The sequence below is a fragment of the Rhodocytophaga aerolata genome (genome assembly GCF_030503435.1).
Lineage (GTDB): Bacteria > Bacteroidota > Bacteroidia > Cytophagales > 172606-1 > Rhodocytophaga > Rhodocytophaga aerolata.
The window spans coordinates 403,700-461,350 of sequence record NZ_JAUKPO010000003.1 but is presented as its reverse complement, the minus strand read 5'-3'; the positions used below and the strand labels follow the sequence as shown (position 1 = coordinate 461,350).

At 38.6% G+C, this 57,651-nt stretch carries 57 protein-coding genes and 2 tRNA genes; 39 read left to right on the top strand and 20 right to left on the bottom strand.

Annotated features, from left to right (window positions below; genetic code table 11):
- The first annotated feature begins 77 nt into the window (after positions 1 to 77).
- The 7 genes from Q0590_RS08780 to Q0590_RS08750 all read left to right on the top strand — a co-directional run bounded on the left by Q0590_RS08780 (position 78) and on the right by Q0590_RS08750 (position 4,528).
- Positions 78 to 500: a hypothetical protein gene (locus tag Q0590_RS08780; RefSeq protein ID WP_302037137.1), complete on the top strand. Its 423-nt coding sequence runs from the start codon at positions 78 to 80 to the stop codon at positions 498 to 500.
- 125 nt (positions 501 to 625) lie between these two features.
- Positions 626 to 1,045: a hypothetical protein gene (locus Q0590_RS08775; protein ID WP_302037136.1), complete on the top strand. Its 420-nt coding sequence runs from the start codon at positions 626 to 628 to the stop codon at positions 1,043 to 1,045.
- 201 nt (positions 1,046 to 1,246) lie between these two features.
- Complete coding sequence (locus Q0590_RS08770) at positions 1,247 to 2,182, top strand: tetratricopeptide repeat protein (RefSeq protein ID WP_302037135.1); 936 nt, start codon at positions 1,247 to 1,249, stop codon at positions 2,180 to 2,182.
- A gap of 133 nt (positions 2,183 to 2,315) precedes the next feature.
- Entirely contained in the window at positions 2,316 to 2,705 is a 390-nt protein-coding gene (locus Q0590_RS08765; RefSeq protein WP_302037134.1) for a hypothetical protein, read from the top strand.
- Between the two features lie 108 nt (positions 2,706 to 2,813).
- Complete coding sequence (locus tag Q0590_RS08760; protein ID WP_302037133.1) at positions 2,814 to 3,317, top strand: STM3941 family protein; 504 nt, start codon at positions 2,814 to 2,816, stop codon at positions 3,315 to 3,317.
- Positions 3,318 to 3,388: 71 nt separating this feature from the next.
- On the top strand, positions 3,389 to 3,859 hold the full coding sequence (locus Q0590_RS08755; protein WP_302037132.1) for a hypothetical protein: 471 nt from the start codon (positions 3,389 to 3,391) through the stop codon (positions 3,857 to 3,859).
- A 99-nt stretch (positions 3,860 to 3,958) separates the two neighbouring features.
- On the top strand, positions 3,959 to 4,528 hold the full coding sequence (locus Q0590_RS08750; protein ID WP_302037131.1) for a hypothetical protein: 570 nt from the start codon (positions 3,959 to 3,961) through the stop codon (positions 4,526 to 4,528).
- Positions 4,529 to 4,686: 158 nt separating this feature from the next.
- Here Q0590_RS08750 and Q0590_RS08745 read toward each other — a convergent pair whose 3' ends face one another.
- Positions 4,687 to 5,529 carry a CPBP family intramembrane glutamic endopeptidase gene (locus tag Q0590_RS08745; protein WP_302037130.1) on the bottom strand — a complete coding sequence of 281 codons (843 nt, stop codon included), beginning with the start codon at positions 5,527 to 5,529 and terminating at the stop codon, positions 4,687 to 4,689.
- 237 nt (positions 5,530 to 5,766) lie between these two features.
- Here Q0590_RS08745 and Q0590_RS08740 point away from each other — a divergent pair, with 237 nt between their 5' ends.
- The 3 genes from Q0590_RS08740 (at position 5,767) to Q0590_RS08730 (ending at position 7,173) form a co-directional block, all read left to right on the top strand.
- On the top strand, positions 5,767 to 6,591 hold the full coding sequence (locus Q0590_RS08740; RefSeq protein ID WP_302037129.1) for a hypothetical protein: 825 nt from the start codon (positions 5,767 to 5,769) through the stop codon (positions 6,589 to 6,591).
- Between the two features lie 4 nt (positions 6,592 to 6,595).
- Positions 6,596 to 6,925: a hypothetical protein gene (locus Q0590_RS08735; protein WP_302037128.1), complete on the top strand. Its 330-nt coding sequence runs from the start codon at positions 6,596 to 6,598 to the stop codon at positions 6,923 to 6,925.
- Positions 6,926 to 7,026: 101 nt separating this feature from the next.
- Positions 7,027 to 7,173 (top strand): hypothetical protein, encoded by a 147-nt coding sequence (locus Q0590_RS08730; RefSeq protein WP_302037127.1) that lies wholly within the window; start codon positions 7,027 to 7,029, stop codon positions 7,171 to 7,173.
- A 94-nt stretch (positions 7,174 to 7,267) separates the two neighbouring features.
- On the opposite strand, the gene Q0590_RS08725 is transcribed toward Q0590_RS08730, so the two are convergent.
- On the bottom strand, positions 7,268 to 8,017 hold the full coding sequence (locus tag Q0590_RS08725; RefSeq protein ID WP_302037126.1) for a DUF8817 family protein: 750 nt from the start codon (positions 8,015 to 8,017) through the stop codon (positions 7,268 to 7,270).
- Positions 8,018 to 8,275: 258 nt separating this feature from the next.
- Here Q0590_RS08725 and Q0590_RS08720 point away from each other — a divergent pair, with 258 nt between their 5' ends.
- The 10 genes from Q0590_RS08720 to Q0590_RS08675 all read left to right on the top strand — a co-directional run bounded on the left by Q0590_RS08720 (position 8,276) and on the right by Q0590_RS08675 (position 13,880).
- On the top strand, positions 8,276 to 8,878 hold the full coding sequence (locus Q0590_RS08720) for a tetratricopeptide repeat protein (RefSeq protein WP_302037125.1): 603 nt from the start codon (positions 8,276 to 8,278) through the stop codon (positions 8,876 to 8,878).
- Positions 8,879 to 8,980, top strand: a complete 102-nt coding sequence (locus Q0590_RS08715; RefSeq protein ID WP_302037124.1) for a VF530 family DNA-binding protein — start codon at positions 8,879 to 8,881, stop codon at positions 8,978 to 8,980.
- A gap of 67 nt (positions 8,981 to 9,047) precedes the next feature.
- Positions 9,048 to 9,221, top strand: a complete 174-nt coding sequence (locus tag Q0590_RS08710; protein ID WP_302037123.1) for a hypothetical protein — start codon at positions 9,048 to 9,050, stop codon at positions 9,219 to 9,221.
- A gap of 29 nt (positions 9,222 to 9,250) precedes the next feature.
- A complete protein-coding gene (locus Q0590_RS08705) occupies positions 9,251 to 9,757 on the top strand; it encodes a hypothetical protein (RefSeq protein WP_302037122.1) in 507 nt (168 codons plus the stop codon).
- 34 nt (positions 9,758 to 9,791) lie between these two features.
- Positions 9,792 to 10,124, top strand: a complete 333-nt coding sequence (locus Q0590_RS08700) for a hypothetical protein (RefSeq protein ID WP_302037121.1) — start codon at positions 9,792 to 9,794, stop codon at positions 10,122 to 10,124.
- Between the two features lie 57 nt (positions 10,125 to 10,181).
- Positions 10,182 to 10,643 (top strand): hypothetical protein, encoded by a 462-nt coding sequence (locus Q0590_RS08695; RefSeq protein WP_302037120.1) that lies wholly within the window; start codon positions 10,182 to 10,184, stop codon positions 10,641 to 10,643.
- Positions 10,644 to 10,715: 72 nt separating this feature from the next.
- Positions 10,716 to 11,450 carry a metallophosphoesterase family protein gene (locus Q0590_RS08690; protein ID WP_302037119.1) on the top strand — a complete coding sequence of 245 codons (735 nt, stop codon included), beginning with the start codon at positions 10,716 to 10,718 and terminating at the stop codon, positions 11,448 to 11,450.
- A gap of 29 nt (positions 11,451 to 11,479) precedes the next feature.
- The gene (locus Q0590_RS08685) at positions 11,480 to 12,250 is read left to right on the top strand and encodes a class I SAM-dependent methyltransferase (RefSeq protein WP_302037118.1); all 771 of its coding nucleotides are present in this window, start codon (positions 11,480 to 11,482) and stop codon (positions 12,248 to 12,250) included.
- A 408-nt stretch (positions 12,251 to 12,658) separates the two neighbouring features.
- Complete coding sequence (locus Q0590_RS08680) at positions 12,659 to 13,498, top strand: M74 family metallopeptidase (protein WP_302037117.1); 840 nt, start codon at positions 12,659 to 12,661, stop codon at positions 13,496 to 13,498.
- A gap of 124 nt (positions 13,499 to 13,622) precedes the next feature.
- Positions 13,623 to 13,880: a hypothetical protein gene (locus tag Q0590_RS08675; protein ID WP_302037116.1), complete on the top strand. Its 258-nt coding sequence runs from the start codon at positions 13,623 to 13,625 to the stop codon at positions 13,878 to 13,880.
- A 194-nt stretch (positions 13,881 to 14,074) separates the two neighbouring features.
- Here the strand turns inward: Q0590_RS08675 and Q0590_RS08670 are convergent, their stop codons facing one another.
- From Q0590_RS08670 to mutS, 7 genes are all read right to left on the bottom strand, one after another.
- Positions 14,075 to 15,151, bottom strand: coding sequence for a DUF8740 domain-containing protein (locus tag Q0590_RS08670; RefSeq protein WP_302037115.1), 1,077 nt, complete (start codon positions 15,149 to 15,151; stop codon positions 14,075 to 14,077).
- A gap of 97 nt (positions 15,152 to 15,248) precedes the next feature.
- Positions 15,249 to 15,719 (bottom strand): T9SS type A sorting domain-containing protein, encoded by a 471-nt coding sequence (locus Q0590_RS08665; protein WP_302037114.1) that lies wholly within the window; start codon positions 15,717 to 15,719, stop codon positions 15,249 to 15,251.
- A 284-nt stretch (positions 15,720 to 16,003) separates the two neighbouring features.
- Positions 16,004 to 20,863 carry an SBBP repeat-containing protein gene (locus tag Q0590_RS08660; protein ID WP_302037113.1) on the bottom strand — a complete coding sequence of 1,620 codons (4,860 nt, stop codon included), beginning with the start codon at positions 20,861 to 20,863 and terminating at the stop codon, positions 16,004 to 16,006.
- A gap of 640 nt (positions 20,864 to 21,503) precedes the next feature.
- Positions 21,504 to 21,588 (bottom strand) — tRNA-Leu (locus tag Q0590_RS08655).
- Positions 21,589 to 21,655: 67 nt separating this feature from the next.
- A tRNA-Gly gene (locus tag Q0590_RS08650) sits at positions 21,656 to 21,728 on the bottom strand.
- Between the two features lie 117 nt (positions 21,729 to 21,845).
- A complete protein-coding gene (locus Q0590_RS08645; protein ID WP_302037112.1) occupies positions 21,846 to 22,019 on the bottom strand; it encodes a hypothetical protein in 174 nt (57 codons plus the stop codon).
- 193 nt (positions 22,020 to 22,212) lie between these two features.
- The gene (mutS, locus tag Q0590_RS08640; protein WP_302037111.1) at positions 22,213 to 24,867 is read right to left on the bottom strand and encodes a DNA mismatch repair protein MutS; all 2,655 of its coding nucleotides are present in this window, start codon (positions 24,865 to 24,867) and stop codon (positions 22,213 to 22,215) included.
- A gap of 87 nt (positions 24,868 to 24,954) precedes the next feature.
- Between mutS and Q0590_RS08635 the strand changes: the two genes are divergently transcribed.
- Complete coding sequence (locus Q0590_RS08635; protein WP_302037110.1) at positions 24,955 to 25,491, top strand: RNA methyltransferase; 537 nt, start codon at positions 24,955 to 24,957, stop codon at positions 25,489 to 25,491.
- A gap of 78 nt (positions 25,492 to 25,569) precedes the next feature.
- Complete coding sequence (locus tag Q0590_RS08630) at positions 25,570 to 26,022, top strand: hypothetical protein (RefSeq protein ID WP_302037109.1); 453 nt, start codon at positions 25,570 to 25,572, stop codon at positions 26,020 to 26,022.
- Positions 26,023 to 26,124: 102 nt separating this feature from the next.
- On the opposite strand, the gene Q0590_RS08625 is transcribed toward Q0590_RS08630, so the two are convergent.
- Positions 26,125 to 26,652: a Dps family protein gene (locus Q0590_RS08625; RefSeq protein WP_302037108.1), complete on the bottom strand. Its 528-nt coding sequence runs from the start codon at positions 26,650 to 26,652 to the stop codon at positions 26,125 to 26,127.
- 372 nt (positions 26,653 to 27,024) lie between these two features.
- Between Q0590_RS08625 and Q0590_RS08620 the strand changes: the two genes are divergently transcribed.
- Both Q0590_RS08620 and Q0590_RS08615 read left to right on the top strand, forming a co-directional pair.
- Entirely contained in the window at positions 27,025 to 27,540 is a 516-nt protein-coding gene (locus tag Q0590_RS08620) for a 3-hydroxyanthranilate 3,4-dioxygenase (RefSeq protein WP_302037107.1), read from the top strand.
- Positions 27,541 to 27,717: 177 nt separating this feature from the next.
- Positions 27,718 to 28,767: a trypsin-like peptidase domain-containing protein gene (locus Q0590_RS08615; protein WP_302037106.1), complete on the top strand. Its 1,050-nt coding sequence runs from the start codon at positions 27,718 to 27,720 to the stop codon at positions 28,765 to 28,767.
- A 6-nt stretch (positions 28,768 to 28,773) separates the two neighbouring features.
- On the opposite strand, the gene Q0590_RS08610 is transcribed toward Q0590_RS08615, so the two are convergent.
- Together Q0590_RS08610 and Q0590_RS08605 are read right to left on the bottom strand one after the other, a co-directional pair.
- Positions 28,774 to 29,547: a class I SAM-dependent methyltransferase gene (locus Q0590_RS08610; protein WP_302037105.1), complete on the bottom strand. Its 774-nt coding sequence runs from the start codon at positions 29,545 to 29,547 to the stop codon at positions 28,774 to 28,776.
- A 102-nt stretch (positions 29,548 to 29,649) separates the two neighbouring features.
- The gene (locus Q0590_RS08605) at positions 29,650 to 30,444 is read right to left on the bottom strand and encodes a 2OG-Fe(II) oxygenase (protein WP_302037104.1); all 795 of its coding nucleotides are present in this window, start codon (positions 30,442 to 30,444) and stop codon (positions 29,650 to 29,652) included.
- A 492-nt stretch (positions 30,445 to 30,936) separates the two neighbouring features.
- Here Q0590_RS08605 and Q0590_RS08600 point away from each other — a divergent pair, with 492 nt between their 5' ends.
- Positions 30,937 to 32,178: a GWxTD domain-containing protein gene (locus Q0590_RS08600; protein WP_302037103.1), complete on the top strand. Its 1,242-nt coding sequence runs from the start codon at positions 30,937 to 30,939 to the stop codon at positions 32,176 to 32,178.
- Entirely contained in the window at positions 32,151 to 32,960 is an 810-nt protein-coding gene (gene rlmB / locus Q0590_RS08595; RefSeq protein WP_302037102.1) for a 23S rRNA (guanosine(2251)-2'-O)-methyltransferase RlmB, read from the top strand. Before Q0590_RS08600 ends, rlmB begins: the two co-directional genes overlap by 28 nt.
- Before the next feature lie 154 nt (positions 32,961 to 33,114).
- Here rlmB and Q0590_RS08590 read toward each other — a convergent pair whose 3' ends face one another.
- The 3 genes from Q0590_RS08590 to Q0590_RS08580 all read right to left on the bottom strand — a co-directional run bounded on the left by Q0590_RS08590 (position 33,115) and on the right by Q0590_RS08580 (position 37,061).
- Positions 33,115 to 34,146 carry a M28 family peptidase gene (locus Q0590_RS08590; RefSeq protein ID WP_302037101.1) on the bottom strand — a complete coding sequence of 344 codons (1,032 nt, stop codon included), beginning with the start codon at positions 34,144 to 34,146 and terminating at the stop codon, positions 33,115 to 33,117.
- Between the two features lie 85 nt (positions 34,147 to 34,231).
- Positions 34,232 to 35,722: a cysteine--tRNA ligase gene (gene cysS, locus Q0590_RS08585; protein ID WP_302037100.1), complete on the bottom strand. Its 1,491-nt coding sequence runs from the start codon at positions 35,720 to 35,722 to the stop codon at positions 34,232 to 34,234.
- A gap of 199 nt (positions 35,723 to 35,921) precedes the next feature.
- A complete protein-coding gene (locus Q0590_RS08580; RefSeq protein ID WP_302037099.1) occupies positions 35,922 to 37,061 on the bottom strand; it encodes an endonuclease/exonuclease/phosphatase family protein in 1,140 nt (379 codons plus the stop codon).
- Positions 37,062 to 37,298: 237 nt separating this feature from the next.
- Here Q0590_RS08580 and rimP point away from each other — a divergent pair, with 237 nt between their 5' ends.
- The 3 genes from rimP (at position 37,299) to infB (ending at position 42,370) form a co-directional block, all read left to right on the top strand.
- Positions 37,299 to 37,769 carry a ribosome maturation factor RimP gene (gene rimP, locus Q0590_RS08575; RefSeq protein WP_302037098.1) on the top strand — a complete coding sequence of 157 codons (471 nt, stop codon included), beginning with the start codon at positions 37,299 to 37,301 and terminating at the stop codon, positions 37,767 to 37,769.
- 2 nt (positions 37,770 to 37,771) lie between these two features.
- Positions 37,772 to 39,016, top strand: a complete 1,245-nt coding sequence (nusA, locus tag Q0590_RS08570; RefSeq protein ID WP_302037097.1) for a transcription termination factor NusA — start codon at positions 37,772 to 37,774, stop codon at positions 39,014 to 39,016.
- A gap of 126 nt (positions 39,017 to 39,142) precedes the next feature.
- Positions 39,143 to 42,370 carry a translation initiation factor IF-2 gene (infB, locus tag Q0590_RS08565; protein WP_302037096.1) on the top strand — a complete coding sequence of 1,076 codons (3,228 nt, stop codon included), beginning with the start codon at positions 39,143 to 39,145 and terminating at the stop codon, positions 42,368 to 42,370.
- Positions 42,371 to 42,460: 90 nt separating this feature from the next.
- On the opposite strand, the gene Q0590_RS08560 is transcribed toward infB, so the two are convergent.
- The 4 genes from Q0590_RS08560 to recJ form a co-directional block, all read right to left on the bottom strand.
- Positions 42,461 to 43,933 (bottom strand): APC family permease, encoded by a 1,473-nt coding sequence (locus Q0590_RS08560; RefSeq protein WP_302037095.1) that lies wholly within the window; start codon positions 43,931 to 43,933, stop codon positions 42,461 to 42,463.
- A gap of 90 nt (positions 43,934 to 44,023) precedes the next feature.
- Positions 44,024 to 45,553, bottom strand: coding sequence for a GH3 auxin-responsive promoter family protein (locus Q0590_RS08555; RefSeq protein WP_378410184.1), 1,530 nt, complete (start codon positions 45,551 to 45,553; stop codon positions 44,024 to 44,026).
- Between the two features lie 80 nt (positions 45,554 to 45,633).
- Positions 45,634 to 46,365: an LPS export ABC transporter ATP-binding protein gene (gene lptB, locus Q0590_RS08550; protein WP_302037093.1), complete on the bottom strand. Its 732-nt coding sequence runs from the start codon at positions 46,363 to 46,365 to the stop codon at positions 45,634 to 45,636.
- Between the two features lie 146 nt (positions 46,366 to 46,511).
- Positions 46,512 to 48,215 (bottom strand): single-stranded-DNA-specific exonuclease RecJ, encoded by a 1,704-nt coding sequence (gene recJ, locus Q0590_RS08545; protein ID WP_302037092.1) that lies wholly within the window; start codon positions 48,213 to 48,215, stop codon positions 46,512 to 46,514.
- A 228-nt stretch (positions 48,216 to 48,443) separates the two neighbouring features.
- Between recJ and Q0590_RS08540 the strand changes: the two genes are divergently transcribed.
- The 10 genes from Q0590_RS08540 (at position 48,444) to Q0590_RS08495 (ending at position 57,351) form a co-directional block, all read left to right on the top strand.
- Entirely contained in the window at positions 48,444 to 48,995 is a 552-nt protein-coding gene (locus Q0590_RS08540; protein WP_302037091.1) for a nucleotide exchange factor GrpE, read from the top strand.
- A 52-nt stretch (positions 48,996 to 49,047) separates the two neighbouring features.
- Positions 49,048 to 50,187, top strand: a complete 1,140-nt coding sequence (gene dnaJ / locus Q0590_RS08535) for a molecular chaperone DnaJ (RefSeq protein WP_378410187.1) — start codon at positions 49,048 to 49,050, stop codon at positions 50,185 to 50,187.
- Positions 50,188 to 50,369: 182 nt separating this feature from the next.
- Positions 50,370 to 51,308 carry an ABC transporter ATP-binding protein gene (locus tag Q0590_RS08530; RefSeq protein ID WP_302037090.1) on the top strand — a complete coding sequence of 313 codons (939 nt, stop codon included), beginning with the start codon at positions 50,370 to 50,372 and terminating at the stop codon, positions 51,306 to 51,308.
- A 115-nt stretch (positions 51,309 to 51,423) separates the two neighbouring features.
- Positions 51,424 to 52,530 carry a site-specific integrase gene (locus Q0590_RS08525; RefSeq protein WP_302037089.1) on the top strand — a complete coding sequence of 369 codons (1,107 nt, stop codon included), beginning with the start codon at positions 51,424 to 51,426 and terminating at the stop codon, positions 52,528 to 52,530.
- The gene (locus tag Q0590_RS08520; protein WP_302037088.1) at positions 52,520 to 53,356 is read left to right on the top strand and encodes a hypothetical protein; all 837 of its coding nucleotides are present in this window, start codon (positions 52,520 to 52,522) and stop codon (positions 53,354 to 53,356) included. Before Q0590_RS08525 ends, Q0590_RS08520 begins: the two co-directional genes overlap by 11 nt.
- Before the next feature lie 67 nt (positions 53,357 to 53,423).
- The gene (locus Q0590_RS08515; RefSeq protein ID WP_302037087.1) at positions 53,424 to 53,735 is read left to right on the top strand and encodes a helix-turn-helix transcriptional regulator; all 312 of its coding nucleotides are present in this window, start codon (positions 53,424 to 53,426) and stop codon (positions 53,733 to 53,735) included.
- 5 nt (positions 53,736 to 53,740) lie between these two features.
- Positions 53,741 to 53,971: a hypothetical protein gene (locus Q0590_RS08510; RefSeq protein ID WP_302037086.1), complete on the top strand. Its 231-nt coding sequence runs from the start codon at positions 53,741 to 53,743 to the stop codon at positions 53,969 to 53,971.
- Positions 53,968 to 54,252, top strand: a complete 285-nt coding sequence (locus Q0590_RS08505) for a hypothetical protein (protein WP_302037085.1) — start codon at positions 53,968 to 53,970, stop codon at positions 54,250 to 54,252. The genes Q0590_RS08510 and Q0590_RS08505 overlap by 4 nt, the downstream gene beginning before the upstream one ends.
- Positions 54,252 to 56,684, top strand: coding sequence for a hypothetical protein (locus Q0590_RS08500; RefSeq protein ID WP_302037084.1), 2,433 nt, complete (start codon positions 54,252 to 54,254; stop codon positions 56,682 to 56,684). The genes Q0590_RS08505 and Q0590_RS08500 overlap by 1 nt, the downstream gene beginning before the upstream one ends.
- 400 nt (positions 56,685 to 57,084) lie before the next feature.
- Positions 57,085 to 57,351, top strand: a complete 267-nt coding sequence (locus Q0590_RS08495) for a hypothetical protein (RefSeq protein ID WP_302037083.1) — start codon at positions 57,085 to 57,087, stop codon at positions 57,349 to 57,351.
- Positions 57,352 to 57,356: 5 nt separating this feature from the next.
- On the opposite strand, the gene Q0590_RS08490 is transcribed toward Q0590_RS08495, so the two are convergent.
- Positions 57,357 to 57,566 carry a type 2 periplasmic-binding domain-containing protein gene (locus Q0590_RS08490; RefSeq protein WP_302037082.1) on the bottom strand — a complete coding sequence of 70 codons (210 nt, stop codon included), beginning with the start codon at positions 57,564 to 57,566 and terminating at the stop codon, positions 57,357 to 57,359.
- Positions 57,567 to 57,651 lie beyond the last annotated feature (85 nt).

The window sequence follows — 57,651 nt, the reverse complement described above, 5'->3', positions numbered from 1 at the left end:
CAAGTCCGGTTTTGGAGGACCAGCTCAAGAGGTGACTCTTGAGCTGAGTCTAACTGGCGTCTATAAAAAATAAGAAAATGATTGATAAGGAGGTTATAATCAAAGATTTTGTATCAAACTTTGTACTTAAAGAAAGAAGGGAAAGAAGCTATCTTGCACTGAGTACTCCTAAAAGACGTGCCTCGTTTATTGATAGATTTAATCATAAATGGGATACGGTAGTCAATATGCATTATCTGCAAAAAATAAACAAAGATTTTGATTCCCCTACTAAGATTCAACAAATGCTAGGGTTCATAGACAATGATTTATGTTATGTAATTTCTTGTTATGATGAATTTGACGATCATATACTTCCATTCAAAGATGTATTCAGCAACATTTATAGCAGGGGTTTTGCCACAATAATCATCAATACAACGGCAACTATATTCTATCTTGAAACGGAACAAGTACAAGGACCTGCAAATAGATTCATTGGAAAAAGAACAAATAAATAAAAACCTACAGCCACTAACTCCCTGCAAATGATAACCTTGGCATATCGACGCCTTACCTCAGCACAAGCCAACGGTATTCAGTTGCAGTTGATCCGTGTAGCTAGCTAAAAAGATAAAAGCATGAAATGAAAGCAGTCAAAGGAGAATTTGAGAACTTATATTTCCACGACTCCCCCGTGAAAGATACTCTCATCAGTGCTGATAAGATCACCTTTGAATTAGGTTTTGCCCATATTAATAGTGACCATAATCAGAATGCATGCGGAAAAGTAATATGTGCTAAAGAATGTCAGTTACGCTTCTTAGGGGTAGAAGCATTAATTGTACAGGTGTATCAAGATGAAAAGAAGGAATGGGCAGTGCTAAAGACACCTCAACAAAATGATTTCCTTCAGGATATTGTAGAGACAGCTATAACGGAAGAAGGATGTTATCAGCTTTCGGGAATGAATAAGAACTCCCAGTGGAGTGAATGGCAGATTAAAGCTGAAAACGTCACATTAACATGGGAAGTGGAAGGAGAATCTTGGCTAACAAAACAATAAAAAGGAAAGCCAGCCAGACACACCCTTGAAACGATAACTACGCTACCAAATCACAAAGCCCTCCTAGGAAGTCATAAAATAAATCTACTTTTAAAACCAATGGTTACTTCCTGTATCGATAGCGTATATTTCTTTATATGGGCGGATAAACGCAATAGCTTGTAGAAGTTGCGTTTATCCACTTGTTAGGCACAAGTAAGAATGAAAAATCTATTATTAATTGTTTTATTGTTGATTACTTCCTGTCAAAAGAATTCTCTTACAAGAAGAGAAGAAAGAAGTTTAGGCATTATACAAGATGCCTTACAAACCTATACGTTTCTTTTGCCCAAGCTTGAAGTGAAAGACTCTCTTCTCATCAAATCTTATAATGAAGAGGGACTTAAATTAGCACAGTTAGTTCATCAGACAGATACTATCAAAAGATATAATTATGTGCTAACACAAATAAAACAGCAGCCTGATTATGCAAACATTATTTGTAGTGATTTAGCAGAAATTATTTTAAGTGGCCGCAACAATGCCAAAAACTTTACAGGAGAATTAACTAAATTATCACAGCAGCACCCCAACTCAGGCTTTGTCTATTATTTACAAGCACTCATTTTGCGAAAGGAAAAACAATACGCACAAGCGGTAAACCAAGTGGACAAAGCCATTAGCCATGATAAATATGTCGGTGAGTACTATGAGACAAAAGGAAGAATGTTGGAAAAGCTGGGACAGCCTATGCAAGCTATTCAAAGCTATGATTCGGCAGGGCAATATATGAGTGCGCAACACAACTTATTGTATCGTAAAGCTATTGCCTATGATCAGTTGGATATGCATCAACAAGCTATCCAGAATATGACTCAGCTAATTGATTTGATGGAAGAGCCCCACAGGGAGGATACGGAGAACAAAGAAGAAAGTCAAAGTGATCGGCAGTTTGGAATTAATCAAAGACAGATCGCAAAGTTCAACAGAGAGTTTGACATAAATTTTGCAAAAATCCTTTATTATAACACAAGAGGTGATTTTTATTTCAAAAACCATGATACAGATAAAGCCTGTAAAGATTGGTTGAAGGCACGTCAACTATCAGGAAATGTCACATCAGAATATATTGAAAAATATTGTACAGGAAAGGAATAAAACCTGTGCCTAACACCAAACCTACGACAACCCGCTTTGCCCCACCACATAGCTCCACCGCAGCAGGACGGGTTTGCGAAGGTTTTTGTACCATTAGACACAAGTAAAAGAAGTGACAATAAATTAAATAGCTATGGGATTAGATTTAAGCCATGTCGTTCCCACTCTTAAAACTTCGGAGACAGAGATACTAGACTATTTTACTTTGGAAGAATTGAGTATATATCCAGAATATTTACAGCAATATAAACATCTCTTGATGGAAAAAGAGTATGATGATTTTGGAAAGCATCAGGTTATCTACTTGAAAGAAATCGGTTATCAACGGAAGGGCATGAAAAGAAAGTTTTATGAAGACTTTCAAAATGATAAGCTTTACTTAGACTTGAGCAGTGTAAAAAAGGCATACCAATATCTGGAAGGGGATCATATCACTCCCTTGAAGGAATTACAGAGGAGTTTCCAGCAGAATTTTATTGACAACTTTATTGAAGGGAAAAGTATATTTTGGGCAAACTGGTAAAAGCCTGATGTTAACACCCTACACAAACGACCAGCCCACTGCTAACCCGCATAGTTCAACCTAGAATTTTAGCTGTTGTGTGCTGTTGGGTAATTAGGAATATCAAAAATGAAAGAGTTTAAACTATATAAATCCCCTTTAAAAGCATTCAAGCTCATTTTGCTGTGTTCTATTTTCGTTTTTGGAGGGATTTGGCTTATTACTTCTACTGATGCTCCTGCCTGGGTAGGATGGTTAAATATTGGTTTTTTTGGGCTAGGGTATCCAGCAGGGTTGTACCAGTTGCTAGACCGAAGACCACAAATTATCATCAATACTATTGGCATTTTTGACCGTACCACGCATAAGGATTTTATTAACTGGGAAATCATTCAGGATGCTTATTTAACGAACGTGCATAAGCAGAAATTTATCTGTCTAGTAGTCGATGAACGATTTGAGCCATCCCGAAATAAGAGTAAACTGTATAAAGGGTTGAAAAATATCAGTAAAGGAATGGGATTCCAGGAGTTGAATATATCGCTTGGGCAAGTAAAAGTGGATGAAGTAAAGTTAATGGAGTTCATACTTGTTTGGTTAAGGCTGATAAACCAAAAAGAGAAGAACTATTAAAAGCATTGCCTAACCGACATTCAAGCATTTAATATGTATTGACAAGCCTAGAAGCACAGCAACAGAAATTAATGAATAAAATTATACTCTTATTACTTGTTGGATTATTAGTAGGTTCATGCCAGGAAAAACAGCCAGTAGTTGACTACGTTGGCACTAAACAAAAGCTAAATTTGAATGATAAAGATGTAGGGGGTAATTCGATAGAGGAGATAAAACTTGTACCTCATATTCCTGACAGTATAATCTTAGGTAGACAAGCCGTTTTCAAGCTAACTACCTCAAATAGCAAGCATAAAATTGTACAAGCTTATTTTGATTGTCTGATAGATACAAGTTCATACATTGATACGGTTTCTTACAACGTAGAGTATTGTAATAAAGAATTAGCCCTTATCAATGACACGGTTGTTATTGCCCTTAAACCACAAAAAACAGGTGATTTTGTATTTCCTCACACTATCCTAGCCATATCAAAAGGCAATGATGGTATTTTTAGATTCCATACTGGCACCTTCGGGTATAAAGTAATAGATAAATAATAAAGAAAAGTGATAACATCGTCTAATGCAGTAACTAGGCTGCTTAGAACATAGCTCCAGCAGGAGGCTATGATAAGACGGAGGTGCTTAATCCATTGTGTGACACTAAAAGAAATGAGAAGCGAACAGGACTGTAAGGTCCAAGAACGATATTTATTTACAGAAGCCATATTCTCTGCAGAAGCAATGGCGATTTGGCAAGGAGAATGTAACAGTAGATTTCAGAACAAGGAAAAGAATGCGGCATATTACCGATTTATCAATTGGGTAAAAGCCCACAATGAAATAGCCTTGTTTACCATGTATGCCTATGCGGATTTTACCATTCCTAAAAAATTTGATAGCGTTTTTGATTTAGATAACCCCTCTGATTTTACCATTACTCCTTTTAGCTTAACCCAATCCATTTATGAGGGGTGGTACCCAGTAGAATACGTAGAGCACGGACATAAACATTTGTGCATATTTGAATTTGAGAAGCAAATACCGCAGCTTATCCAAAGGATGCATGTCACAAAGGGGAAATTCTATGATGTTCCCCCTCAAAGCTTAAGAATAGGGCTTTGTCATTCCACTGACTTTGCTATAATCAGAAATCGAATTGAATACCAATTGAGCCTTAAACAGGAGTACGGGCAGGATTGGTGGAAATTTGATAAAGATGAATAAAACGGCGAACACATAATACCAGCTCCATCCCCAACCAGCCCTCCGATGAGCTGAACTACAGCATAAGAGCATGGCTTCGAATGCTGTTGGCTTATAAGTGGTCAGAAAAAATGAATGTACAATACAGAATTGTAAATCTTTGTCTGACACTTGTTACCTTATTCTGTACCATGATTTATTTGGGAGGGCTCCACTTTAGAAGCCGCACGATAAAACCAAAACAGCAGAGTGAATCCAGCTATCAAGAGCAAAAAGGGATTCAGAAGTAATTCTTCCAGGCTAGTAATATGAATTAATCTATGTTGAGCACTATAATTAAGTACTACAATCGCACCATTATATAAAGCGTGACTGATTACACTCCACCATAAGCTACTTGTAGAATAGAATAATGCTCCAAAGAAAACACCTGCTAGTAGCCTAGGTAAGAATCCTGAAAATTGGAAATGCAAAAAGCTAAAAATGAAGGCAGTGATGAAAATAGCAATCCAGGGATTAGCCAACCACTTTACAAACAGAGGTTGCATAGTGGCTCTGAAAAACACTTCTTCACAAAAAGCAGGGACTACAGCGAAAAGGAAAAGGTTTAGCAATAGCTGATCAATCTTATCCATTACTAAGTATTGCTTTAGCTTGGCTATTGACTTATCCTCAGTTTCCTTCATCCAATCTAGCAAGGGAATCTGCGCATTCACTTTTGCTAACCAATTCATTAGAATGATACAACAAGCTGTTAAAAGCAGGGTAGTAAGGAAAGTACGGCTACTTCCAAGAGTATTGAGCTTCCAATAGGCTTGTAGCGGAACAGGGCTGAATAATCGGAAAGCGATGAGGGCAGGAATTAAAAAATTAAGGATTGAAAGCGCACTCAACGATAACTTAGCTAGTTGACTAGGAACAGAAGGGAGTAGAGTGCTACTCAGTAAAGAGCCTAGTACATTAGCGAAAAAATAAAAGCTAAATAAGAAGTAAAGCTGTCTTTTAGCGGATATAGCTACCATCTTACTTGTAGGCAATGTTATTAGTGATTCCTAAACATAGCTAATTAATAACAGGGGAGCGAATAGCTAATTCTCTTTTTGAAAAATTTGCTCCCTTATATGGAATTGCTAGAGCGTATGCATCCTGATAGCTAGATAGGCAACCAATGGAGTTTACTTATTTTCTGGTTTGATGAATTAAACCCTGGATATAGTAAACAGACCTATTCCATTATATCACTCCATTTATCTAGTCATATGCAATCTAAATTCATCCGTATCCTGATCATCATTAATGGCATTATCATTCCAATTATTGCTTTAACCTTACTATATAAATTAGCAGAAGATTATTTTGAGAACGCTGACTTTAGCCCTGAAGGGGTATTAGTTGGAGAAAAGCTGGAAGGAGCCCTCACAAGAAACGTTGCCTTACAAGGATTAGCGTATGATGCTCCGATGAGTATATACAATTCTACCAATCTATACATGCCTTTATCAGTCTTATCGTATGAAGAAGAAAAGCTATTAAAAGAGAAGGATGAACATGCACTTGCCTCATACAGAGATGCTTCATTTGGTATTGATAGCTACTATCCAATGAATGCTGCCTACAATTCTTATGAGAACTACTTTAACATCCTTTTCATGGACAAAGACTATAAAGTCATTGGCAAACTACTGGATCGGAAAGGAGCTATATCAAACATAGAGATACCTAACAGATATTCAGAAGAAAAAGAGATAGACACCACCGTTAAAAATATAGCCTACTACATTGCTTTTGAAGATTCTAATAAAGATGGCTTATTGGATGGAAAAGATGATCACGATTTATACATCTCAGACTTAGCTGGAAAGAATCTCACTCAGGTCACAAGCAATATAGCTATAGAAAGCTGGCACTTTCAGAAGGATCATACCCAGATTGTGATCGTCTATAAGGCTAGAAACAATGAAGAGAAAGAGGAACATAAACGGAAGAAATTCGCTCTCTATGATATTGCCACTAAAAAGCTCATGGAGTTAAATGATATACACTCAAACCTAGATGCTATAGAAAAACAGCTTACTCATCAGTAAACATATGAGATTCATCAAAAATATTTGGCTTCTAGTTTTTGCTACCCTTCTATTGTATGCATGTCCGCAGTCCCTCACACCGCAGATGAAGGCGGAAATGCAGATTATGTATTACCTGAGAAATATTCATACTGATTCATTGTACCGTCCTGGAGATTTTTCGCAAATGAGCGAAGTAACACTAGGGAAAGAAGATTCTCCTATGGTAGATGGAGCAAAATATAAGATTTTGCATAGCTATAATGTAGATGGTGAAGCACGCAAAAAAGAGCACAGGGCAATATTTTACATTGCCCCAGATTACAAGGTGGTACATGTTATAGATGTAGAATAATAGCTTTTATATAAACAATTACTTGATGATAGCTAGGGCGTATTAATGGTTGAAAGAGCTTGATTGGAATGCTAGCTCAAAGAACATACTCTGCTATACCTATGAACAGAATTACGGCTACTACCTTCGGATTTGCCTTGGCTGGCTATTATTTTGCCTTCGAATTAATAGTTACCAGACCTGATATATGGCAAGCATCCGTTATCATGCTGGTAATAGGTATCGTTTTTACGCTTACTTTTCTATAATTGTATAAAAAAGCTAAGATTAGGTCCTAATCCAATTCTATGGATAGTGAAATTGTCTTGCATCACTATTTCAACTACCATTTAAGGGAAAAGGCTATTCTTCTTCAAGGATGGCAAAATACCTTTTTTTGACCTTTGTCCATTCATCACCGCTCTCTAGATGGATGTCAACTAATGTTTTTAGTTCTCGATCATCCATGAGCTGTCCTAATTGCCGCTGTATGTCAAGTGCCACCAAGAGCAGCTTTGCTCTGTCTAAATCAGCCAGCAAATCTTTAGCTACCACTAATTTGGGTAGCATACTGGCAGCCATCGAAGGGTCTTCCTTGGAGTATAGCAAATCATAGAGCACCGTGAATTTCTTTGCAAATTCTTCCTGTTGCAACGTGCGAAAGAAATGGCTGGTATCTGCTTTCACTGGTGTTCCAATAAAAAGAGTATTTCCACCTGTATCAGTCAATGTAAACCTGCGGTCATTACTTAAATCACGTACTTTTGAAATTCTTGGTATGCCAGAGCGGAGAATCTTACCCGTATGTTTCTTTAACCCACTTGTAAAAGCATGATAAACAGCATCTACATCTTCCACTTTTAGAAAGCACATGGTAGGATTTTGGGTAGGAATCATTCTTTTGTTTCCATAAAAATGCAATTCAATGCTTCCACTTTGTATGGCTGCATAGGGATTGGGTGAGGTATAAACCTCTAGAAGTTCAAATCCCAATTGCTGATAAAAAACAACTTGCCCTTTTATATCTGGGCATGGCAGAATGGGAATAACTTTGTCCATGGAATGGAATAGTATGCTCTCTGTTACTTCACCAACGTTTTGGGTTTGGGTCATAGTAGTTTAATTTTATGGTGAATGATTGTAAAGGTGCATTAGCATTGGCTCTTTGGTTTTTGCAAAGTATTAGCTTGTGTAGCTCCTAATTTTGACAACAAGTGTATACACAATATAGTGCATATCACCACTAGTAGAGAAATATACGCTATAAAAAAATTAGCAAGTCATTCACAGATGTATTTACTTGTGGATAGTTCTAGACTTTATTAATCTTATAGGCGTAATCATTTATGGAATAAAGCCCATACAAGAATAATGACGGAAAAACAGATTCAGAAAGTAAGGGACACGATCAAAAAGCATAAAGCTGCGCTCTCGCTTGAAAAGCGCAAGTTTGGAGGCTATGATGATAGTTATGGGCGCAGATATGTCATTGCCGAATTGTATCTGAAAATAGCTGATTATAAGGGAGCCGCTACTTACTTTAGATGGTTTGAAAAGAATTTTCCAGATGATATAGGCTATCCTTTATTTTATCTAGCTTGGGCAGTTACTCTGTTTGAAAGGGGTAAGCTAGAAGAGGCAAAGATTAAAACCATACAAACCAACTTTTTAAATACCTACTTGTTTGATGTGATTCTAAGTAATGAAACCCATCCGATAGATAAATCAGAAACGATTGGGTTTGAATCTTTGTCCTATGCTATAGAAATAAAGCAGGACTGTGATAAAGTTGTATCCAAGGACTATCTCAACTGGTTGGCAGAGTTTATTCAAACTGAGTTTTATTTATCAACGATGAACAGATTTATATCTCTCAGAAAACTACTCCAGGATGAAAACGATATTGTACAGCGTAGAAAACTGATTGATGAGGAGAATAAACTGGAAGCAAGCATCAAAAGTACCATTACTTAATTGAATGGAGTAACTTCCAGTTTAATTTTTCTTCGGAAAACACCCTGGGTAAGAAAAAAAGTAGAGGACCTCTACCAGGAAAACATCGGTAGATCAATCTAATGTCTTCATAAATTACAACTTACATCTAGGCAGATAATTCATATTAATAGCTGAATCTACAGATAATATGAATCCTAAATTGCTTGCCTTGTTTGGCTTTTCCATTGCCATGTTCTTTTTTGGTATCGAAGCCCTTTCTGATGGCTTGCTTAAAGTAGCAGCCATTGAGTTCGCTATAGCAATTATTACCCTATTACTCTTTTTCTATCTCAAAAGTGCATCTAGGAAGAAAATTGTATAAGTCATATACCGACCATAGTTATTCAACCAATGGAAAAAGAAAATATATTCGAAGAAGTACCCCTGGAATCCAGGGATATAAACGAGCTTAAAAGCCATCTACAGATTTACCTGCTGGTACTTGGAATTATTGGAGCCCTCATATCAGGATTAATTGCTTTGCTAGCTCCGATTTTACCTGAAAGAAACGGGGAATCGCATATCCCAGAAACTGGGGCTGCTTATATAGAGGAAGTTTTCTATATCTTTTTAGCTGGCATGGCTGTTTTTGTTCTGTTAGCTATATGGATCGGTAGTGGTGTAATGATAGACATATACCAAAATCGTAAGCTCAAAAGCCGAACATTTATTACTAAAAAGTATGTCCACAAAGGTACCAACTACTTTGAATTTGGCACTCAGCCTGTAAAAAAGCTCCCCATAAAACAGCAGCTTTTTGAATCTTTTTCGCAGGGGGATAAAGTAGTCATTGAGTATACTAGGTTCAATGAGCATATTCTCAAATTAGAAAAGATAGATAGCAGTAATTCGGATTAGATGCTCTAGATACCCATACCTAAAAGTAAAGCATATGAAATTGCTCTCCAATACATTCATGCTAATTGCACTAACCCTGCTCTTGTACGCATGTCCGCAGTCCCTCACTCCGCAGATGAAGGCAGAAATGCAGATTATGTACTACTTGCGAAATATTCATACTAATTCATTATATCGTCCAGGAGATTTTTCTCAGATGAATGAAGTTATACCTGGAAAAATAGACTATCCTGTGGTAGAAGGAGCAAAGTACATGATATTCCATAGCTATACTATAGATGGAGAAATACGTAAAGTAAAGCGTAGTGAGAGGTTTTATGTTTCTCAAGATTATAAGGTGGTAGATATTGAACAGATAGAGGAATAGAATAAATAGAAGATAATCCGTAATTGTATACATATTTCCTATTCATCAAAACAAACCATGAGAAGCGAATTAGTTATTACCAAAAAGGATTATACAAGGTTTTACCTCTATCAGTATTACCATAGCCCAAATCTGCTAACTAGAATCTTGCGCTATATTTGTGGACCTGTATTGGTTGCTATGGGCATCCATTTGCTGAGTTATCCCCAGAAGTTTGGGATAGCCTATGGAGGATTCTGTATCGGATATGGTATCTACTATACGGCAAAGCCATTTTTATTTCTACTCTTTAAGAAGTTTACTCCACAGAGTGGCTTTCTAGAGGTAAAAGATACACACCTGCTATTTGAATCCAAAGAGGGAAAATCCCTGGTTGACCTCACTAAAGTAAAGAGCTATAAAACTACAAGCTTCTTTGTGATCAAATTAGAAAATAATCACTCTGTAATCATTCCAAAAGAAAAGCTAAGTCTAGAAGTAAAGGAAGAACTGGAAAGGAAAATACAAGCAGGTATATAAGATTTTCATCCCATGGCTGTCAACCAATATCTTCCAGGCAGAATATTATACTAATATGTGACCGAGTTAGCTATGATAAATAAAGTCTTAACCAATCCCAAAGGCGGACAAAGATGGGTAGTGGCTGACATACATGGCTGCTTCAAGACCTTTCGAGCCATTGTGGAGAAGAGAATGGTGCTTACCAAACAAGACCAGTTATTTTTACTAGGCGATTATATCAATCGAGGCAAAGACAGCGCAAAAGTAATAGAGTATATCCTGCATCTAATTGAGCAGCGGTATCAAGTATTTCCCCTCAGAGGCAACCATGAACAGAAACTATTAAATGCTTGGCAGGAGTATTCTAGATTGAAGTATAAGGCTGATACCATTGCTTTTTCTTCCAGGCTCACAGGTGCCTTTGACCTGCTAGATGAAAAAGGGGAGCTACTAGAAAAGTATGTGCAGTTTTTAGAATACTTACCCTATTACTATGAACTAGATAGATTTTACCTGGTACATGGTGGTTTTAATTTCAACGCTCAAAATCCCTTTACAGACTATGAAAGTATGCTGCTGATAAAAAAATTTCATCAGAATCCCACTAGTAAGATCATCATTCATGGACATCAGATAAAAAGGCTAGAAGAAATTAGATGGAAGGTAGAAAGGAGAAGAACTATTATTCCCTTAGATAATGGCTGTTATAAAAGGTTATCTTTCAGAAATGTGTTACGGAATGCATTGCTTAGAAGAAAAATAGGCAATCTGTGTGGGTTAAATCTAGATACTTTTGAGTTAATTGTGCAAAAAAATATAGATTGATCAAATGACCATTTTAAAATCTGCTTAGAATGAAAGAAACCAATACTACTTGGAAAGCTAATCTGTATAATGACAAGCATGCGTTTGTGTATCAATATGGAGAGGGTTTAATTGACTTATTAACACCTAAAGAGGGCGAACGGATTTTAGATGTTGGCTGCGGTTCAGGACAATTAACAGCCAAAATTAGTGAGTTAGGAGCAACCGTTATCGGTATTGACTCTTCCAGAGAAATGATTGCTGATGCCAAGCAAAAGTATACCCACATTGAATTTTTAGTGATGGATGCAGTAGATTTTCATTTTAATGAGCCATTTGATGCCATTTTATCAAATGCTGTCTTGCATTGGGTGCTCGAAAAAGAAGAAGCTATCAAAAGTATGTATAGGAGCTTAAAAGCAGGTGGTAGACTCGTAGCTGAGTTTGGCGGTAAGGGAAATGTTCAAACGATTGTTAATCAACTCAGGCTATCACTTGCCAAAAGAGGTTATGAAGAAAATGCTAACCTAGCGCTTTGGTATTTCCCCTCTGTTGGTGAATATACTAGCCTTTTGGAAAAACATGGGTTTAGAGTCACTTTGGCTCAACACTATGACAGACCTACCGAATTAGCCGATTGTGAGAGTGGCATCAAAGACTGGCTGGAAATGTTTGGGAATGCTTTTTTCAACGATGTACCTCCAGCAGCCAAAGAAGCAATTAAATCGGAAGTGCAACAATCCATTAAGGGGAAGCTTTATTCTAACGGAAAGTGGTATGCCGATTATAAAAGAATCAGAGTGGTAGCTATCAAAGAATGAAATTTCCCTTTTAATCTATCAGCTTTACTCTACGCATACTTAAGATTACTAGTAATCTCTATAGCTACATTATTTTCAACTCATACGCTTAGATGAATGAGCAGTGCTTAAAGGAGTAAAGACGCACTTGATGTAAAGTAAAAAATTCCCAAAATTTTTCTGATGGGGGTCAACTATTTGACAGGGGGTAGGTCAATTCTTAAAATCAAAAATACCTAGAACAGGTAAAATGCTCCCCCTACGCTCTTTTTGCCCAGCCAACCTACTATGGGGCGAGGGGGATACGGGGAGGGGGTAGTCCCAGGGGGAGCAGGGGAAGATGGGATAAAATAAAGCTTTGCACCATATATAATTCAACATGAGCGTATCAAAAACGTAAAAGACTTCGTCTGCTTTGCACTCCAATAAATGAAGATTAAACCTGTAAAGGCATTAGGGCTACTTCTCGTATTTGTATTGTTAACGATCATAACCCAAGTAGGGGGCATTCTCTTTTTATTCTGGCTACCCATAGGAATACTTATCAATAGAAAACTTAAAGACAGTCTACAGAGAAAAATAGCAAAACCATTAAGTTTTATAGGTCTATATGCAGTGGCCACCTTTACAATCATTCCCCTGCTTGCTAAGCCTTTTGGACGTGTACCCATGCCTATAGGTAGCACAAGCCACATACAACCACTCACTGTGTGGACTTGTCTGCTTAATCGCCACTACGTCAGACCTACTTTAAAAAAAACAATAGAAAAAGTAGCTGGGCAAATGAATACGGCTTTTCCTGGTACACAGATCGCCTACCTGGATGCTAATTTTCCGTTCATGAATGGATTTCCTTTGATTCCGCATTTGAGCCACAATGATGGAAAGAAGCTCGATATTGCTTTCTTCTACAAACGAGCTTCTACAGACGAACGGCTAAACGGTCTTGCACCCTCTTGGATGGGGTATGGGGTCCATGAAGGTCCATTAAAGGGTGAAGTTAATATGCCGAATGAATGTGCCAATAAAGGGAACTGGCAATATGGCTTTATGGAAAGAATAATACCTCAGTATAAAAAGGAAGTGATGCCATTTGATGGGGAGAGGACAAGAGCAATAATTAGTTTACTTGTAGCGCAACCTGCAGTGAGCAAAATATTTATTGAACCTCATTTGAAGGTGAGGCTGAGATTAAACTCTCAAAAGATTCGTTTCCATGGATGTCAGGCCGTAAGGCATGACGATCATATACACGTTCAAATCAGGTAACTTCTGTGTTTTGGCTTTTCTTGAACAATAGCTGGCTCCCAAATCTTCAATAAAAATTCATCTCTAACAACTATTTATATAAAACCTTCAGCCAATTCTATGCTGAAATAAAAAGGTATTTTATATGGAAACAATAGGCAACTATATCACCGATGACAATGGGCATCTACATAAGCTAAAGGCGTATGATGCAAGGCATGAAGTATATATAATAATAGAGGAGATTGACCAAGATCAAACAAGAGCGGTAATGGGGTATGACGCAAGAAAAAAGAATTTCGTACTAATTTCTGATAACGTAGAATTAGGGACAGTTCAACGGATAGAAGAGTTTGAGCCTTGGGATCCCTTAATTTATCAAGATTGGAAATGTATGTCATAGTACAGGTAAGAATATCCTTCTACAATAATTGCAACCAGCATTAATATATATCTATTCCATTACAGAAACATTTGGTGTAAAGAAACCCTAGCGTTATATTAAGTTGGTTGAATTTAGCAGTTGTAGACAAGTATAACTTAGGTAGTTTCTATATGCTTAATAGCATCATATAGAAGCTACCTAAGTTATATTTTTTATGGGCAAACTATTTTGCTAAAAACAGGAGTTCCCCCATTACTCACAGTCATTTTCCAGCAGCTCCCATCTGGAGACTTCATTATTACTCCTTTTGTAGCATCCTCTAGATAGACATCCCCACTTGCTATGTGGATAGCAGCTTTGGGATCAGTGCTTCCCAATCCAATTCTTGTTGACCGCATATTGATAGAGATATTATTAGTTGTATTATAAAAGTATCTGATATATCCTTCAAAGCCTGGAAAAGCTTCATAAGTATGAAAGGTTAAGTGTGCCCCATTAAATAACAATTCGTCTGAACCTATTGTATTCTTAATAAATCTACCCATCAGTCCCTTTGCTTGTTTTTCTGCTTCAGTTTGACCAGAGATGGGGAATGTATCCCCAAAGAAAATATATTTATCTTGCCCTCCCGTAAGTAATATATTTCCATTGTTTAGATGTAGCTTGGTAACAGGCTGGGACGTACCTAATCCCACTTTACCATCTGTAGTCAGAAAGAATGGTTGTGTATTAAGGGTTTGATTCTCTATGGCAAAGTGAGTATTATCTAAGGAAGCTAATCTCCATCTTGTTTTCCCCGCATAATCCAGATCAATTCTGGGTTTATATCCTGTGATGCGTAACTGAGCATAGGAGGAAGCAGTATTCGTAGAATTTACTTGTAAAGTAGCATTTAGTGGAGAAGTTGTTCCAATGGCGATATTACCTCTATTGTAATATACATTACTTCCATTAGTTGCCCAAGGCAATCCTGAATATAGAGCGTAGGGCACGGATAGCAATTGCTGGGTTCCCATGAGTAGGAAGTTTATATTGTCAGTGCTTAGTTCAACTTTTGCAAATTTCTTTCCAGTGGCCCATGTAATAGAGGAAAACTGGCCTGTTTGGACAGTACCTGCACCGATGCCTAAACTAAAAAGACCCATAGAATTAGTAGTTACTTGATGCTTCTCCTTATACTCAACGATGCCAGTAGGGGAATCTTTGAGTATGCTTATGTATAGATATACGACTTTATTTGAAATAGGACTGCCTTGCGTATTCCTCGCAACTCCTTGATAATTGATCATCTGAGGGGTTTGTGCATGGGTACTGTATACAGTAATAAAGAGGGCTATGAGTAGAAATATTGTTTTCATATAGGAGAAGTTGTAAAGAAGGAAAAAGTTATTGAATCTTAATTATGCGAAAGCTATTTTTAGTGGTCTTACTTACAATAGAAAGCAGATAGATGCCAGCAGATAAGTCTTTAATATCAACTTCTACCTTGCCTTGTACTAAGAAAGATTTGACAAGTTCTCCAGATAGATGCGTGATGGTAACAGCATGCTGCTCTTCTGGGTTAGTTGAGATAGTAAGTATATCTTGTGTTGGGTTAGGAAAAACAGATACCTCAAAATCGGAAATATCCTCACCTGCCTGACGGGCGATTGGCGAGACAACTATACTGGCTTGTTGGAATCCATTTGTTAGAATACGTGTGGAGGTAATTCCAGTGAAAGTTATGGTTTCACCAATTGTCCAGGAAAGATGTACGTTCCCACTTGCTGAACTGTTGCCTGCACTAGCAATAACAGTTTGACCTCTTACCATTTGTGCTAAGCACAAAAAGGCAAGGATTGATACTAATTTAAACATAGGATTTAAGGAAAATAGATGTAGGGGTAAAAATGTAATTATTCTCTATATAATTTCTGACCATTCGATAGAAGCAAAAGCATTCTTTGCTTTTAATCAAGGATAATTTGAAGACAGGCTTCTGCTATTCCTTTACCTTAATAAATGAACACTCACTAAGTTTAAGCAAATACCAATCTTACTATACAAGTTGTTAGCTTGTTATAGTAAGATTATGAGTGCCAAACAATCCACATAAGGATGAAATTATTCATCCTTATGTGGATTGTTAGATTAAACCTTATTTATTTGTTTTTAATCACTTTAATTACTTTACTCTGCCCTTCTTCTGTGTGAAGTCTTAGCAAATGAACACCTGCCTTGACTTTGAAAGCTGAAAGATTTATTTCAAGATTCTCTTGTTGCTCAAGAATTTGATGCTCTTTTTGATAGTATTGCTTGCCTACTATATCTGTTAGCGTTACAATAATTTTTCCATGTAATCCATCTAAAGCTATAGTGAGTTTGTCTTCAAAAGGATTGGGATAGACAGTAAGCATAGTCGACTCTAATATACCTGACTCAGCACTTTCTAGTCTTGCAGTCTTAGTCACAGGAGAAAGCACAGAACCAGGAATAACGGTAATTGTAGCATTGCCTGGGGTAGTCCATGCCACCGCTAAATTATCCCCACCCGCTCCTTCTTTGTGTAAAGCTTCTATATAATATTTCTTTCCTGCTTGTAAAGAAATAGCCACAGATTTTTGACTTGCAAATTTTGTCCATTGCCTGGATGTGGTATAGCCTGTAACCGAAGCTATCTTCTGTTTGCTAGCAGGGTTATCACTTGTGCTTAACCATAGCTCTGAATGATCATCGGAGGCTATATAGAAAGTATAGCTGCCTGTTGCAGAGGCACAAATATACCCTCTGATCCGTTGTCCGTAATTGTCTGCTACATTGGTTGGAGCTTCAAAAGTAGAAAGCTGAGAAGAAGTTGTAGGAGTTGCGGTAACAGGAATGGATGAGACAGTTGTGCCTGTGATATTTGCCCAATACTCTCTTAAGATAGTTCCTGTTGCGCTACAAGCAGTAGGTGTTGTGGAGTTGACTATAATATTTAGAGCAGCTTCCGCAGATGTAGCATTTCCATTATCTGTTGCCCTAGCTGTCAGCAGATAGGTACCTGCTCCTACACCACTCCAAGTAAAGCTATAAGGTGCTGTCAGATCTTCTCCTAGTTTGGTACCATTACTAAAGAACTCAACTTTGCTTACTGTGCCATCTGTATCAGAAGCATTGGCATTGATGGTGATACTAGCAGGAGCAATGAAAGTAGCTCCATTAGTAGGTGAAGTAATACTAGCTATTGGTCTTTGATTAGTAGGTGAAGATGTAGAAAAAGGAGACAAAACAGCACTAGGGATAACGGCAATGGTCGAGTTAACAGGTGTCTGCCAGGCCACAGCTAGATTATCCCCACCTGCTGCTTCTTTGTGTAAAGCTTCGATATAATATTTTTTTCCTGTTTCCAGGTAAATACTTAAAGATTTCTGGCTTGCAAATTTTGTCCACTGCCTGCTGCTAGTCCAGCCAGTAACCGAAGCTATTTTCTGCTTGCTAGCAGGGTTATCACTTGAACTCAGCCACAGCTCGCTGTAATCGTCAGAGGCAATATAAAAGGTGTAGCTGCCTGTAGCAGGTGGACAAATATAGCCTCTAATCCGCTGTCCATAATTATCCCCTACGTTGGAAGGTGCTTCAAAAGAAGAAAGCTGAGTAGAACTTGTAGGTGTGCTGCTTAAAGGAATAGTAGGGATAGCTGTGCCAGTCACATTAGCCCAGTACTCCCTTAGGATCGTACCTGTAGCCGAACAAGTAGGTGATGTAGGGGTAATACTAACAGAAACATTAGAAAAGGTAGCTGTATTGAGCTGGGTGTTATTCTGAGAGGTCAGCGCCATGCCAACATAAATATTGCTACCCATGTTGATAGTAATAGAGCCTATTACTATCCAGTTTACTCCATCTGATGAATAAGAAGAAGTGAAACTGTTGCCACTTCTTGACAGCTTAAGCCACCTGGGAGCGCTGCCTGTCACAGACTTGTATCCTGGTGTGCCTACTCCTTGCCGATACATGAAGTTGGTGTTGGTAGGATTCACTGCTGCTGCTACAAATGAAGAGCTTGCTGTTAAATCTTCCCTGATCATTACTCCTGCTAAAGCATTCGCATTGGTATTGCCCATGCTCTCTACCTTAGCTACAATGGTAGCATTACCTGTGAAAGGCTGATACACATAATGAAATGCATCAGGAGCTCTGTAAAAATCAAAACCTCCACTCTTAAGGGTAAATGTACCATTGCTATAACTAGCATTTCCTACCAGGGCTACAGCGCCAATATCCCCATTTTTCCATGGGGAAGGTAACGAAGGTGACGTGCTTTGATTAAGTTTTATAGTAGCATAATCAGTGGATGTACTAACATAATCTATTTTACTATTGCCTGTCACATACACATTGCCATTACCATTTAAGGCTATTGCTGTAGCCTGATCATTACTATTTGCTCCGCTCTGGTATTTTTGTAGCCAGAGTTGGGTGCCATCACTTTTGTATTTGATAACTACGTATTGTGCCCGATTTGAAAGATTATCACTCCCAGCAATAAGTACATTGCAGTTTTCATCAACTGCTATTGCCACTTTTTCATGTACGCCAGGATAAGACCCGTCACCATAACTTTTTATCCATTGCAAGGTACCTGAAGTAGTATATTTAAGAGTTCGATAGACAATCCCTTGATTGCTATTTCGCGTGATACCTGTTACATACACGCCGCCACATTTATCTAAAGCAACACCCTTTGCTTGATCGTAGCTACTACTATTGTAACGTTTTACCCACTCTTGATTGCCAATGCTAGTATATTTTACTAAAGCAAAATCCTGTCCTGTTCCGCTCCCCTCACTGCTTCCTAGTACATATAAACTCCCATTACTATCTATAGCCATAGCTGTGGCCTGGTCAGCTCCATTCCCAGGTCCATTATATGTTTTTAGCCAAATTTGAGTGCCATTAGGATCATACTTAACAGTGACAAAGTCAAGATTGTGACCTGTGCCAGTTACATATACATTTCCGCTTCCATCGGTTGTTATAGCCGTAGGTTGATTGGCATTTACTCTCCTCACCCATTGCTCAGTGCCTTCAGTACTATATTTTATAGTAGCATACACATTTAGGTTTGAGCTGGTAAAATCATAATAATAACTGCTACCTGTCACATACACGTTTCCACGACTATCAACTGTGAGGGCAGTAGCTTTATCGTCAAAGCTGCTTTCTCCATCATAGTATTTTTCCCAAAGCTGCGTACCATCAGAACTATATTTAACAGTAGCGTAGTTAGAGGTAGGGGTATAATTATAATCACATTCTCCATACTGCATTTCACAGAAATAACTATAGCCCGTTACATATACGTTTCCACTAGCATCAACAGCAATAGCAGTTGCATACTCATCTTTATTAGTTTGACCATTAAACCTCCTCACCCAAAGCAAATCACCATTCGCACTATACTTGACTGTAGCAAAGTCTTGATTTGTTACTTTACTGACACTATTGCCCGTTACATACACATTTCCATTAGCATCTACTGTCATAGCAGTAGCTTTGTCCTCACCATTTTCATCAAGTGAAATACTACTTGGCTTTATCTCCCACTGTTTATTCCCTGTAACATTATACTTGACTGTAGGATACTCTGTAGAAGTACTGTTGCTAACAGTTCCCATAACATATACATGTCCGTTCCCATCTACACCTAAGGCCTTAGGCTTATCGTCGCCATTGAAACTAGAATTACTGTGCCTTTGTACCCACTGCTCGGCGCCTGCACTCGTATATTTAATACTAACCCAATCATTCAAGCTACTGCCTCCATAGCTAGTGCCATTGATATAAACATTACCTAACACATCTACTACTAGTGCAGTAGCTAGATCATCTCCATTTTCTTTGTGATTATATCTACTTACCCACAGCTGAGTTCCATTAGAGCTATACTTGACTGTAGCAAAATCTTTAGAAGTCCCATTCCCTAAACTGCTGCCAGTGACGTATACATTCCCACTGCCATCCAAGGCTATGGCTGTAGCCTGATCATCTCCATTTGCTGTGTGGTTGTACGGTCTTGCCCACTGTTCAACTCCAGTACTCGTATACTTCATCGTGATATAGTTATTAGAGGAGAGACTATCATAGCGGCTTCCAGTTACATACACATTCCCTGCTCCATCAACGGCAATGTCAGTTGCTTTCGCTAAGGGATTAGGAATAGATCCCCCATATGGTTTAGACCACCCTTCTGTACCGTCAAAAGTTATCTTTCTAGTTATATAATAAGTGCCATATTCGGGATGGAACTCCATACATAGTACATAGGCATGGCCATTACCATCCACAGCAATAGAGGAAGATTCAGGTGAAGAATAGATACCAGTTCCATCATGGTTCATGCCCCACGCCTGACCAGCAGGGCCGTATTTAAGAGTTACATAATGATTTGCACCATACTTATAAACAAAGTAACCTGTTATATACACATTTCCAGTGGTATCTACAGCAATATCACTAACCTCTCCCCACTCGCCTGATGAATGATGCTTTACCCATTGCTCCTTTCCATCAGACGTATACATAACCGTATTAAAATCAACTTGAGAAAAGGGAGGGCTATATAAGTTATATTGGCTTCTTCCTGTAACATATACATTACCCTTTGTATCGACTGCTATAGCACTTGCTACATCAGAAGTGTTACCTGAACCATCAAAGCGCCTAACCCACGCTTGGCTACCATCAGCATTATATTTAACGGTTATGTAATCAGAATCGAAAGCTGTACTACTGCCAGTGACATATACATTTCCTTGTGCATCTACCGCCATGTCCGCAATAGCGGTACTTTCATAGGATAGTGTGTGGGAGTATCGCTTAGCCCATTCTTGTGTAACTTGACCATTGGCAGAAATAAATGCAAGAAAGAATAGAATAACAGTAATTGTTAAATCGATAATTTTCTGTTTAAAAAAAGGCAGGTTAATGAGATTTGAGCTTGTAAGTTTGAACTGTAGATGAAATAAAGGTTTCTGCATAAAAGATTTAATTATAGGTAAATTTACTCCTTTTTATGTACAATTTATACAGCGCATGATATTTAATGTGCTTCCTCAATCAGGCTTAAAGGGCCTCATAGTAGATACACAGCAAATTCTTATGGTTCTAAAGCTGGGAGAACTTAGATAGTAAGAAGTATAAAAAAAGCTGAGCAGGTATAAGTAGTAAGCAAATGTATGTATATGGAGCATACCTGGCAATACCTGATTATGGGTATTTTATGTAAAAATACTTTTGAAATTAGCTATTCTAGTTTAGTGAATTACCGTATATAATTCAATCTCAGCTTGAGAAAGGTAGTAACCCAAATTGTTAGTTCATATAAACATATGCAGCATTCAATTTTGAAAAATAACTACCTGAAAATTTATTTGCATTTTTATATAACAGGTATGATCAAATTGTGGAATAGCTAAATGTTGAAAAAGAATAACACTAAATCCCAAACTTTAAAATTGTATAAACCAAAATCAATTCTTATTTTGTAATAACCATGAAGAAGGTCCAAGTAAGAGGCAGGGTTTAATTTGAATGAGTTTAAAAGATTTAGGTTACTTACCCTATTACATGCCCCAACAATAAAAAGCCGTCTAATTATTAAAATTAGACGGCTTCTAGTACCAGGGGCGGGAATCGAACCCGCACGAGCTTTTGGCTCACAAGATTTTAAGTCTTGCGTGTCTACCTGTTCCACCACCCCGGCATCTACTGAGAGGTATCAGTATTTTCCAACAATAAAGCACCGTTGCCGGTGCTTTAGTAAGTAAGTGAGCGAAAGACGGGGTTCGAACCCGCGACCTCGACCTTGGCAAGGTCGCGCTCTACCAGCTGAGCTACTTTCGCCTGTAATCTGTGGATCAGATTGTGAGTGCAAATGTACGAACTGAATTCAAAAATGCAAAAGCAATCTTCTAAAAATTAATTCAAATTCATTTTTTTTAAAAGACTGCTTTTTACAGGTTATTTGTTGTTCTGGCTTTTTTGCTGAGGCCCGTTATTCGGATTATTATAATCTGTTTCTATCTTCTTAATATCACTTCTATCTCTTGTGGTACCTCTCTGGCCAGAGTCCCCGCTATCAGAGACCTGCTTTTTTGTTGGATCATTCGTTGGAATTTCTTTCTTTTTTTTCATAGCTGTAAAATTTATCGTAAAAAATCTAAGTCAAGCCTGATAAAAAGGCCTGTTTCTACATACGGAATTTGCCATAACATTGATTGAGAAATAAACCACTTTAATTTATCCTACCAAATATTTTTTATATACTATTCTGATCTTCAATTAATTGCGCATTTATATTTTTCTGAATTTCGTTTATTGGCTTTACCTATCCATTTTGTTTTGAATGAAAAAGGAGTTGAATTTCATTTAACTTCAGCAAAGCTTCTACCGGAGATATTGTATTAATATCAAGTTTTTCCAGAATGCCTTTTATCTTTTCAAAACGCGGATCAGCGGCTTCGAATATTTTCAGCTGATAATTATTTTTCGGAATATCTTTTATCTTGCTATCACCCTTATTACTGATTTTATCTTTCTCCAAGTGGTGCATAATCTCATTTGCCCGTAAAACTACCTGGTTGGGCATACCGGCCATTTGTGCTACATGAATGCCAAAGCTATGTTCCGAACTGCCTTCTTGTAACTTCCGCATAAATATCACTTTGTTACCTGCTTCTTTCACAGACACATTATAATTTTTTATTCGCGGAAAATCTTCTGCTAGTTGGTTCAACTCATGGTAATGGGTAGCAAATAACGTTTTGGCTTTATACTTTGGGTGTTGATGCAGGTACTCTACAATAGACCAGGCAATGGAAATACCATCGTAAGTACTGGTGCCCCGTCCGATTTCATCCATCAGGATCAGGCTGCGGTCACTAAGGTTATTGAGAATACTGGCAGTTTCCGTCATTTCCACCATAAAGGTAGATTCCCCTTTTGAAAGGTTATCTGAGGCACCCACCCTGGTAAATACTTTGTCGACCATTCCTATCCAGGCGGATGTAGCCGGCACAAAACTTCCCATTTGTGCCATCAGTACAATTAATGCGGTCTGCCGCAAGAGAGCAGATTTACCAGCCATATTGGGGCCGGTTATAATAACGATCTGCTGGGTTTCATCATCCAGATAAATATCATTCGGTACAAAAGTCTCCCCTAAAGGCAGTTGTTTTTCGATCACCGGGTGACGGCCATCTTTAATAGAAATAATTCTGGCATCCGAAATCTGCGGACGGACATAGCGGTTTTTCTTCGCTATACTAGCAAAAGAACATAAGCAATCGAGCTTTGCCAGTACCTGGGCATTACGCTGAATATGGGTAACATACTCAGAAGCCGTTTGCACCAACTGGCCGTATAGCTGGCTTTCAATAGCAAATATCCGTTCCTCTGCATGTAGAATTTTTTCCTCATATTCTTTTAGCTCCTGCGTTACATATCGTTCAGCATTTACCAGGGTTTGTTTGCGTATCCAACTGGTAGGTACCTTATCACGGTGAGCATGCGTTACTTCCAAATAATAGCCAAATACTTTATTGTACGCTACCTTCAATGAACTAATACCAGTATTGGTGATTTCCCGTTGTTGCAATTGAAGCAGATAATCTTTTCCAGAGAAAGCAATATTGCGCAGCTCATCTAGTTCCTGGTGAATACCTTCTTTGATTATATTACCCTGATTGGTTAGTACCGGCGGATCTTCCTTTAATTCTTTGTCCAGCTTATCCAGCAGAAACTGACAGGCGTTTAACTGATCAGCGAGCTTTTTAAGCTGGGGCAGCGTACTGCTGCTTAGTACCTGTTTGATGGGTGTAGTATGCTGCAAGGCTTTTTTTAATTGCTGTAATTCCCGTGGATTTACCCGCCGTACAGCTACTTTAGAAATTAATCTTTCCAGGTCACCAATTTGCCGAAGGTGTTGCAGAAAAGCATCTTGTACTTGTTCTTCAGCGGTGAAAAACTCTACAACATCTTGCCTCTCTTCGATCATTGTTTTTTCCTTAAGAGGGAGTACAAGCCATTTTTTCATCAGGCGTCCACCCATTGGCGTAACCGTCTGATCCAAAATCTGAATTAAGGGAACGCCTCCCTCCTGTTGCGGAAAAATTAATTCCAGATTGCGGATAGTAAATTTATCTAACCACACATAGCGATCTTCTTCCAGGCGGGAAATATGGGCAATATGCTTTATCTCTTTATGCTCGGTTTCTGACAGATAATGCAGTATACAACCGGCTGCCACAATCCCTTCAGGTAAGCCTTCAATACCGAAGCCTTTTAGTGAATTAGTATTAAAATGTTGTGTTAAGCGTTCGTAGGCAAAATTATATTGGAATATCCAGTCTTCTAGGTGAAAGGTGGTATGCTTGTCGCCAAAAGTAGCATGAAATTTATTCCGCTGATTTTTGCAATAGAGCACTTCTGCAGGAGCAAAACTCTGAAGGAGTTTATCAATATAGGCGGTTGTGCCCTGCGAAGCAAAGAACTCTCCGGTAGAAATATCCAGGAAAGCAATACCTACAGTTTCGCCAGCTATATGCACAGCAGCCAGATAATTGTTCCGTTTTACATCCAGTACATTGTCATGAAAAGCAATGCCTGGTGTTACCATTTCTGTAACGCCCCGCTTTACAATTCCCTGGGCAAACTTAGGATCTTCCAGCTGGTCGCAGATGGCTACCCGCTGCCCGGCCCTGACCAACTTGGGAAGGTATGCATCCAGCGAGTGATGCGGAAAACCTGCCAGAGGCGTTTCTGAAGCGGCGCCATTAGATCTTTTCGTTAGTACAATGTCTAAAATACGGCTTGCTTTTACAGCATCATCCCCAAAAGTTTCATAAAAGTCGCCTACCCTAAAAAGTAGCATAGCTCCCGGATACTTCGCCTTAATAATGTTGTATTGTTTCATTAAAGGGGTGTCGGCTTTATGCGGGGTGTTTTCTTTATTTTGTGTAGTTTTGGTTTGTTTTGTTTCCATGTAAAAATCTTTGCTAGTGCCTTTTGCTTAAAGGTCAACTTTATATCAACAACGTTGGCAGATAACTCTGGCTATTGCTTATTATGTATGCGTAAATTACACACTGATGAACTTAACAGAATATCTGTGGAGGAATTCAAAAATACGAAAAAAAATCCGTTTGTTCTCCTTCTGGACAATGTGCGCAGTATGCATAATGTAGGTTCCGCATTCCGGACAGCTGATGCTTTTTTGGCGCAGAAAATTTATTTGTGTGGCATTACTGGCACGCCTCCTCACCGGGAAATTACAAAAACAGCACTTGGTTCTACAGAGTCTGTAGCCTGGGAATATGTGAAAGAAAGCGTTGCCCTAATAGAACAGCTTCGTTCCCAAGGCTATACTATCGTAGTTGTAGAACAAGTTGAACAAAGCACGCTTCTGCCAATGTTCCACGTGAAAAAAAATGAGAAATACTGTTTTATTTTTGGTAATGAAGTTTTTGGAGTGGATGAAAAACTAGTAACAGCTGCTGATATATGTCTTGAGATTCCACAGTATGGCACCAAACATTCGCTGAATATTTCAGTCAGTATAGGCATCATTGTATGGGACTATGTGGCCAAATTGCACTATCTTACGTAACAGTAAAGTAACCCCATGATAATAATTTGTTAATCAATAGGCAAGCTGATATATTTGTAGTATAACCTTGTTACTCTTATGAAAACCAAGAAAGAATCCAGAAAGGAATTGACTGCTAAAATACTTGAAAAAATTCAGGAAGCATTTAGTGGAGTTGATAACAAAGCAGTTAAGAAAATCAAACGTTCTGCAGAAGGTACCGCTAAAAAGTTAGCAAAAAAAATAACGGCTACTGTCGAAAAGATCACCAAAAAGCAAGAAGCTACGGCAGCAAAAGCTAAGAAAAAAGAAGCAAAAAAAGCTAAGAAACTGGGCAAGACTCAGCCGGTGCAAGCAGCTAAAGCAGGTACTAAGAAGGTAGCTACACCTAGTACTCCTGCCTCTGCACCATCTGCTAAGCCTGCTGCACCCAAAGCCACGACTCCATCAACCAGAAAGAAGATAACTCCCAAAACAACCGATGCACCCTCAGTGCCAGTAAAAGAAACATCTACGAATGGGGTTTATAAGGATGAAAACAAAGAAGCATAGCCACTACTGAAACCATAGGTTATTATCTTCCTAGTAGTATTTAAAACAAGAAAGAGGCGTAAGGCCTCTTTCTTGTTTTAAATTTAAATTGGTTAATCAGGATTATGAGTTACTGTCAGATGTACCAATGTTAATGGTATTTTTGCTTAACCAAGCATTCAACATCCAAATAGTTTTTTCCTGATTTCCAATGTAGTCTTCTAACATGTGGGTAGTACCTACATCATCTATATCGCTAGCTCTTCTCCAGGCTTCCCGTTCTTTCATCAATAACCCTTGTAAATCCCGGATTGTGAACTTTACCGTATCATGATCATTGTTTACATTTTTGGCTTCTTTTACACTGGAAGTTTCTATGTAATCAGTCATCGTATGCAAAGGTGTATATCCTAGGGTAAGAATACGCTCAGCTATTTCGTCAATTGCATTTTTGGCTTCTTCATATAACTCTTCAAACTTTTCATGCAATTCAAAAAATACATGGCCTTTTACATTCCAGTGGAAACCTCTTAAATTCTGGTAATGCACCTGGTATGCTGATAATACATCATTTAGCATGGAAGCAATGCCTTCTACTTTTTCTGTTTCTAATCCTATATGATTTAATTTCTGTTCTTGAACTTGTGCCATAATGTGGTTTGCTTTATTGAAATTATTAACTTAAAAAATAACGGCTTATTCAGGAAAATGTTTAGCTTTTTTACAAACAAGGTGTTTTATTAATTTTTATTTAGCTACTAATCCTACTCCTCAAAAGAGAAACAACCATAGGTTGTTACATAAGGTCTTTTTGCCCCATTATGTTCCATAAAAATGAATTATTCGTTTTTGTAGCCTGTTTATGTATAATTGCAAGCGAGGAAGTATTTTGTGATTTTTGAATGGTAAGAAGTTATAGTGTTCCTTTGCACTAAGCGTAAACAATGGAAGAACCAGGCTGTTCCGCTAAAATCAAAAAACAGAATTAGTATCATTCCTATTTCACTATTAACTAATAAAAACATGGCTTTACAAAGACCTTTTAATTTTCAGAAATGGATAGATGAACACCGGCATTTGTTAAAACCTCCGGTAGGAAATCAGCAAGTATACATGGGTAACGAAGATTTCATTGTAATGGTGGTTGGCGGCCCAAATGCCCGCAAAGATTATCACTATAATGAAGGGGAAGAATTTTATTATCAGTTGGAAGGAGAAATTGTACTTAAAGTGATAGAAGATGGCAAACCGGTGGATATCCCCCTAAAGGCTGGTGAAATATTTCTGTTGCCAGGTAAAGTGCCACATTCTCCCCGCCGTACGGCAGGTTCCATCGGCTTAGTATTTGAACGCTACCGCCAGCCTGGCGAACAAGATGGTTTTTTATGGTATTGCGAAAACTGCGGAAATAAACTATATGAAGAGTATGCCCTAATTACAGATATTGTAAAGCAACTACCACCCATTATGAACCGCTTTTTCGATTCGATTGAACTACGCACTTGCAAAAAATGTGGCACTGTGATGGAAAAACCTTAAGCGGGTTTCTAATACACACGAAAAAATAGTAAATTACTAGATACAATACTTGCCAGTTTTTCCGGATACGTAATTTCTATTTTATTACATTTAGTAAGACTTCAGCAAGCAGACACAACAGGCAAAGGCATACAGGTATGGCCTTTGCTTCGTTTAGTAATTACAACCTATATAAGAATGAACAAACTAATTTATTGCTGGCTGCTAATGCTGATTTTTGCTTGTAGTAAAAGTGTAGAAGAACGGAGTCATACAGTAGTGGCTGTTGTTAATGGCAATACGGTAGAACTAAAGAATGGCCTTCGGGTGCAATTGATAGGAATAGAAGATACGCCAGAAGCCCGCGAATACCTGACAAGTACGTTACTGAACAAAAAAATCAGGTTTACTACTGACCGCAGCAACCGGTATGAAATAAAAAGTGCCGTACAGGATGTATATGCCTATATAAAAACCGTTAAAGGCGTATCTATCAATGGAGAACTCTTAAAACAACGCCTCTCTTCCCTCAATAAAGAATACCTGACTGATAGCCTGAGTGCTTTTCAATCCTATGTAACTGGCGATGTTACCTCCACTGCTGCCAAAGGCAAAGACCGCCCTCTTATACAAGCTGAAATTGAGTTACCCAAGAAAAACGATAAGGCAAAGACCCTGGAAGTTAAACCCCTGCGGCAACTGGTCCGGATGGCGGAGCCCTGTGTGTTTTTAATTTATGCTATGGATTCCGAAGACAACATTACCGGCACTGGTACCGGATTTTTTATTAATGAGCAAGGCCTGGCCGTGAGCAACCACCATGTATTTAAAGGGTCTAACAATTGGAAAATTAAACTAAAATCAGGCAAAATATATCCGGTTTCTACAGTTATTCACTCTGATGCCGAAGTAGATTATATTGTATTTAAGGTAGCTATAAATGACTCGCCTTTTCTGCATTTATCTGAACAGTTGCCAGAGAAGGGAGAAGATATTTTTGTACTGGGCAACCCCAAAGGCTTAGAAAGCACAGTTACGCGGGGGGTGGTTTCAGCCTACAGAAGCTTAAATAAACGAAACGATTATATTCAAATAGATGCAGCGATTTCTCCCGGAAGCAGCGGCAGCCCGGTTATGAATATGCAAGGCGAAGTAATTGGTATTGCAACCGCGAAGCTTGATCAATGTGAAAGCTGCAATTTTGCTGTAAATATTCAGCTGGTAGAAAAGGTACTGGAAGCGCAGTAGTGGTATTTACTTCTCTGCTATGTAAAAGAAGTCCAGGCAATTATCTACATCCCGGCTCAGAAAATAATCTTCATAGCTAATTTCATTTACCAGACTATCATTGCTATTCATTAATGATTTCCGGTTCAGCCGGTTCAAAAAATCATAAGGTACCTGTAGAATAGCTCTGGGCAACCGGTATTGCAGATTGAAAATATCAAACCGGGTAATCTTTTCTACTGCCTTCTTATTTTTACTATAGTACTCCATCACTTTAGCATTGCCATGTACACCTTGTTTATCTACTTTTCTGAAATATTTCTGTATTAGGGTGTGTAACCCAGCAGCCGTATATTCCCGGATATGCCACGGATTCCGTGTCAGCGAAAGTTTAATATTGGGCGTAGTAATAATGGCTTTCCCTCCAGGTTTTAAAACGCGGTATATTTCTTTTATAAAAAGATCGTCGTTTTCTATGTGCTCAATTACTTGGAAAGTTACGATATAGTCGAATGTATTATCGGCAATGCCAGTGAAGGGAGGTATGTGCTGGTAAATGAAATTCAATTGCGGATAATCCCGTTGGAGCACCTTTAGCAATTCTTCATTTTTGTCAATTCCGGTATACCGTTCACAACTGCTGGCTAGTACATCTAACCCACGGCCAACACCACAGCCAATTTCCAGTAAATTTCCATGCACTATTTTGCCGGCTTCATGGTATGCAAAAAATAGCCGTTGATGTACCGGATTATCCGATACTATTTGTGAAGAAGTAATTTCAGTGGTACTAAAAGCCATGATGGATAAATGTGGAAATTAAGAAATGTGGAAATCAGGAAATGGCTTTTTGTGCAGATACATTAATCCATTCTTAAATTTCCACATACTCACATTTTCAAATTAAAATTTAATTCCTAGTTTTTTAAGCTGGGCTTTTACTGTGTTTTTCAGGTTTTCTTTTACGGTTGTGCCTACTTTTTTAAAGGCAGTATCTTCCGGCTTGGATTTAAATACTGTGTCATGATACTTCAGGTTAGCATTAGCCGGCAAATTGGTATAGAAGTAAGTATAAAACGATTTCCGTGTTTCTCCAGGAGGAAGGGTGATTTTGGAATACCCATGGTAAGATATATCACTTGTTTCAAAAATGAGACAGCGGTTAAATAGAGGAGGTACGGCTTTTACCATTTTACTCATGTCTGCATTCCACATTTCCATAGCCCCGCCATATTCCTGTTTCCAGTTTTTATTTAAATATACCAGCATATTTAAGCGGCGATGTACATTTTTTAAATGATGGATGTTAAAATCTACATGGATATCTAAAAAGCTACCATCTCCCCCTTGATGCAGGCCGGTGCCCAGTTTATCATCTGTAATAAATACGTCTTTAATACCAGTCACCTGCGACATCCATTGGGCAAACTCGGGCGACATAAAATCATTACGGACTTGCGTAAACACCGCATGGAAGTCACTAAAATTAGAACCTTCCGATTTATTTTCGTTGAGGCCTTTGTAATGCTTGCTGAGCTTTTCTATAGAAGGAAAGTTATCGTAAAGTTGTGCGGCTGTTTCTTCTTTCAGAAAATTGTCCATCACAAGATGCTTATAGGGTTGTCCGCTGGCAAATTCAGCCGTTAGCTTGTTAAGCTTTTCAGGATCTAAATATGACTGATTAATGGTAGTCAACATATAGGTATGTATTGAATGAGTTACTAATTACTGGGCTACTATGTTTGTTTACAAAAATTTCCGGAAAATGGTTTTCAAGCTGTTGCTAAGCCTCAGACAAACCTTTTCAATTAATCTATGCTTTCAACTAAACGAAAATCTTCAACTCCTTTTTTACAGCTAACTTGGTAATCTGCTGATGGCGTTCCCCTGTAAATCTGTGCAAAAGTAAGCGATTACCTACTGAAAAAGAAGAAGTTCGCAGAAGCATTATACGTTGGCTTGTTATAATTAGGCTATGTTAGGAATTTATTTCTGTTTTCTATGATAAATAACCATTCTTTTTGCGTTTATTATTTAACTATACCATCTGTTTTACTAGATTAACTTTATATGTGCAAGCTTAGTATATATGATTGATAGCTATTTACTATTTTAAACAGTAACTATTGAAATACTAGTACCTTTGTTTATACGTATTTGTGTATTGATTGCCAAAATGCCTACTTATCTATGAGATATCTTATTGTAGTAGCCTTAACACTGCTTCTCTGGAACTGTTCCCGTACGCCCCGTACCAGCAACCGGCAAGATGCAGGCTTTACAGGCGAAATTCCTTTTACTTTTAAAAACAAAACCCTCGATAATGACTCTACTATCCGGGTATATATGAATGTGGAAATGAAGCGGATTCCGGAAGGCTATTCGGTAAGTCAATTTCTCAGCGATTATTCATTTTCTTATTCGGTGGTGCAGGAATATGCCAGCAAAGAGGTGCTTGCCAGCAGAAATCTGACATTTAGCGACCAGACTGTTAAGAAAATAGCACCTGGCACATTTACTCTCTTTTTTGATGTATATAAATTATCTATTCCCAGTGCCGTTTTATGGCTACAAATTACTGATACCAAAACAAGCCAGAAGATCAGGAACGATGTAGTGCTACGTTTTAATACAAATAAATTTTCAGATGAATTTGCTGTATTTAATGAGGCAGGAGATTTGCCCTATGTTAAACACTACTTCTACGCCACTGATACGCTACAGATAAAAGATCTGCGCAGTACTGAAAAGCAAATGATAGTTACCCGGTATAACCATGATTTCGATCCCGCCCTTTCACCCATGGCTACGGCAGGCAAGAATGTAGCAAAAACCCTGGAAATTGACACAACTTTTATGTTACCTACTAACCAGACTTTCGTATTGGGACAGCCAGGCCTGTATTTTTTTCAGGATGATACCAGTGCCAATGCAGGGGTTGGTTTGTTAATAGTGGACAAACGTTTTCCAAGAATGACGCGGCCGGAAGATCTGGTGGAGCCGCTTATTTATATCAGCACCAATAACGAAATTAAAGAAATAGCCTCTACCACAGCGCCTAAGAGGACCTTAGACACCTATTGGCTACGCCTGACTAATAACAACGAATCTAAAGCCAGACGCACCATACGGGCTTATTACCGCAGGGTAACGCAAGCAAATGAATTGTTTACTACCTATAAAGAAGGCTGGAAAACAGATATGGGAATGGTGTATATCGTGTTTGGCCGCCCCGATCAGGTAGCCCGTTCTAAAGATAAAGAAGTATGGACATATACACAAAACTCCAATTTCTCAGAAATTAACTTTACTTTTGTCCGGAGGCCAAATCAGTTTGTAGAAAATCATTATGAATTGATGCGGTATGTAGAATATGAACCAATTTGGTATCCGACAGTAGAAGAATGGAGAACAGGGATCGTAGAAAGATAAACAGAGGAGAAGGGTTTTCAAAAAAACACTTCACCACGCCTAAACCAGACAACAAAGAGATGGTGTTTGGAATACGGGCCGTTATAGAAACTATTAAAGCCGGACAGGAAATAGACAAACTGCTGATGCAGCGGGAACTGGGTAGTTCGCCTCTAATGGCCGAACTCGTGCAGGTAGCCCATGCACACAATGTACCGGTTTCTAAAGTTCCTTTGGAGAAACTAGATAGAATTACCCGAAAAAACCATCAGGGAGCTATCTGCTTTATTTCGGCTATCCGCTATGTTTCGCTGCATAATATTCTTAGCGAAGTTTTTGAAAAAGGGCAAACTCCCCTACTGTTGCTCTTAGACCGCATTACGGATGTACGTAACTTTGGTGCCATTGCCCGTACAGCCGAATGTGCAGGAGTACATGCCTTGATTATTCCTTCTAAGGGCGCTGCTCAGATTAATGCCGATGCGATTAAGACTTCGTCTGGTGCCTTAAATTTTTTGCCGGTATGCCGGGAAGAAAACTTGCGTGATACTCTCCAATATTTGCAACAAAGCGGTTTACAGGTAGTAGCCTGTACGGAAAAAGCGGATAAATCTATTTATGAGGTAGACCTGGCTGGACCTACAGCTATCATCATGGGTTCCGAAGAAGACGGTATTTCGCAAGATCTTATCCGGAAGGCAGATCAACTGGCTAAAATTCCTATGATCGGCAACATAGCGTCTCTTAATGTGTCGGTAGCCACTGGTGTGGTAGTATATGAAGTAATCCGGCAAAGGACCTAGAGCTTAAGGTAAAGTAAGTAAATTGGTTCTACCTTCAAGAATTCTTAAAGAAGTGGCTTGCAAAACTGCTGTACGCTTCGAATTGGATACTGATTAATCGTCTACTTTTCATTAACATCACCAAGCAGCTTTTCACAGCTCCTAGTTTTGTAATCTACACCGCCGGTTTACCTTCCTCATAGACAGCTTGTAACACGGTTTGTCCTACGGCTTTCAGAGTAGCTTTGTCAATAATATCCATATTGTCGCGGTGAGTGTGGTGATAATGGCCGAATTCATCTCTTCCGGCTGGTTCATACTCAATAATATCTATCATAGGTATGCGGGCATCCCGGTTCACGAAATAATGGTCATCTGTAATGCCACCTGTATTCTGGTCAATAAAGTAATTTCCATAGCCTAAAGCCTGCCCAATATTCCATACACGTTGCACTACACTGGCTGCATACTCAACTGAATGGCCCTCTCTGGCAAACCTAGCATTTTTTGCCCCCACCATGTCCAGTAATATACCGAAGTATGCAGAGTAATTAGGCTTATGTTTATTTTTTGCCCAGTATTGAGATCCTAAACACCAGTATATTTGATTAGGTTTTCTGTTCGGATAATCTCCTTGTTTCAGATTTTCCGGTTCCCCATAATCTTCACTATCAAACAGAATAATATCCACCCCAACCCCAGGCCCAATGGAATCTTGCTTGAGAATCCGGGCAATCTCTAGTAACACCCCCACTCCACTCCCTCCATCATTGGCACCATCAATTGGCAAAGTAGGGTTAATAGAATCTTTATCGGCTAAGTGGCGGCTGTCCCAGTGAGCACCTAACAAAATGCGTTTGGTATGTTGAGGATAGAAAGCGGCTATTATATTTCTGGATTGCAACTTAGTTCCGGTGTATGCTTCGGCCACAAAATCCTGTACAGTTACCTCTGCCCCATAGCTTTTTAATTGGTTTATTAAATATTCGCCAGCTTGACGATGCGCAAGGGTATTAGGAACTCTTGGGCCATAACTAACTTGCTTCTCAACAAATGTATACGCTGAATCTGCATTAAAATCAGGTGCCTTTACTGTAATAATGAGAGTATTTTCTTCTGCTTGTACGCTGGCTTGCTTTTTCTCCTGGCAAGCAGTTAAAATAAAAAAGCTTATTGAAAAAGCAGATATTATATTTTTTGTGATCATATTAAATAAAACATTATTTGCAGGCTTAAGTGCCTGCAAATATGAAATCTAGTAGACAATATGTTTGTATAAAGGCTTGCAAGTATTACTCTTCATAGGCCCAGTCTATTCCTGCTTTCATGTCTTTTACGGTAATACCTATTTGCTTTAATTTAGCCCGTATGCTATCCACCTTATCATAGGCTTTATTGGCTTTAGCTTCAGCATAAAACTCCAGCAAGGTTCCCAAAAGATTGTTCAATGCTTCTGGTTGCTCCTCTTTCAAACCTAATACCTCTTCAGTATAGGCAATATAATTCTCTATAAGTCTATGGAATACATCTTCACCCAATGCAGCACTATATGTAGTATTCATGTGTAGCTTATGAATATGCTTAAGCAATGTGAAAAGGTTTGCAATAACTACAGCTGTGTTCAAATCATCATCCATTCCGGCCTGGCAAGCAGTAATTGCTTTATTTATTTCATCAACAGATTTTATGTCTATTTCTGCCTCACCAGATACATAGGCTAGTTGCTTAGCTATTTTGAGGCCGTTTATTATGCGTTTATACCCTTTACGGGCCGCAACTAAAGCTTCATTAGAGAAATCAAGTGTGCTACGGTAATGAGCTTGCAGAATAAAAAAACGCACGGTCATAGGTGAATAAGCCTGCGCTAATAAGTCATGATTGCCACTAAATAAATCTTGCAGATTAATAACATTGTTTAGGGAGCGACCCATCTTCTGGCTATTGATAGTAATCAGATTATTATGCAACCAGTACCTGACAGGATCTGTATGATTACTTGCTTGCGATTGGGCTATTTCACATTCATGATGTGGAAACAGCAAATCCATTCCCCCTCCATGAATGTCAAATTGTTTACCCAGATATTTGGCACTCATCGCAGAACACTCCAGATGCCAGCCAGGGAAACCTTCCCCCCAAGGCGAGTTCCAACGCATGATATGTTCAGCAGACGCTTTTTTCCAAAGAGCAAAATCTAAGGGATACCTTTTTTCTTGTTGTCCTTCTAATTCCCGGGAGCCAGAGAGCATATCCTCTACAATTCTGCCTGATAATTTTCCATAGTTGTTATTTCCTTCATTATACTTCCGTATGTCAAAATACACCGACCCGTTTATTTCATATGCAAGGCCGTTTTTAATAATCTCCTCAATCATCTCTATTTGCTCAGGAATATGACCGGAAGCTCTTGGCTCAATGCTTGGATGCAAAATGTTTAATGCATCCATATCGCGATGATAATTATCGGTGTATCGCTGCACTACTTCCATGGGTTCCAACTGCTCCAGCTTAGCTTTCTTAGATATCTTATCCTCCCCTTCATCTGCATCCCGTTCCAGATGGCCCACATCCGTAATATTACGGACATACCGTACTTTGTAGCTTACAAACTTTAAATACCGGTGAACAGTATCGAATGTAACCGCAGAACGGGCATGCCCCAGATGTGCATCTCCATAAACGGTAGGCCCACACACATACATTCCGACAAATGGAGGATTAAGCGGGGTAAAGAGTTCTTTTTTCCGGGTTAGTGTATTGTATACTTTTAATGACGATTGCATGAAAGGAGTATTTTATAAAATAATTGAAAGTACAAATATGATGGTTTTTATTCAGATGTGGCTTTAGCTGGCATTAATTCATTAAATATCGAATGGGTTGTTGTTTATAGATAATAGTACCCGGAGAAATAATACTTCCCTCTTACTAAGACCTACACTGAAAACTACATAAGTAAATAGCTAAACTTTACTTCTCCAGTTATAGTGGCTCTACCCGGCTAGTATCTTTCGCTAGCGAATACGTAGCCGAAATAGGAAAATGATCAGAGAAGGGCACATTTCTATGAGTTCTAAAATCTATCACTTTTAGTTGTTCGTCCACAAACTGATTATCTATTCTCAAAAAAAATATTTTGCCATTGTACGTAAATCCAAACCCTCTGCCTGCCTCTTCAAAGGCATTATTCAGCATATTTCTCATTTTCTGGTAAGTATAGCTATAAGGAACATCGTTAAAATCTCCACAGACAATCACCGGATGGGGACTTGCTTTTATATGATCTGCTAACATGCTTATTTGATGATCTCTGGTAACAAAACCTCTTTTTAATCTTCTCACGGCATCCAGGTAATTTTCTTTAAAGTTTGCATAATCATCTATCGTAAACAGGCTGTCTGTGCGGATGCTCATGGAATGCAGGTGTACATTGAATATACGTACGGTATCTTTCTTAATTTTTATATCAGCGTATACCCCCTTATTTAAGTTCCTTTTACCAAAATCAATGTCTCCATACCCTACAATGGGATATTTGGAGAATATGGCTACACCCAGAAAGCCGCGTTTATTACTTAACCCTTCGAATAAGGGAGTCATATAATACCGGTATTCACTTTTAGCCGAAATTTTGGTAATAGTATTGAAAATTTTAGAATTGTCTCTGTTATAAAACTCCTGTATACATTTAATATCCGCATCATTCTCGGTAACCCAGGAAATTATTTCATTAGACCGGAATTTCTTTTTTTCTTCATACAAGTTAAACATCCGGGCATTATAGCTGAGCACTTTAAAAGATTGTTCTGGAATGGGCTCGGGATTGTTGAAATGCAGCGATAGCGTACGTTTATGTAACGGAAAGCCTAATACTACTACCACAAGCGGCAACAATGCTTTGCTGGGAGCTTGCAGCAGCCAATAAATAAACAGGAAGAAATGCCCTAGCAGCACAATCGGTATAGAAAGAGAGATAAACCCGGCCGGCCAGAACCGGGCAGGTGGTATGTATACACACAAATAGGCTAGTAATGTGTAAATGCTCAGCAGAATATGCAGCAAGAACAACAGTTTCGAAAAAGCGGGTAAAGATTTTTTCTGAATGGAATTAACTGTTGTCATGTACTGCTTATCTTAAAGAATATACGTTCTGCCATACAGAAAAGATATGTGTTAAAAAATAGGATAATATAAAGCAGGTAATTTGCAAATTTAAAATGAATAACGGAGCAACTGCAAGGGAAATATTAAGATGTTGATAAATATTTGGTTAAGATTTATTTTTGTGTTATTTTTGCACATATTCGAAGATTATTGATGTAGAGGGGACCTTGTCCCCTCTTTTCATTCACTGAAAAGATGGATTTAAAAGAGCGGATAGAAGCCTTAGTAGAAGGCTATTTACAGGGTTCGGAATACTTTCTGGTAAATGTATTAATTGCCGGAGGCAAATCCGTTCCTAAACTTATTATATGGCTGGACGGAGATGCTGGCGTGTCCATAGATAAATGTGCAGAAGTAAGCCGATGGCTGGGCAAACGCATAGAAGACGAAAACCTGATTGAAACTAATTATACCTTGGAAGTTTCTTCCCCCGGTATAGACCAGCCGCTGAAATTATTCCGCCAGTATAAGCAGCATTTAGGGCGCAACTTGCGTGTAACGTTAAAAGACGGCAGCACTAAAACCGGAAAGCTGGAAGAGGTAAAAGAAACCAGTGTTACAATAGCCGAAACAGCAAAAGGCAAGAAAAAAGAAAACAACCCATTACTAGAAATAGCTACTACAGATATAGAAAAAGCATTTGTTTTGATATCATTTAACTTGTAAGGATGAATAGCAGAGAGCTGATTGAGTCATTTGCCGAATTTGCAAGACTCAAAAACATTGACAGACCAACTATGATCAGGATTCTAGAAGATGTATTCAGAACCATGATCAGAAAAAAATACGGAACCGACGAAAACTTTGATGTAATTATCAATGTAGACAACGGCGACCTTGAAATTATCCGGTTCCGGGAAATAGTTTCCGACGATTCAGAAGATATCTGGGATGTAGACAAAATACCTTTATCCGAAGCCCAAAAAATAGAGGCTGACTTTGAAGAAGGCGAAGAAGTAGCTGAACCAATTGTGCTGGAAGACTTCGGCCGCCGGGTAGTACAAACAGCCCGTCAGACATTGATTCAAAAAGTAAAAGATTTAGAAAAAGATTTGCTTTTTCAGAAATATAAGGAACTTGTTGGCGAAATCATTGTTGCAGAAGTATACCAGATCTTAGGAAAAGAAATACTGCTCATTGATCAGGAAAATAACGAATTAATATTGCCCAAATCCGAGCAAATTCCAAAAGACAGGTTCCGTAAAGGCGATTCAGTAAAGGCGATTGTTCACCGGGTAGAAATGGTGAATGGTACGCCTCGCATTATTTTGTCCCGTACTTCACCAGCTTTTCTTGAGAGACTTTTTGAAAATGAAGTACCAGAAGTATACGACGGCCTGATCATTATAAAAAAAGTGGTGAGAGAGCCCGGCGAAAGAGCAAAAGTAGCCGTAGAATCGTATGACGACCGTATAGATCCGGTAGGTGCTTGCGTAGGGATGAAAGGTTCCAGAATTCACAGCATTGTCCGTGAGTTAGAAAATGAAAATATAGATGTAATTAACTATACAGACAACCTGGACCTTTATATCAGCAGAGCGTTAAGTCCTGCAAAAATCAGTAGCATTAAAGTAGATGAAGAAGACAAGCGGGTATCGGTGTACCTGAAACCCGACCAGGTGTCTTTAGCCATCGGTAAAGGAGGACAAAATATTAAGCTGGCAGGCAGGCTGGTAGGCATGGAAATAGACGTATTCCGTGAATCAGAGGAGTTTGAAGACGAAGATATAGACCTGTCAGAATTTGATGACGAAATAGAAGAGTGGGTAATAGAAGAATTACGCCGTGTAGGTTTGGATACGGCCAAAAGTGTACTAGCCGTATCTAAAGAAGAACTACTGCGCCGTACAGAATTAGAAGAAGAAACAATAGAAGAAGTTTTACAGATTCTAAAACAAGAATTTGAGCAATAGAAGTTATGCGTTATTAGGTGAACAAAAAGTGTGATTGATCTGTAACATAATAACTTAATTGGCAATAAAAGTAAAAATAAAACACTACACCTGATAACAATAACTATATACGCTGAACAGAACAATATGGCAGAAGAAAAAATGATGAGGCTTAGCCAGGTGGCAAGACAGCTGAACGTGGGCATATCCACGATCGCAGAGCATCTTGCTGCCAAGGGTTTTGTAGTTGAAAATAATCCGAATTCTAAAATAAGTCAAGGGCAATTTGAAATGCTGGCTAAAGAGTTTAAGTCGTCAGCATTGGAAAAAAGAGAAGCTTCAGGATTAAATATTGGTAAAAAACACACAGATAATGTTGTAATTAACAACTCGCAGCCTGAAAAAGAGAAAAAAGAAGACGATTTATTTGTAAAACCAGCTCCAGTTATAGAGAAGGAATCAAAAGAATCGGCTGTAGTTGCAGATACTAGCACCACCATAAATGCTAAGAAAGAGGATGCTGAAAGGGCAAAGTTACCTGGCTTTAAAGTGCTGGGTAAAATAGATTTAGACAATAGGGGAAATGTTGTGCGTCCGGCAGTTACTACCAGTGTAACGCCGCCAGCAGCAACACCTACTCAGTCCAAAGAAGCACCCCTGCAAGAACCAGTTAAACCGGTAGAAAAAGCACCGGTTGTTGAGGTAAAAACACAATCAGCGCCGGTAGAGGTCCCTAAAAAAGAAGAGAAAGTTGCTGAACCGGTAGCTCAAGAACAAAAGCCTGTACAGGAAGAAAAACCTGCGCCAGTGGCAGTGGTTACTCCTCCTGTTAAGGAAACCCCAACAGTTGAAAAAGAGGAAATAAAAGCTCCTCAACCTGTTACCTCTACTACAGAAACAGCACCAGTAGAACCAGCTAAAGAAACCCAAGAGCGAATTTCAAAAGCAAAAAATATTCCTACACCGGTGGTTGAAGAAAAACCAAAAGTAGTTCCACAAATTCCGATTCAAAAAGAAGAACAGGCATGGGAGCTAGTAACAGCGAAAGCTGATCAGTTAAAAGGCTTAACAGTATTAGGAAAGATAGAACTTCCGACTGAACGGGACAAAAACAAGAAGAAACCTACTACTACTCCTACATCCAATGCTTCGGCTGACGATAAAAAGAAAAATAAGCGGAAACGGAAACGTGTTCGTATAGGAGGAGATCAACCGGCAGATCAGAATGCTACTGGGGACAGAAGACCACCAATTGGCCAAAAGCCGGGTGAGCAAAGTACGCCTGGCCAGCGTCCGCCATATGCCAACAATGACCGATCTTCTTTTGCAGGCAAAAGCACTACGGGTACAGGAGATAACAGACCGAATCAGAACAGACCTGGCTTTGGAAACAGACCCGGTCAGAATCGGCCCGGACAAAATAATCGGCCAATAGGCAAGCCACTTGAGAAAGAAGAAGTATCCGATAAGCAAATACAAGATCAGATAAAAGCTACGTTAGCCAAATTAAGTGGCAATAAAAACACATCCAATCAGTCAAACCGGGCCAAATACCGGGGGCAAAAAAGGTCCGCTGTTGCGGCTGCCCGCGAAGAGCGTTTGTTGCAGGAACAGGAAGAATCTAAAGTACTGAAGGTAACTGAATTTATTTCGGCTAATGATCTGGCTTCCTTAATGGGCGTATCAGTGAACGAAGTTATTTCTGTGTGTATGAACTTAGGTATGTTCGTATCCATAAACCAGCGTCTGGATGCAGAAGCTATTACTGTAATTTCCGATGAATTTGGCTATGATGTAGAGTTTGCTTCCACAGAAGAAGAAACAGATATATTGACAGAGGAAGAAGATAAAGAAGAAGATCTGGAACCAAGAGCACCTATTGTGACTATTATGGGCCACGTAGATCATGGTAAAACTTCTTTACTTGATTACATACGTCGTTCTAAAGTTGCCGCAGGCGAATCGGGTGGTATCACACAGCACATTGGCGCCTATGACGTTACTACTGATACCGGTAAACGAATTGCTTTCTTAGATACACCTGGTCACGAAGCATTTACAGCTATGCGTGCAAGGGGAGCAAAAGTAACAGATATCGTAATTATTGTAGTAGCTGCCGACGATAATGTAATGCCTCAAACCAAAGAAGCCATTAACCATGCGCAGGTAGCAGGTGTGCCCATTGTAATTGCCATTAATAAAGTAGACAAACCGAATGCTAACCCTGAAAAAATTAAAGAGGAATTAGCAAAAGAAAACATTTTAGTAGAAGACTGGGGTGGTAAATATCAAAGCGAAGAAATATCTGCTAAAACTGGTAAAGGAGTTCCTGAATTATTAGAAAAAGTGCTTCTGGAGGCAGAGTTACTTGATTTAAAAGCAAATGCAAACAAGAAAGCAGTAGGTACAGTAATTGAAGCTTCTCTGGATAAAGGACGCGGGTATGTAACTACTGTGCTTGTACAAAGCGGCACTTTACGAATAGGAGATATTTTGCTTGCTGGTGCTCACTATGGCCGTGTAAAAGCCATGACCGATCACCGGGGCAAACGTTTAAAAACAGCTAACCCTTCCACGCCAGTACAGGTGCTTGGTTTAAGTGGTGCTCCACAAGCCGGCGATAAGTTTAATGTGCTGGAAACAGAAAGAGAAGCCCGGGAAATTGCCAACAAACGAGAGCAAATTCAACGTGAACAAAGCATCCGTACAAAGAAACATATCACGTTGGATGAAATTGGCAGACGTCTGGCTATTGGAAGCTTCAAAGAATTGAATGTGATTGTGAAAGGTGACGTAGATGGATCTGTAGAAGCTCTTTCCGATTCATTATTAAACTTATCTACCAACGAAGTTCAGGTAAGGATTATACACAAAGGTGTTGGCCAGATTTCTGAATCCGATGTATTGCTTGCCTCTGCATCTGATGCTGTAATTGTAGGCTTCCAGGTACGTCCTTCGGTAAATGCCCGCCGATTGGCTGAACAAGAGGAAATTGAAGTACGGTTGTACTCTATTATTTATGATGCTATTAACGATGTAAAAGATGCCATGGAAGGCATGTTAGCACCAAAAGTAGAAGAAATAATAACCGGAAATGTAGAAGTAAGGGATGTGTTTAAGATTACTAAGGTTGGCACTGTAGCCGGATGTTATGTAACCGAAGGCGTTATCAAACGGAATTCTAAAATCCGGGTGGTACGCGATGGTATTGTAGTACATACCGGAGAAATAGACGCCTTAAAACGCTTCAAAGACGATGTAAGTGAAGTTAAATATGGGTATGAATGTGGGATGAGTGTCAAAAACTTTAACGATATACAAGTTGGTGACAACATAGAAGCATTTGAACAAAAAGAAACTAAACGTACGTTGTAAAAACACTCTTAAATGAAAAAGCCACTCAACACATTGAGTGGCTTTTTCATTTCATACCTTTACGATTAGAATCCTACTTTACTCTAGCCATTATTCACTGGAATCAAGCACATTTGCTTTATTTTTCTTCCAAATAAAATAAAACGGCAAACCACTGAAAATAAGAAATAATCCAGTAAAACTTTCCTGAGGACGTTCAATCAGCGAAATGGCTACAAGCAGGATGCAAAAAAGCACAAAAATCGCTGGTAATACCGGATAGCCTAAAGCTCTGTACGGCCTGGGCGCATCAGGCATTTTCTTACGTAACACAAACACACCAAAGGCTCCGGCTCCATAGAAGATAAAAGCGGCAAAAATTAACATATCTGTTAGCTGGTCGAAACTGCCCGAAAATACAAGTACCGATGACCATACAAATTGCATTACCAAAGCAACAGAAGGCGTACTATAAATAGGATGTACCGTAGCTGCTTTCCTGAAAAACAGTCCATCTCTAGCCATAGCAAAATACACTCTGGAGGTAGATAATATACTACTGTTTACGCAACCGAAGGTAGCTAACAGAATAAGTAACGAAATACTAAATGCTCCTACCGGACCTAAAAACTTTCTCACCACTTCAATGGCTGCAATGGTATTAGGCGTATTAAAAACAGCGATCATTTCATCTATAGGCATTACAAACAGATAGGTGAAATTAATAAGCAGATAGATACATGTTACGGTACTTACGCCAATTATTAAGGCTAAGGGAATTGTACGTTTAGGATTCTTAACTTCTCCACCCAGGAAACTTAAGTTGTTCCAGCCATCGTACGCCCAGAAAGCACTTACCATAGAGGTAAAAATAGCTCCTATTAGTCCTAATCTGGAGGTATTAACCTCTGATGTTAAATACGTGGATGCATCTGTATAGATGTTGTTGACACTGCCTCCACTTATGGATAATCCCAGAATAATAATTACTACAATACACAGCACAATAGCCGTAGTAAAGACCCGGCTAACGGAACTTCCATATTTGACCCCTCTATAATTCACAGATGCTAATAAGGCCAGTAAGGAGACGGTTAATAATTTGACGCCTAAATTCCGAAGCGGGTACAAAAATCCAAACAAACTTATTTCTTCTAGTTCAGGACTTAACCGAGGCAAAGGGGCTAATGAATTAAGGGATTGTGCAAATACGTACGCAATAGAAGCTTGGGAAGCCGATTGTATGACAGCAAAGCAGGACCAGCCATAAAAGAAGGCAAAGGCTTTTCCATACATTCTTCTAAAATAGACATATTGCCCGCCAGGTTCAGCAATTAAACCGGCAATTTCGGCATTCGTTAATGACCCTAATAGAGAAATAAATCCAGCCAGTAACCAGCACAGCAGCACTAATTCCGGTGACATAAGATTTTCGGACATAGGAGCCACCTTTTTAAATACTCCTGAGCCGATCATTGAGCTTAGTACTACTGTTACTGCAGTAAATAAACCTATCGTCTTTATTAGTCCGCTCTTATGCTTTTCTTCACTTGCCTTTTGAATAACTGTTTCTGGTCTTTCCATAAATGTCCTTACTACTCCCTAAGTACGGTATATTACCGTTGAATATCGGAATAATATGTCAAGAAAAAAATGAATGCCAGATTCAAAAGTCTAGAGATGATTCTCCAAAGAAATACTGCTCAGAATATCTTCTAATAAGTCGCGGGAATTAGAAAGACGGGGTACTTTATGCTGGCCACCAAGTTTATTGTGTTTTTTCAACCAATTATGAAAGGTTCCCTCCGGTAGGGCATGCACCACTGGCATTTGCAAAGCTAAATCTTTGTACCGCTTCGCATCATAATCTGAGTTTATTTCACGTAATGTACGGTCTAATATCTCTTTGAAATGCCTAAGATTAGCAGGAGGTGTAATAAACTCTACCGCCCATTCGTGCCCTCCTTTGCCAGCCGCTTCCATATAAATGGGTGCAGCAGTAAAATTCCGGATGATAGCGCCCGTTGCTTCACAGGCTTTCGTTATAGCAGTTTCAGCATTTTCGATAACAACTTCTTCGCCAAAAGCATTAATAAAATGCTTAGTACGTCCTGTAATTCGTATACGATAGGGAGAAAGAGAAGTGAATTTAATAGTATCGCCAATTTTGTACCGCCACAAACCCGCATTGGTAGAAATAATTAAAGCATAGTTCTTGTTTAACTCTACCTGGTCTAAGGTTAAGGCTTTAGGAAACTCCTTATCTAATTCTTCCATGGGCACAAATTCGTAGAATACCCCATAGTCTAGCATCAGCAGCATATCGCCTATCCCTTTCTCATCTTGTATACCGAAGAATCCTTCTGATGCATTATATATTTCCATGTATTGCATGGAAGAAGAAGGGATAAGGGTTTTGGTAAACAGCTCCCGGTAAGGGGTAAAGGCCACAGCCCCATGAGCAAACACTTCCAGATTCGGCCATACGTCAAGGATAGTAGTTTTGCCTGTAATCTCAAGTATGCGTTGGATAAGTACAATAGTCCAGGTAGGTACACCTAAAATACTGGTTACATTTTCCTCCATCGTTGCTCTAGCCATCCGTTCTATTTTTTCCTCCCACTTATCCATCAATGCTATATCCAGACTTGGGGTACGAATAAACTGAGCCCAGATTGGTAAGTTCTTCATAACCACAGCCGATACGTCTCCACAATAATAATCTTGTTTTCCTGAACCCGGCTGATAGCTTCCACCAATAGACAATCCTTTTCCCATAAATACCTTCGTATCTGGGTTGTTGTTTACAAAAATAGACATCAGGTCTTTGCCCCCTTTGAAATGGCAATCTTCCAAAGCTTCGGAGGAAACTGGAATAAACTTGCTTCGGGCGTTTGTTGTACCAGATGATTTGGCGAACCATTTTATTTCAGAGGGCCACAACAAATTTTGTTCACCCTTCATTAATCGATCTATATAGGGAAACAAATCTTCATAGGCAGATATAGGAACCCGTTCGGCAAAAGTTGCGTGCGTATATATTGAACTATATTCATATTTCCTGCCCCACTCAGTATGTTGTGCTGTTCCAATGAGTTTATTAAACTGGTCGGTTTGCACTTGGTGAGGGCTTTCTATAAAAAATTCTATCTGCGACATGCGCTTCTTCATGAGCCATGTCAACACGGAATTCAAAATCTCCATTAGGCGGTTATACTAACAATTGAATATTGAGTAATGACTATACGTATTTTACTTATTATTTATTAGTCATCAATCAATATTTATATTTTTCTTTTTAACTCAAAATGCTTACCCAAATATACACGGCGTACTTCTTCATTAGAAGCCAGATCTTCTGGTGAGCCTGAGATAAGTGTCTTGCCTTCATATAGTAAGTACGCCCTATCCGTAATAGAGAGGGTTTCGTCTACATTATGGTCGGTAATTAAAATACCAATGTTTTTATCTTTTAATTTAGCTACAATTCCCTGAATTTCTTCTACAGCAATTGGGTCTACACCGGCAAAAGGCTCATCTAACAGTACAAATTTAGGATCTACTGCTAAGGCTCTGGCTATTTCTGTGCGCCTTCGTTCACCGCCCGACAACACCATACCCAAGTTTTTCCGAACATGCGTTAAACGGAATTCCTCCAATAACATTTCTGTTTTTTCTTTTTGAAATTGCTTGGGTTTGTTCGTCATTTCCAGCACAGAGAGTATGTTCTCTTCAACAGTAAGTTTTCTAAAGACAGAGGCTTCCTGTGCCAAATAGCCAAGTCCCTTCCGGGCACGTTTATACATAGGAAGCTTTGTAATATTTTCATCGTCGAGAAAAATATCACCTGCATTAGGTTTTATCAGGCCCACGATCATATAAAAGGTAGTGGTTTTACCGGCACCATTTGGTCCCAGCAAGCCTACAATTTCACCCTGCTCTACCTGTACTGATACATTATTGGCGACGATCCGGCTGCCATATTTTTTTAATAAATTCTCTGACCTTAACAGCATTGGAATTTTATGGGCTAGTAATTCTATTCTGTATGCGAATGTACTATATATGCACAAGACCTAACAGCTTATCAGGCGGCTAGGTCTTATGAAAATGAATTTTTATTCGAATGGATAAACATTTACTGCTACAGTTATAAAAGATACTATTCGTAAAACTTAATATCTTTTATCAGTAACTGCAAACTTCTATTATCCCTGAAATTATTCTCAACAATCTGATAACACAACCTGAATGGATGAAAAGGCTTTATCTTACCGTAAAAAGCCGCCATTCCAAACCCGATTGCCTCAAATACCTGGGAGTCTTCCTGATATACATATAACTTCAGATGTTGGTCTTTTAGCACCTTTACATTGTCCCTGGCACATACTTGCTCGGAAACAAAAATGGGCTGCATATTTTCCGGGCCAAAAGGCTCCATTTGCTTAATGACATTATAAAATTTAAAATTGATCTGTTTCAGTTTTAATTCCAGGTCAACTTCTATTAATGGAATGAGTTGGTCTTCCGTAATTTTACGGGCAACCACTTCTTCAAATTTTTGCCGGAAAGCCTGTACATTCTCTAATTTTAGGGTTAATCCGGCAGCATACATATGGCCACCAAATTGCTCCAGCAAATCTTTGCATTCTTCGATAGCATCATATACATCAAAGCCGGGTACCGAACGGGCAGAACCGGCTGCTTTGCTATGCGATTCAGTGAGTATAATAGTTGGTCTATGATACTTTTCAATACAACGGGAGGCCACTATACCAATTACGCCTTTATGCCAGTCATTTTTATACAACACTGTAGTTTTTGCCTCTCGCATCAATTCATCCATCTCTATCATATTCAACGCTTCTCTGGTAATATTCGTATCAAAACCTTGTCTGTCGCGGTTGTTTAAATTTATTTCTTTGGCATGTTGTTCTGCTTCTTCTTTAGAATGTGCCAGCAACAAATGCACCGCCGCATGCGCATGGGCTATTCTACCAGCAGCATTTATTCTTGGACCAAGGCCGAACACTACATTGCTGATGCTTAATTTCTTTTCAAACCCGGCTATTTGTATAAGAGCCTGTAAACCTGGCCGTGGATGTGTATTTAATAATTGTAAGCCAAAATAAGCCATTATCCGGTTTTCGCCAGTAATCGGAACAATATCTGCAGCTATACTTACAGCCAGCAAATCCATAAAAGGGTACAATTTTTCAAAAGGAATGCTATTCTGAATGCAGAAACCTTGCAGTAACTTGAATCCGACACCGCAACCTGAGAGTTCTTTGTAAGGATATTCACAATCGCTGCGCTTTGGGTCTAATACTGCCAGCGCATCAGGTAAATTATTATCCGGGCGGTGGTGGTCACAGATGATAAAATCTATTCCTTTCTCTTTGGCATACTGAATTAGTTCTTTGGATTTTATTCCACAATCTAAGCTTACCATCAGGGTGGCGCCTTGCTCATTTGCCCACTCTATGCCTGCTTGAGATATGCCATAGCCTTCTTTGTATCTGTCAGGAATATAAAATAACAGGTTGCTATAAAAAGTGCGTAAAAATCCATAAAACAAAGCTACCGATGTAGTGCCATCTACGTCATAATCTCCATAGACAACTATTTTTTCGTGATTGTAAATAGCTTCTACCAAGCGGTTCACCGCTTTATCCATATCTTTCATCAGAAACGGATCATGCAGCAACTCTAATGAAGGCCTGAAATAGTTTTTTGCCTCTTCAAAGGAGTGAACGCCCCGCTGTAATAACATGGAAGCCACTGGCTCACTCACATTTATCTCTGCGATTAGATGGGCTATTTGTTCTTCTGAAGGCTTTTGTTTTACAATCCAACGCTTATTCATAGTATGCTAAAATAACAAATTTAATGTTACCAATCATTAGTAAGCTTTCGGCAAATATGGTAGTTGTAAGGTAACTGAAACAGTAGCAATTGATTAGTTTGTATTATTATTTACCTACTGTCATAGGAACCTTTCCATGCTACTATGTGTCATCTTGTCAGAAATTTGGGTTTGGCAAAGATATTGCCGAATTTAGGCGGAAAATACTGAAGAATAAAACTGGCAAAAATGGAACAAGAACAAGACAGAACGCAAGACAAAAATACAGTAAATGCTGATTTTGATGATCAGCAGAATGCTAATGAAGTTGATTCAAAAGACAGCCAAGACAGTACTACAGACAGACTTACTGCCGAATTAGCAGAATCTAAAGAAAAATATTTGAGGTTATATGCCGATTTTGAAAACCTGCGGCGGCGTACAGCCAAAGAGAAGCTTGACTATATCAAATCGGCAAATGAGGAAGTAATGAAAGTAATACTACCTGTTATTGATGACTTCGAACGGGCGCAAAAGTCTAGTGCGAATGTAGAAGATGCCAGCGTAGTAAAAGAAGGAATGCAGCTCATTTATAATAAATTATATAAGACACTGGAGCAGAAGGGGCTAAAACCCATGGAATCTGTAGGTAAAAGCTTTGATCCTGATATGCATGAATCTATTACGCAAATTCCGGCGCCTTCCGAGGATTTAAAAGGAAAAGTAATAGATGAAGTAGAAAAGGGATATTTTTTAAATGATAAGGTCCTGAGATTTGCTAAAGTAATTATTGGTTCATAACAAATATATTTATACGATCATCCGGATTCGGATGGGTTTAATTTAGTAAATCATGGCTAAAAGAGACTATTACGAGGTGTTAGGGGTAAGCAAGTCGGCTAACCCAGACGAGATTAAAAAGGCCTACCGGAAAATTGCCATTAAATTCCATCCGGACAAAAATCCTGACGATCCGTCAGCTGAAGACAAATTCAAAGAAGCAGCAGAGGCTTACGAAGTATTAAGCAATCCTGATAAAAAACAACGGTACGACCAATTTGGCCACCAGGGAGTGAATGGTGGTGGCTATGGCAACATGAACATGGAAGATATATTCTCTCAATTCGGAGATATCTTTGGTGGTTCAGGTAGCCCTTTTGAAAGCTTTTTTGGTGGAGGAGCAGGTGGTGGCCGCAGAGTTAGAAAAGGCTCTAACCTCCGCATAAAACTGAAGCTAGATCTGCAGGAGATTGCTAACGGGGCAGAAAAGAAAATAAAAGTAAAACGCCATGTTACTTGCGATACGTGTGGTGGAAATGGATCTAAAAATGGAGCTTCTCTAAAAAACTGTACTACCTGTAATGGAACTGGCCAACAACGGAAAGTAGTCAATACTATGTTAGGGCAAATGGTTTCTACCACTACCTGCGGCACATGTAATGGAGAGGGTAAAATAGTAACTGACCGTTGTGACGTTTGTGCTGGTGAAGGAAGAGTATTACAAGAAGAGGTAATTCCTATAAAAATACCAGCCGGAGTAAGTGAAGGAATGCAGCTTTCCATGAGTGGCAAGGGTAATGTACCGCCTCGCGGAGGTGTAGCTGGCGATTTGCTTATCGTGGTGGAAGAGGAAGAAGATCCAACATTAAAACGTGACGGGCAAAATATCATTTACGATTTGTATGTCAATTTTGCAGATGCTGCTTTAGGTACAACCGTTGAAGTTCCAACTATTGAAGGAAAAGTAAAAATAAAAGTAGATCCAGGAACACAGAGTGGTAAAATTCTCCGGTTGAAAGGCAAAGGCATTAAAGATATTAATGGATATAACCGGGGCGATCAGTTGATTCATGTAAATATCTGGACGCCTAAACAGCTTTCACGTGAAGAGACAATGTTATTAGAGCGATTACGGGAATCTCCCAACTTTGCACCTAATCCAGGAAAAAATGACAAGGGCTTTTTTGAGAAAATGAAAGAATTTTTCCAGTAATTGATAAATCCCTGTATATCTAGAAAGCCTTCTGTTAATAGACAGAAGGCTTTCTTGTTTGAATCTTGTTCAAACTGCCTACCATTTATGCCATTAGTTTAAATAACATCTGTTTTTTTATTAGATTTGGATAAATGCTTAATTCTTAAGTTTTTCTAATTCATCAAATTTTACGTAATCCTGTGAATATACTCGAGGCTCAGCATATTACTAAGCGATATTCAAATCATACCGCACTTGCAGATGTAAGTATTAGTATTCCGAGAGGTAGTATATTCGGTTTATTGGGGCCTAATGGTGCTGGTAAAACTTCTCTCATCCGCATCATTACTCAAATTACCGCTCCTGACAGCGGACGTATCTTTTTCAACGGAGAGCCCCTTTCATCCAAACATATTGCTCAAATAGGCTATTTGCCCGAAGAACGTGGGTTATACAAAAAAATGAAAGTAGGAGAGCAATTGTTATATTTAACGCAACTTAAAGGATTATCTAAAGCCGAAGCTATGGATAAACTTAAAGTATGGTTCAAAAAATTTGAAATACAAACCTGGTGGAGCAAAAACATAGAAGATCTGTCCAAGGGGATGCAGCAAAAAGTGCAGTTTGTGGCTACTGTTCTTCACAACCCTACATTAATTATTCTGGACGAGCCTTTTTCCGGATTTGATCCTATTAACGCTAATTTAATAAAAGATGAGATTCTCCAGCTAAAAGAACAAGGTAGCACCATTATCTTTTCTACTCACCGTATGGAATCTGTTGAGGAGTTATGCGATTATATTGCTTTAATTAATAAATCGAAGAAAATACTTGATGGCTCAACTAAAGAAATTAAAAACCGGTACCGGACAAATACCTTTATTATTGAAGGAGAAGGAAAACTAAATTCTCTTTCTCCTGAATTTGAGATTTTGAGCTTGAAAGAACTTGCAGATAATCATTTTAGAGCTGCTATTAAGATACCTGCCAACTCCACACCCAACCACTTGCTAGCTTTCCTGATTAACCAGGTTCAGATTCATTCATTTATAGAAAGCATCCCCAGCATGAATGATATTTTTATTAAGAGTGTAACGGATGAAACAACGGAAAACATCAGCAAAGAAATCGCTGTTTAAATAGGTTTTTAGGCGGTTATACTTTCTGTTGTTTTCCTTTACTTTCTCATGTTTTGTTACTACTTTGTTACTCCATACCCTCCGGTAACAAAAACTGGTAAACGAGTAACAAAAAATGAAGACACAAAAAACATCCGTTACCCTTCGAAAAAAGACACTAACCAAAGGGAAGAAAAGCCTTTATCTGGACATCTACCATAATGGAGAACGCTGGTATGAATTTTTGAAATTATACCTTACCAAAGGTCCTACTCCATTTGATAAATCATCCAATAAGGAAACTATCAACCTGGCTGAAAGTCTGCGCTCCAAACGCTATGAGGAGCTGATGAGTAACAAACATGGAAACATTGCCTCTTTCCGTTCTCAGACCTTGCTTATTCCTTTTGTCGAATCCATTGCATCAAAGCATAAAAAGCAAAATACAGTTAATACCTGGCTTTCTACCATCAAGCATATAAAGCTTTATGCAGAAGATAAGCCGGTAACCTTTGCAGAGATTACCCCAGATTGGGTACAAGGCTATAAAGAGCACTTAGCCTCTACCCTATCCCATAATACGGCCCTAGCTTACTTTGAAAAGATGGTTACGATCTTAAATAAAGCAGTGAAAGATAAAATCATTCAGGATAATCCGGCAATAGGCATTGAAAGGCTAAAGAAGAAAGGCAACCACCGGCATTACCTCACTGCGGAGGAGCTGCACCGGCTGGCCCAAGCTGAATGTGATTTACCGGATTTAAAGAAAGCTTTTTTATTTTCTGCTTTGACTGGTTTACGGCTTTCTGATATCGAGCTTTTAAAGTGGCGAGATATAAACCATTCTAAAGAGTTAGGCTATTACATTCAGTACAGCCAGAAGAAAACAGATGGTGCTGAAGTGCTGCCTATATCTAAGCAGGCCAGAGAAATCATTGGAGAGACTAAAGAGCCGGAAAGTAAAGTATTTGCCTTAGAAAGCCGTAACTGGATAGGTATTAAGTTAAAGTACTGGCTGCTAAGAGCAGGCATACAGAAGCCTATTACCTTCCATTCAGCCAGACATACCCATGCCACCTTACTGCTTACCAGTGGAGCGGATATCTATACAGTATCCAAGCTGCTAGGACATAAGAAAGTGGAAACTACTCAGATCTATGCAAAGATCATTGATAAGAAAAAAGTGGATGCGGTGAATATGCTGCCTACAATCAATTTTGGGGAGGTGAAGGATGGAGAATAATGCGTTTTATTCATTCTATTTATCAGAAGAAACACCTGAAAGTAAGCATCAATTAAAAGCTGGTAGTTTTCATAGAAATGATGAAGGAAAAATTGTACCTATTAATCCTACAAGACCTACATATAAGAGTATAGGACATCTTGTTGATGACTTGTTTAGGCATAAACTCTTTTGGCACCATATCGATATTGTTGCCATTGAAGAAATGTTAGATTATCACTATCATAAATACTCAGGAGATAAAAAAGCATTTCTTAAGCATACAAAAATCTTAGTTAAAGCTAGTTTAGATTGGTTTCGCAATCCTGAGGATGATATACTAGGAATGAGAGAATTTAGAATAGCACAGGCTGGTGCAATTGATGTAATTGTAAGCGAATGGATTCAAGAGAAGGAAAAAATTAAAATTAGTAGGCTATCAACTTCACCTGAACCGAAGTTAATAGCACTTAATATACATAAGATTGAACAGCAAAAGACGATTATAAAACTAATTCATTCTTCTTTAACTCCTAAGTGCTTTAATGTCACTTATAAAGAATTCGAGAGGCATTTTATTGATAACCAAGAAAAGTTAGAGCAGATAAAATGGCTAGGCACAGAACCTCAACTTAAATCATTATTTAAGTTCTTAGAAGATGAAGGCCTAATACAAGATGACCATGTTAATGAATTAATCTGTTCACACTTCTATAATAAAAGAGGAAAACCTTTTAATGCCAAACAATTGAGTGTTGTTTGTTCTAAAACTACCTATGAATTTGATAATCTCAAAGTAATTCCAAGTCTAACAAAAGAAATAAAAAAAGTTAGTACTAACTTTTAATTAATTTACACTAACCTACTTATTTTCAGTTGATTGCCACATTTGTTGATATTAACACACATCAACAATGGCAGAAACAAACGACATTTTATTAGAAGAGCTTAACAATATTAAAGCCATGCTGGCAGCTGGCATGTTAAGCAAAAAAAAGGTTTTAACCTTTGAAGAGGCTTGTATCTATACCGGGCGCTCCAGAAGCGACATGTACAAAAAAACCGCTGCTTGCCAGGTACCGCATTATAAACCTGAAGGCAAGATGGTGTACTTCGATGTAGAGGAGCTGGCCGCCTGGTGCCTGCGTAATCCGGTAAAGACTACTGAGCAGATTGAGCAGGAAGCTGCAACCCTAGTAACATTAGGTAAAAGAAGAGGCCGCTAACCAAGATGGGAAATAGCGGAGGGAATAACTATGTCTTTCCGGAGCATGAGAGACGAGTAAAATTAACACTTGAGCAGTTAAAAGCCAATAACCCCAGAGTATACGCCTGGTTCAAATTAATTGAGAGCGACGAATTAACCGATACTGCATTCAAAAATTATGCGGCCAGGTTTGGTATGTCCGCTGATGAGCTAAAACAGATAATCAATGGATTTCAGAAAGGAGAAAGCAAATGAGTGACTATAGAGAATATTATAAACTCACTCCTTACCAAAGGCAATGTTTGCCAGCTACCAACTTCTGGCGAAAGCATAACAAGCTTGAGCCTATAGCTATTCCTCCAGATGAGCATTTGCCTTTAGTATGTGGATCGGAAACCAAACAGGAAGAAACTATCATCATTAATGAATCAGCAAAGCAAACGGCCTATATGGATTTTAAAGAAGTGGAAAAGCCGGTATTGCGAGAAAGAAAGAGAGCATTTAGTATGATGGAATTTATAGAAACGGAGGGCTAATGAATACAGATACCATATCTTTTGCACAAAAAGTATTAGCCCAGATGGGTATTACCCATGAGCAGAATACAGTGATTTATAGCAATTGGAAAGGAAATGAGGTAGAAGGTCAGATAATTTATAGCGATGCTCATGATGATATGCTTATCCGGTTTCTAGATCCTGACGGCAAAGAGGCTATTTATTATGATGGCAAAAATAATCCTAGGCCGTATATAGTCAGGAGAAAAAAAATACCTGATAGTAAGGGTAAATACATCAATCCATACAAGGCAGAAGCTACGCCATTTCTCCCTCCTGAAATCATCACTAAAATTAAAACCGGTGTTACAATTACTACCCTTTATATTACAGAAGGACCTAAAAAGGCCTTTGTTGCATCAGTTAAAGGATTAGATTGTATTGCTACACTAGGCATATTTCAATTCAGGCCAAAGGGATCTAAGGAGCTGCACCCGTACATACTTGAAATAATCAAAAGGTGCAAGGTAAAAAACTTAGTACTTCTGTTTGATGCAGATGCTAAATGTATGACCTCCCATGATGAAACCTTGCAGCCAGAAGACCTTATTACAAAAGATTTAGCATATCGGAGTAATGGTTTTGCCTCTGCTGCTAAGAACCTGAAAGAATCTTGCCTAGGTGTAAATGTAGATGCCTATGTAGGCTATATCAAGCCTGAAAATAAAGCAAAGGGTTTGGATGATTTATTTATTCAACTGCCAGAGGAAAGCCAGGAAATCATTACAGATGCTAAGGCGCTATCTAAAGCAGAGAGTTATTTCACTATTCTAAGCTTAAAGGATAATAGCAATAGCAAGCTAAATAGCTGGTTTGGGCTGGATGATTTTAATAACTTTTACAAAATCCATGAAAGCAAATTAGGCTTAAATGATTTTAATTATCGAGGCAAGCTATATGCCTATAATCCGGAAACCGAAAAAGTAGAGGTATCTAAAAGCAATTATGATTCATTCTGGTTTGAAACGGAGCCTGGAGTATACCGCATTGATATTAAAAATTTTCTTGAGTTCTTAGGCAAAAATGGCTACATGCTTTACCGGTTGAATGTGAATGATTTTTACTATGTACGGGTAAAAGAAAATGTTGTATCCATTGTTGCAACCAAGGATATTAAAGATTTTACTTGTGGATATGTAGAAAGCCTGAAAGTATTATCAGAAGTAGCCAGGCATGATATCATTAATACTTTACTTCTATTCTCCAGTCTTTTTAGCAGAGAGAAGCTGGAATCCTTGAAAGCAATCTCTCCTACTTTTCATACTGATACACCTCATCAGATGTTCTTCTACTTCCAGAATGGCTTTATAGAGGTAACAAAAGATAATACGATACTTAGGCCATATAGTGAGCTTTCAGGGTATATCTGGGATACGCAAATTATAAAACGGGACTATGTGCAGCCAGCAAAGGGATCTTTGAAAGATTTTATGTTTGTTCAATTTGTGCAGAACATTTGTTCCATCAAAGAAAATGAGCAATGGCAACTCGATAAAGACCGGCTGGAATCATTTGTATCTATCCTTGGCTATTTGCTTCATAGTGCCAAAAGAGAGCGTAAGGCTATTGTCTTTACCGATACGGATATTGCAGATAATCCGGAAGGCAGAACCGGTAAAACGATCATAGGCAGAGCCATGGGCGAGCTCCGGCCTTATTGTGAGATTGACGGTAAAAACTTCAATCCAGATGACCGGTTCAAATACCAGAATGCTACCATTGATACGCAGATAATGCATATTAACGATGCTGGCAGAGGTAAAAAGAAGTTTGACTTTGAGCTGATGTTTACAGCTGTTACGGAAGGTGTAACCGTAGAAAAAAAGAACCAGGCAAGCTTTATTATCCGGCCTACAATCCTGATCAGTTCAAATAGGGCTATAGAGATCAGCGGAGGTAGTGCTAAGGCCAGGGTAATTGAATTTGAATTTGCTAATTACTATTCAGATACTTTCAGCCCTAAAGATGAATTTGATGCCTGGTTTTTTGATGATTGGAACCATAAAGACTGGCACCTGTTTTATTATTTCTTATTCAATTGCTGCAGATCCTATTTAGCCAATGGTTTGATAAAGCCTAGCGTTATTCATTTAGATGAACGAAAGCTGATTCAAACAACAGGCAACAACAAAGACTTTATGGATTTTGCCAAAGAGCACATCTTTGATTATACCAATCCGAATGCAAAAATTAATCAAGACGGATACAATAAATCTGATTTGCTTTCAGCTTTCAGAACTGAATTTCCTGAATATACCGAAGCCATACTAAAGCCAAACACTTTTACAAAATGGCTTAAGGCTTATGCAGGCTTTATTAATCGGGATTATGACGAAAGTAAAAGCAATGGTATCCGGTATGCATTATTCAAAGCAAAACAGGGCAAAAGTTCTGAAACAGGGCAAAAGTAAGAGCCAAAAGGGCAAAAAAAATTACTGTTTTGCCCTGCAAAATCCCCTTAATTTTCAAGTATTCAACGATTAGGGCAAAAGGGCAAAAGTTTTCCGACTGAAATACGGGGGAGTCTAAATAAAGAGAAAAGACTATATAAAAAATAGGTACTTATATAATAGTATATACCCCAGCATATATATAGCAGTTTTTTTGCCCTTTTGCCCTAAAGCAGAAAAAGAAGAAAAAAAAGCCCTTAATTATGCAAAATAGGCCTATTTACCTTCAAAGTACACAGGGCAAAAGTAGGGCAAAAACAGGGCGAAAAGTTGTAATCAGGGCAAAACTTAAAACAAACCTCCTAAACTAATTTTCTTACCTCTAACTCATCTATAATAGACACATTTAGACAAAACTTCCATGAAAAACACAAAAGCCAAACAACCCGTAATTAAAGATGCGGATACCATTATTAATGAGTTTACGGCCAGCTGTGATGTAGTGCATGCTGGTACGGTACTAGTAAAGCTTTACCTGGCTAATGCAGAACTCAGAAGGCGTATACAAGATATACACCCGGATCAGCCCTATAACGTAGATACGGATGATGAGAAAACTATGAAGGCTATTAGTGCCGTTAATGCGATGCTGTACGAGATTGAGAAAACAATGAAAGTGGAGGTATGAAGCTATTAATGAAAATGAGTTTTACTCATATAAGTAGCATACTCCTCCTTTGTAATCTCATGTAAAGACTGCTCTAGCGGATAATAGATGCTTCTAGTATACGCGCAATACTCATTGGCTTTGGATATGGCTATGGGTAAGTTCTCCGCCTGTATAGCTATCCATAGTTCACGAGCTGTATCAAATGACTTTACTTTTATTTTATAATATGGCATAGCTGTTCCAGATTATAAGGAGCTACATTTCATTCAGTCATTCCAGGAGTTAAAAGTTGAATAGTTTTATACTGAATTATAAAGA

Coding starts and splice junctions, on each gene's coding strand:
- Q0590_RS08770 (WP_302037135.1), top strand. CDS start 1,247: ATGAAAAATCTATTATTAATTGTTTTATTGTTGATTACTTCCTGTCAA.
- Q0590_RS08740 (WP_302037129.1), top strand. CDS start 5,767: ATGCAATCTAAATTCATCCGTATCCTGATCATCATTAATGGCATTATC.
- Q0590_RS08615 (WP_302037106.1), top strand. CDS start 27,718: ATGAACAAACTAATTTATTGCTGGCTGCTAATGCTGATTTTTGCTTGT.
- Q0590_RS08735 (WP_302037128.1), top strand. CDS start 6,596: ATGAGATTCATCAAAAATATTTGGCTTCTAGTTTTTGCTACCCTTCTA.
- nusA (WP_302037097.1), top strand. CDS start 37,772: ATGAATAGCAGAGAGCTGATTGAGTCATTTGCCGAATTTGCAAGACTC.
- Q0590_RS08515 (WP_302037087.1), top strand. CDS start 53,424: ATGGCAGAAACAAACGACATTTTATTAGAAGAGCTTAACAATATTAAA.
- Q0590_RS08600 (WP_302037103.1), top strand. CDS start 30,937: ATGAGATATCTTATTGTAGTAGCCTTAACACTGCTTCTCTGGAACTGT.
- Q0590_RS08700 (WP_302037121.1), top strand. CDS start 9,792: ATGAAATTGCTCTCCAATACATTCATGCTAATTGCACTAACCCTGCTC.
- Q0590_RS08495 (WP_302037083.1), top strand. CDS start 57,085: ATGAAAAACACAAAAGCCAAACAACCCGTAATTAAAGATGCGGATACC.
- Q0590_RS08605 (WP_302037104.1), bottom strand. CDS start 30,444: ATGTTGACTACCATTAATCAGTCATATTTAGATCCTGAAAAGCTTAAC.
- Q0590_RS08555 (WP_378410184.1), bottom strand. CDS start 45,553: ATGGAGATTTTGAATTCCGTGTTGACATGGCTCATGAAGAAGCGCATG.
- recJ (WP_302037092.1), bottom strand. CDS start 48,215: ATGAATAAGCGTTGGATTGTAAAACAAAAGCCTTCAGAAGAACAAATA.
- Q0590_RS08635 (WP_302037110.1), top strand. CDS start 24,955: ATGCGTAAATTACACACTGATGAACTTAACAGAATATCTGTGGAGGAA.
- Q0590_RS08690 (WP_302037119.1), top strand. CDS start 10,716: ATGATAAATAAAGTCTTAACCAATCCCAAAGGCGGACAAAGATGGGTA.
- Q0590_RS08645 (WP_302037112.1), bottom strand. CDS start 22,019: ATGAAAAAAAAGAAAGAAATTCCAACGAATGATCCAACAAAAAAGCAG.
- rimP (WP_302037098.1), top strand. CDS start 37,299: ATGGATTTAAAAGAGCGGATAGAAGCCTTAGTAGAAGGCTATTTACAG.
- Q0590_RS08590 (WP_302037101.1), bottom strand. CDS start 34,146: ATGATCACAAAAAATATAATATCTGCTTTTTCAATAAGCTTTTTTATT.
- Q0590_RS08540 (WP_302037091.1), top strand. CDS start 48,444: ATGGAACAAGAACAAGACAGAACGCAAGACAAAAATACAGTAAATGCT.
- Q0590_RS08660 (WP_302037113.1), bottom strand. CDS start 20,863: ATGCAGAAACCTTTATTTCATCTACAGTTCAAACTTACAAGCTCAAAT.
- infB (WP_302037096.1), top strand. CDS start 39,143: ATGGCAGAAGAAAAAATGATGAGGCTTAGCCAGGTGGCAAGACAGCTG.
- Q0590_RS08725 (WP_302037126.1), bottom strand. CDS start 8,017: ATGACCCAAACCCAAAACGTTGGTGAAGTAACAGAGAGCATACTATTC.
- Q0590_RS08695 (WP_302037120.1), top strand. CDS start 10,182: ATGAGAAGCGAATTAGTTATTACCAAAAAGGATTATACAAGGTTTTAC.
- dnaJ (WP_378410187.1), top strand. CDS start 49,048: ATGGCTAAAAGAGACTATTACGAGGTGTTAGGGGTAAGCAAGTCGGCT.
- Q0590_RS08705 (WP_302037122.1), top strand. CDS start 9,251: ATGGAAAAAGAAAATATATTCGAAGAAGTACCCCTGGAATCCAGGGAT.
- Q0590_RS08765 (WP_302037134.1), top strand. CDS start 2,316: ATGGGATTAGATTTAAGCCATGTCGTTCCCACTCTTAAAACTTCGGAG.
- Q0590_RS08675 (WP_302037116.1), top strand. CDS start 13,623: ATGGAAACAATAGGCAACTATATCACCGATGACAATGGGCATCTACAT.
- Q0590_RS08755 (WP_302037132.1), top strand. CDS start 3,389: ATGAATAAAATTATACTCTTATTACTTGTTGGATTATTAGTAGGTTCA.
- Q0590_RS08500 (WP_302037084.1), top strand. CDS start 54,252: ATGAATACAGATACCATATCTTTTGCACAAAAAGTATTAGCCCAGATG.
- Q0590_RS08525 (WP_302037089.1), top strand. CDS start 51,424: ATGAAGACACAAAAAACATCCGTTACCCTTCGAAAAAAGACACTAACC.
- Q0590_RS08520 (WP_302037088.1), top strand. CDS start 52,520: ATGGAGAATAATGCGTTTTATTCATTCTATTTATCAGAAGAAACACCT.
- Q0590_RS08720 (WP_302037125.1), top strand. CDS start 8,276: ATGACGGAAAAACAGATTCAGAAAGTAAGGGACACGATCAAAAAGCAT.
- Q0590_RS08745 (WP_302037130.1), bottom strand. CDS start 5,529: ATGGTAGCTATATCCGCTAAAAGACAGCTTTACTTCTTATTTAGCTTT.
- Q0590_RS08490 (WP_302037082.1), bottom strand. CDS start 57,566: ATGCCATATTATAAAATAAAAGTAAAGTCATTTGATACAGCTCGTGAA.
- Q0590_RS08580 (WP_302037099.1), bottom strand. CDS start 37,061: ATGACAACAGTTAATTCCATTCAGAAAAAATCTTTACCCGCTTTTTCG.
- Q0590_RS08760 (WP_302037133.1), top strand. CDS start 2,814: ATGAAAGAGTTTAAACTATATAAATCCCCTTTAAAAGCATTCAAGCTC.
- Q0590_RS08620 (WP_302037107.1), top strand. CDS start 27,025: ATGGCTTTACAAAGACCTTTTAATTTTCAGAAATGGATAGATGAACAC.
- Q0590_RS08630 (WP_302037109.1), top strand. CDS start 25,570: ATGAAAACCAAGAAAGAATCCAGAAAGGAATTGACTGCTAAAATACTT.
- Q0590_RS08680 (WP_302037117.1), top strand. CDS start 12,659: ATGAAGATTAAACCTGTAAAGGCATTAGGGCTACTTCTCGTATTTGTA.
- cysS (WP_302037100.1), bottom strand. CDS start 35,722: ATGCAATCGTCATTAAAAGTATACAATACACTAACCCGGAAAAAAGAA.
- Q0590_RS08510 (WP_302037086.1), top strand. CDS start 53,741: ATGGGAAATAGCGGAGGGAATAACTATGTCTTTCCGGAGCATGAGAGA.
- Q0590_RS08665 (WP_302037114.1), bottom strand. CDS start 15,719: ATGTTTAAATTAGTATCAATCCTTGCCTTTTTGTGCTTAGCACAAATG.
- rlmB (WP_302037102.1), top strand. CDS start 32,151: ATGGAGAACAGGGATCGTAGAAAGATAAACAGAGGAGAAGGGTTTTCA.
- Q0590_RS08505 (WP_302037085.1), top strand. CDS start 53,968: ATGAGTGACTATAGAGAATATTATAAACTCACTCCTTACCAAAGGCAA.
- Q0590_RS08685 (WP_302037118.1), top strand. CDS start 11,480: ATGAAAGAAACCAATACTACTTGGAAAGCTAATCTGTATAATGACAAG.
- mutS (WP_302037111.1), bottom strand. CDS start 24,867: ATGGAAACAAAACAAACCAAAACTACACAAAATAAAGAAAACACCCCG.
- Q0590_RS08670 (WP_302037115.1), bottom strand. CDS start 15,151: ATGATCAATTATCAAGGAGTTGCGAGGAATACGCAAGGCAGTCCTATT.
- Q0590_RS08625 (WP_302037108.1), bottom strand. CDS start 26,652: ATGGCACAAGTTCAAGAACAGAAATTAAATCATATAGGATTAGAAACA.
- Q0590_RS08710 (WP_302037123.1), top strand. CDS start 9,048: ATGAATCCTAAATTGCTTGCCTTGTTTGGCTTTTCCATTGCCATGTTC.
- lptB (WP_302037093.1), bottom strand. CDS start 46,365: ATGCTGTTAAGGTCAGAGAATTTATTAAAAAAATATGGCAGCCGGATC.
- Q0590_RS08610 (WP_302037105.1), bottom strand. CDS start 29,547: ATGGCTTTTAGTACCACTGAAATTACTTCTTCACAAATAGTATCGGAT.
- Q0590_RS08780 (WP_302037137.1), top strand. CDS start 78: ATGATTGATAAGGAGGTTATAATCAAAGATTTTGTATCAAACTTTGTA.
- Q0590_RS08560 (WP_302037095.1), bottom strand. CDS start 43,933: ATGGAAAGACCAGAAACAGTTATTCAAAAGGCAAGTGAAGAAAAGCAT.
- Q0590_RS08730 (WP_302037127.1), top strand. CDS start 7,027: ATGAACAGAATTACGGCTACTACCTTCGGATTTGCCTTGGCTGGCTAT.
- Q0590_RS08775 (WP_302037136.1), top strand. CDS start 626: ATGAAAGCAGTCAAAGGAGAATTTGAGAACTTATATTTCCACGACTCC.